The organism is Deltaproteobacteria bacterium, assembly GCA_016875225.1.
Taxonomy (GTDB): domain Bacteria; phylum Myxococcota_A; class UBA9160; order SZUA-336; family SZUA-336; genus VGRW01.
Map to the genome: position 1 here is coordinate 1 of VGRW01000012.1, position 57030 is coordinate 57030.

At 70.1% G+C, this 57030-nt stretch carries 48 protein-coding genes (1 of these 48 only partly in view); 26 read left to right on the plus strand and 22 right to left on the minus strand.

The genetic code is table 11. From position 1 onward, the window contains the following. Positions 1-128: 128 nt before the first annotated feature. Genes FJ108_04975 through FJ108_04985 form a run of 3 tightly spaced genes read left to right on the plus strand, consistent with a single transcriptional unit; the run spans position 129 to position 2974 of the window. On the plus strand, positions 129-1478 hold the full coding sequence (locus tag FJ108_04975; protein ID MBM4335254.1) for a DUF839 domain-containing protein: 1350 nt from the start codon (positions 129-131) through the stop codon (positions 1476-1478). 24 nt (positions 1479-1502) lie between these two features. Next, positions 1503-2531: a phosphotransferase family protein gene (locus FJ108_04980; protein ID MBM4335255.1), complete on the plus strand. Its 1029-nt coding sequence runs from the start codon at positions 1503-1505 to the stop codon at positions 2529-2531. Beyond that, complete coding sequence (locus FJ108_04985; GenBank protein MBM4335256.1) at positions 2528-2974, plus strand: hypothetical protein; 447 nt, start codon at positions 2528-2530, stop codon at positions 2972-2974. Before FJ108_04980 ends, FJ108_04985 begins: the two co-directional genes overlap by 4 nt. Before the next feature lie 9 nt (positions 2975-2983). Here FJ108_04985 and FJ108_04990 read toward each other — a convergent pair whose 3' ends face one another. Further along, the gene (locus FJ108_04990) at positions 2984-3448 is read right to left on the minus strand and encodes a hypothetical protein (GenBank protein MBM4335257.1); all 465 of its coding nucleotides are present in this window, start codon (positions 3446-3448) and stop codon (positions 2984-2986) included. 119 nt (positions 3449-3567) lie between these two features. Here FJ108_04990 and FJ108_04995 point away from each other — a divergent pair, with 119 nt between their 5' ends. Both FJ108_04995 and FJ108_05000 read left to right on the plus strand, forming a co-directional pair. Beyond that, on the plus strand, positions 3568-5031 hold the full coding sequence (locus tag FJ108_04995) for a hypothetical protein (GenBank protein MBM4335258.1): 1464 nt from the start codon (positions 3568-3570) through the stop codon (positions 5029-5031). 44 nt (positions 5032-5075) lie between these two features. Then, positions 5076-6023: a serine hydrolase gene (locus tag FJ108_05000; protein ID MBM4335259.1), complete on the plus strand. Its 948-nt coding sequence runs from the start codon at positions 5076-5078 to the stop codon at positions 6021-6023. 12 nt (positions 6024-6035) lie between these two features. Here FJ108_05000 and FJ108_05005 read toward each other — a convergent pair whose 3' ends face one another. Further along, positions 6036-7088, minus strand: a complete 1053-nt coding sequence (locus FJ108_05005) for a hypothetical protein (GenBank protein MBM4335260.1) — start codon at positions 7086-7088, stop codon at positions 6036-6038. Between FJ108_05005 and FJ108_05010 the strand changes: the two genes are divergently transcribed. Next, the gene (locus FJ108_05010) at positions 6955-8973 is read left to right on the plus strand and encodes an MFS transporter (GenBank protein ID MBM4335261.1); all 2019 of its coding nucleotides are present in this window, start codon (positions 6955-6957) and stop codon (positions 8971-8973) included. The genes FJ108_05005 and FJ108_05010 overlap by 134 nt on opposite strands. On the opposite strand, the gene FJ108_05015 is transcribed toward FJ108_05010, so the two are convergent. Continuing rightward, positions 8970-9953 (minus strand): alpha/beta hydrolase, encoded by a 984-nt coding sequence (locus FJ108_05015; protein ID MBM4335262.1) that lies wholly within the window; start codon positions 9951-9953, stop codon positions 8970-8972. The two genes, FJ108_05010 and FJ108_05015, sit on opposite strands and share 4 nt — an antisense overlap. A gap of 42 nt (positions 9954-9995) precedes the next feature. On the opposite strand from FJ108_05015, the gene FJ108_05020 reads away from it, so the two are divergent. After that, positions 9996-10415, plus strand: a complete 420-nt coding sequence (locus FJ108_05020) for an acyl-CoA thioesterase (GenBank protein MBM4335263.1) — start codon at positions 9996-9998, stop codon at positions 10413-10415. Here FJ108_05020 and FJ108_05025 read toward each other — a convergent pair. Next, complete coding sequence (locus FJ108_05025) at positions 10396-11793, minus strand: short-chain fatty acid transporter (GenBank protein ID MBM4335264.1); 1398 nt, start codon at positions 11791-11793, stop codon at positions 10396-10398. The genes FJ108_05020 and FJ108_05025 overlap by 20 nt on opposite strands. Between FJ108_05025 and FJ108_05030 the strand changes: the two genes are divergently transcribed. Genes FJ108_05030 through FJ108_05045 form a run of 4 tightly spaced genes read left to right on the plus strand, consistent with a single transcriptional unit; the run spans position 11792 to position 16971 of the window. Next, on the plus strand, positions 11792-13795 hold the full coding sequence (locus FJ108_05030; GenBank protein MBM4335265.1) for a phosphoenolpyruvate carboxykinase (GTP): 2004 nt from the start codon (positions 11792-11794) through the stop codon (positions 13793-13795). The genes FJ108_05025 and FJ108_05030 overlap by 2 nt on opposite strands. A 7-nt stretch (positions 13796-13802) precedes the next feature. Further along, positions 13803-14567, plus strand: a complete 765-nt coding sequence (locus FJ108_05035; protein ID MBM4335266.1) for a sugar phosphate isomerase/epimerase — start codon at positions 13803-13805, stop codon at positions 14565-14567. Positions 14568-14596: 29 nt separating this feature from the next. Continuing rightward, complete coding sequence (locus FJ108_05040; GenBank protein ID MBM4335267.1) at positions 14597-15700, plus strand: Gfo/Idh/MocA family oxidoreductase; 1104 nt, start codon at positions 14597-14599, stop codon at positions 15698-15700. Then, complete coding sequence (locus tag FJ108_05045; GenBank protein ID MBM4335268.1) at positions 15697-16971, plus strand: Gfo/Idh/MocA family oxidoreductase; 1275 nt, start codon at positions 15697-15699, stop codon at positions 16969-16971. Before FJ108_05040 ends, FJ108_05045 begins: the two co-directional genes overlap by 4 nt. Here FJ108_05045 and FJ108_05050 read toward each other — a convergent pair. Continuing rightward, positions 16940-17995, minus strand: coding sequence for a hypothetical protein (locus FJ108_05050; protein ID MBM4335269.1), 1056 nt, complete (start codon positions 17993-17995; stop codon positions 16940-16942). The genes FJ108_05045 and FJ108_05050 overlap by 32 nt on opposite strands. A gap of 2 nt (positions 17996-17997) precedes the next feature. On the opposite strand from FJ108_05050, the gene FJ108_05055 reads away from it, so the two are divergent. From FJ108_05055 to FJ108_05075, 5 genes are all read left to right on the plus strand, one after another. Further along, positions 17998-19239 (plus strand): beta-lactamase family protein, encoded by a 1242-nt coding sequence (locus FJ108_05055; GenBank protein ID MBM4335270.1) that lies wholly within the window; start codon positions 17998-18000, stop codon positions 19237-19239. Between the two features lie 134 nt (positions 19240-19373). Further along, a complete protein-coding gene (locus FJ108_05060; protein ID MBM4335271.1) occupies positions 19374-19730 on the plus strand; it encodes a hypothetical protein in 357 nt (118 codons plus the stop codon). A gap of 98 nt (positions 19731-19828) precedes the next feature. Continuing rightward, positions 19829-21187: a TolC family protein gene (locus FJ108_05065; protein MBM4335272.1), complete on the plus strand. Its 1359-nt coding sequence runs from the start codon at positions 19829-19831 to the stop codon at positions 21185-21187. After that, positions 21184-22659: an efflux RND transporter periplasmic adaptor subunit gene (locus FJ108_05070; protein MBM4335273.1), complete on the plus strand. Its 1476-nt coding sequence runs from the start codon at positions 21184-21186 to the stop codon at positions 22657-22659. Before FJ108_05065 ends, FJ108_05070 begins: the two co-directional genes overlap by 4 nt. Beyond that, on the plus strand, positions 22653-25796 hold the full coding sequence (locus FJ108_05075; protein ID MBM4335274.1) for an efflux RND transporter permease subunit: 3144 nt from the start codon (positions 22653-22655) through the stop codon (positions 25794-25796). Before FJ108_05070 ends, FJ108_05075 begins: the two co-directional genes overlap by 7 nt. On the opposite strand, the gene FJ108_05080 is transcribed toward FJ108_05075, so the two are convergent. Further along, positions 25765-27756, minus strand: a complete 1992-nt coding sequence (locus tag FJ108_05080) for a hypothetical protein (protein ID MBM4335275.1) — start codon at positions 27754-27756, stop codon at positions 25765-25767. The genes FJ108_05075 and FJ108_05080 overlap by 32 nt on opposite strands. Before the next feature lie 93 nt (positions 27757-27849). Between FJ108_05080 and FJ108_05085 the strand changes: the two genes are divergently transcribed. Continuing rightward, positions 27850-28218 carry a nucleotide pyrophosphohydrolase gene (locus FJ108_05085; GenBank protein MBM4335276.1) on the plus strand — a complete coding sequence of 123 codons (369 nt, stop codon included), beginning with the start codon at positions 27850-27852 and terminating at the stop codon, positions 28216-28218. 6 nt (positions 28219-28224) lie between these two features. On the opposite strand, the gene FJ108_05090 is transcribed toward FJ108_05085, so the two are convergent. Then, the gene (locus FJ108_05090) at positions 28225-29388 is read right to left on the minus strand and encodes a hypothetical protein (protein MBM4335277.1); all 1164 of its coding nucleotides are present in this window, start codon (positions 29386-29388) and stop codon (positions 28225-28227) included. Between the two features lie 341 nt (positions 29389-29729). Between FJ108_05090 and FJ108_05095 the strand changes: the two genes are divergently transcribed. Both FJ108_05095 and rmuC read left to right on the plus strand, forming a co-directional pair. After that, positions 29730-32387 (plus strand): glycosyltransferase, encoded by a 2658-nt coding sequence (locus FJ108_05095; protein ID MBM4335278.1) that lies wholly within the window; start codon positions 29730-29732, stop codon positions 32385-32387. A 31-nt stretch (positions 32388-32418) separates the two neighbouring features. Next, positions 32419-33636: a DNA recombination protein RmuC gene (rmuC, locus tag FJ108_05100; GenBank protein ID MBM4335279.1), complete on the plus strand. Its 1218-nt coding sequence runs from the start codon at positions 32419-32421 to the stop codon at positions 33634-33636. Between the two features lie 15 nt (positions 33637-33651). On the opposite strand, the gene FJ108_05105 is transcribed toward rmuC, so the two are convergent. Both FJ108_05105 and FJ108_05110 read right to left on the minus strand, forming a co-directional pair. Continuing rightward, entirely contained in the window at positions 33652-34656 is a 1005-nt protein-coding gene (locus FJ108_05105) for a phosphotransferase family protein (GenBank protein ID MBM4335280.1), read from the minus strand. Next, positions 34653-35027, minus strand: a complete 375-nt coding sequence (locus tag FJ108_05110) for a hypothetical protein (GenBank protein ID MBM4335281.1) — start codon at positions 35025-35027, stop codon at positions 34653-34655. Before FJ108_05110 ends, FJ108_05105 begins: the two co-directional genes overlap by 4 nt. Positions 35028-35085: 58 nt before the next feature. Here FJ108_05110 and FJ108_05115 point away from each other — a divergent pair, with 58 nt between their 5' ends. Then, positions 35086-35892 (plus strand): hypothetical protein, encoded by an 807-nt coding sequence (locus FJ108_05115; GenBank protein MBM4335282.1) that lies wholly within the window; start codon positions 35086-35088, stop codon positions 35890-35892. Positions 35893-35915: 23 nt separating this feature from the next. After that, a complete protein-coding gene (locus FJ108_05120) occupies positions 35916-37142 on the plus strand; it encodes a hypothetical protein (GenBank protein MBM4335283.1) in 1227 nt (408 codons plus the stop codon). Here the strand turns inward: FJ108_05120 and FJ108_05125 are convergent. Then, on the minus strand, positions 37139-38629 hold the full coding sequence (locus FJ108_05125; GenBank protein ID MBM4335284.1) for a hypothetical protein: 1491 nt from the start codon (positions 38627-38629) through the stop codon (positions 37139-37141). The genes FJ108_05120 and FJ108_05125 overlap by 4 nt on opposite strands. 145 nt (positions 38630-38774) lie before the next feature. Here FJ108_05125 and FJ108_05130 point away from each other — a divergent pair, with 145 nt between their 5' ends. Continuing rightward, positions 38775-39563 carry an outer membrane lipoprotein-sorting protein gene (locus FJ108_05130; GenBank protein ID MBM4335285.1) on the plus strand — a complete coding sequence of 263 codons (789 nt, stop codon included), beginning with the start codon at positions 38775-38777 and terminating at the stop codon, positions 39561-39563. A gap of 37 nt (positions 39564-39600) precedes the next feature. Then, positions 39601-42342 (plus strand): cyclic nucleotide-binding domain-containing protein, encoded by a 2742-nt coding sequence (locus FJ108_05135; GenBank protein MBM4335286.1) that lies wholly within the window; start codon positions 39601-39603, stop codon positions 42340-42342. Here the strand turns inward: FJ108_05135 and FJ108_05140 are convergent. The 12 genes from FJ108_05140 to FJ108_05195 form a co-directional block, all read right to left on the minus strand. Next, entirely contained in the window at positions 42339-43742 is a 1404-nt protein-coding gene (locus tag FJ108_05140; protein MBM4335287.1) for an NAD(P)(+) transhydrogenase (Re/Si-specific) subunit beta, read from the minus strand. The two genes, FJ108_05135 and FJ108_05140, sit on opposite strands and share 4 nt — an antisense overlap. Beyond that, the gene (locus FJ108_05145) at positions 43739-44035 is read right to left on the minus strand and encodes an NAD(P) transhydrogenase subunit alpha (GenBank protein ID MBM4335288.1); all 297 of its coding nucleotides are present in this window, start codon (positions 44033-44035) and stop codon (positions 43739-43741) included. Before FJ108_05145 ends, FJ108_05140 begins: the two co-directional genes overlap by 4 nt. A 45-nt stretch (positions 44036-44080) precedes the next feature. Then, positions 44081-45076, minus strand: coding sequence for an inorganic phosphate transporter (locus FJ108_05150; GenBank protein ID MBM4335289.1), 996 nt, complete (start codon positions 45074-45076; stop codon positions 44081-44083). Continuing rightward, the gene (locus FJ108_05155) at positions 45076-45702 is read right to left on the minus strand and encodes a DUF47 domain-containing protein (GenBank protein MBM4335290.1); all 627 of its coding nucleotides are present in this window, start codon (positions 45700-45702) and stop codon (positions 45076-45078) included. The genes FJ108_05150 and FJ108_05155 overlap by 1 nt, the downstream gene beginning before the upstream one ends. Positions 45703-45750: 48 nt before the next feature. Next, positions 45751-46098: a hypothetical protein gene (locus tag FJ108_05160; GenBank protein ID MBM4335291.1), complete on the minus strand. Its 348-nt coding sequence runs from the start codon at positions 46096-46098 to the stop codon at positions 45751-45753. A 10-nt stretch (positions 46099-46108) separates the two neighbouring features. Then, positions 46109-46735 (minus strand): hypothetical protein, encoded by a 627-nt coding sequence (locus FJ108_05165; GenBank protein MBM4335292.1) that lies wholly within the window; start codon positions 46733-46735, stop codon positions 46109-46111. A 29-nt stretch (positions 46736-46764) separates the two neighbouring features. Then, complete coding sequence (locus FJ108_05170; GenBank protein MBM4335293.1) at positions 46765-47604, minus strand: hypothetical protein; 840 nt, start codon at positions 47602-47604, stop codon at positions 46765-46767. Further along, positions 47601-48071: a hypothetical protein gene (locus tag FJ108_05175; GenBank protein MBM4335294.1), complete on the minus strand. Its 471-nt coding sequence runs from the start codon at positions 48069-48071 to the stop codon at positions 47601-47603. The genes FJ108_05170 and FJ108_05175 overlap by 4 nt, the downstream gene beginning before the upstream one ends. Further along, positions 48061-48966 (minus strand): ABC transporter ATP-binding protein, encoded by a 906-nt coding sequence (locus FJ108_05180; GenBank protein ID MBM4335295.1) that lies wholly within the window; start codon positions 48964-48966, stop codon positions 48061-48063. Before FJ108_05180 ends, FJ108_05175 begins: the two co-directional genes overlap by 11 nt. Beyond that, positions 48956-50227, minus strand: coding sequence for a nitrous oxide reductase family maturation protein NosD (nosD, locus tag FJ108_05185; GenBank protein MBM4335296.1), 1272 nt, complete (start codon positions 50225-50227; stop codon positions 48956-48958). Before nosD ends, FJ108_05180 begins: the two co-directional genes overlap by 11 nt. A 15-nt stretch (positions 50228-50242) precedes the next feature. Beyond that, on the minus strand, positions 50243-52081 hold the full coding sequence (gene nosZ, locus FJ108_05190; protein MBM4335297.1) for a Sec-dependent nitrous-oxide reductase: 1839 nt from the start codon (positions 52079-52081) through the stop codon (positions 50243-50245). Between the two features lie 176 nt (positions 52082-52257). Next, positions 52258-52713, minus strand: coding sequence for a cytochrome c (locus tag FJ108_05195; GenBank protein MBM4335298.1), 456 nt, complete (start codon positions 52711-52713; stop codon positions 52258-52260). 284 nt (positions 52714-52997) lie between these two features. Here FJ108_05195 and FJ108_05200 point away from each other — a divergent pair, with 284 nt between their 5' ends. The 3 genes in view from FJ108_05200 to FJ108_05210 are tightly spaced (at most 20 nt apart) and all read left to right on the plus strand, a layout consistent with a single transcriptional unit that may run on beyond the window. After that, on the plus strand, positions 52998-53663 hold the full coding sequence (locus FJ108_05200; GenBank protein MBM4335299.1) for a 2-hydroxychromene-2-carboxylate isomerase: 666 nt from the start codon (positions 52998-53000) through the stop codon (positions 53661-53663). Beyond that, the gene (locus tag FJ108_05205) at positions 53660-55123 is read left to right on the plus strand and encodes a hypothetical protein (protein ID MBM4335300.1); all 1464 of its coding nucleotides are present in this window, start codon (positions 53660-53662) and stop codon (positions 55121-55123) included. The genes FJ108_05200 and FJ108_05205 overlap by 4 nt, the downstream gene beginning before the upstream one ends. Before the next feature lie 20 nt (positions 55124-55143). After that, positions 55144-57030: the 5' portion of a PQQ-dependent dehydrogenase, methanol/ethanol family gene (locus FJ108_05210; protein MBM4335301.1), read on the plus strand. 264 nt of this gene lie beyond the right edge of the window; only the first 1887 of its 2151 coding nucleotides appear in the window; it begins with the start codon at positions 55144-55146; its stop codon lies beyond the right edge, outside the window.

Below are 57030 nucleotides of genomic sequence, written 5' to 3' on the forward strand. Positions count from 1 at the left end.
AGACGCCCGCGGACTTCGCCGTCGACTTCACGCCGCGATACGTCTCGTTCGACGTTCCGCCACACGCGCTTCGGAGCGTGGGCCTGCTCGCTTCAGCGCCGCGCGGCTCGGGCCGAAACCCGACGTAGGTGAAGACGAGCCGCCGCGATTTCCTGCGCACCGTCGGATGGGCGAGCCTCGCGCTGCTCGGGCTGCCCCGCGCCGGCCGCGCGGCCGAGCCGCTCGTGCCCGATCCCGCTCGCCTGCTCGAGCTCGCGCCGGGCTTCTCGTACCGCGTGATCTCGCGGACCGGCGACGAGATGAGCGACGGGCTGCTCACACCCGGAAGCCCCGACGGCACGGGCACGTTCGTCGGACCTCGCGGCCGGATCGTCCTGGTGCGCAACCACGAGCAGATCGCGGGCCCGAACGCGCCCGGGCCGTTCGGCGCGAAGCTCGAGCGTCTGGACCGCGTCGCGCGCGATCGCCTCTACGACGTCGGCGCCGACGGGGTTCCGCAGTCCGGCGGAACCACCACGCTGGTCTACGACCCGACGACCGGCCGCGTCGAATCGAGCTGGCTCTCGCTCGGCGGCACGACCCGGAACTGCGCGGGCGGAGTGACGCCGTGGGGCTCGTGGCTCTCCTGCGAGGAGTTCTCGGTGCGCGCGGGCGGCCCGTTCAGCCGCGATCACGGCTTCGTCTTCGAGGTGCCCGCGACGGCGGAGCCGGCGCTCACCCCCGCAATACCTCTTCTGGCGCTGGGCCGGATGAACCACGAGGCCGCAGTGGTCGATCCGGCAAGCGGAGTGGTCTACCTGACCGAGGATCGCGAAGAGTCGCTCTTCTACCGCCTGCTGCCCGAGGTTCCGGGCCAGCTCTCGCGCGGAGGCAAGCTGCAGGCGCTGCGCCTGCGCCGCGGCCCGAGCGACACGCGCAACTGGAACGGCGGTCCGGCGCTCGAGCCCGGCAAGAGCTTCGAGGTCGACTGGGTGACACTGGATGGCGTCGACTCGCTCGAAGACGATCTGCGCCTGCGCGGCCACGCGGAGAAGTCGGCCGCGCTCTTCGCGCGCGGCGAGGGCATCTGGGCCTCGCGCGCGGGGATCTTCTTCGCCTGCACCACCGGCGGACCGTCGCTTCGCGGGCAGATCTTCCGCTACGTGCCGAGCGAGCGAGAGGGCCAGAGCGGCGAGTCGGTGCGGCCGGGCGCGCTCGAGCTCTTCTTCGAGACCGATGCCGAAAGCGACCTCCACAACCCCGACAACCTGACGATCGCGCCCTGGGGCGATCTCTTCGTCTGCGAGGACGGCGGAGGGAACGACGGTCTGGTGCGGATCGACCCGCGCGGGAATCTCTCGACGATCGCGCGCAACACCTACACGCGATCCGAGCTCACCGGCGTCTGCTTCTCGCCCGATGGCGCGACGCTCTTCGTGAACCTGCAGCAGCCGGGTATCACGCTCGCGATCACGGGGCCGTTCCGACGACACGGCTAGCCCTGCTGTGACAGAATCGCGGGCGTGCACGAGCTCGCCCCACGCATCGCCGCCTACGCGAAGCGGCGCCTGCCGCAGGCCGCGGACGTGGAGGCCTTCGACGTCGAGCGGATCCACGGCGGCGCCTCGCGCGAGACCTATCGCCTGCGGCTGCGCTACCGCGACGGGGCGGAGACGATCGAGCGGCGCCTGATCCTGCGCCGCGATCCGCCGGGAAGCCTGATCGAGACCGACCGCGCGATCGAGTTCGCCGCGTATCGCGCCTTTCACGGCTCCGCCGTACCGGTTCCCGAGGCGCTCTGGCTCGAGGACGATCCAGCCCACCTCGACTACCCGTTCTTCGTGATGCAGGAGCTCGCCGGCTTCGACGCGTCGCCCCAGAACATCCTGATGCCGCCCTACGCCGCGCACCACGAGAAGCTCGCGCAGCAGAAGTGGTCGATCCTCGGCGCGATCGCCCAGGCGGATCCGCAGAAGCTCGGCCTGCTCGAGACCATGAAGCCGGTCGAGCGCGATCAGGCCTGGCGCCGCGAGCTCGACCACTGGACCCGGGTGATCGACGAGGACGAGCTCGCGCCGCAGCCGATCATCCGTGCCGCGATCCGCTTCCTGAGACGCAATCCGCCGCCGCCGCCCCGGCGCCTGCACGTCGTCCACGGCGACTACCGCACCGGGAACTTCCTGTACGACAAGGAAGGGAACGTGCGCGGGATCCTCGACTGGGAGCTCGCGCACCTCGGCGACCCGCTCGAAGACCTCGCCTGGAGCCTGAACCGCGTCTGGTGTTGGGCGCGGGACGGCCGCGTCGGCGGGCTGACCTCGAAGGAGAACGCGATCAAAATCTGGGAGGCCGCGAGCGGCCTGCGCGCCGATCCCGAGGCGCTGCGCTGGTGGGAGCTCTTCTCGAGCGTGAAGGGTCTGGCGATCTGGGTCTCGAGCGCGCGCGAGTACCAGACCGGCAAGAACAAGGATCCGGTTCTCGCGCTCTCGGGATGGTGGCTGACCAACGCACAGGACCGCGCCGCGCTCGAGACGCTGGGGAGGCTGCGATGAAGCCGGAGATCCCGAACGTGCTCGAGATCCTGGCCGGGACGCTGCTCTTCGACGTGATGCCGAACGTCTCGCCGTCCTACCGGCAGTCCTCGGTCGGCGTTTCCGCGATGCTGCTCGGGATGGTGCGCGAGGAGTGGGACCGCGCCGCAGCGCGAAGGAGCGAGGAGAACGCGGCGCTGCGCGCGCTCTTCCGCGAATCGCTCTCCGCGGTCTCCGACGCGAATCTGCGTAGCCGGCTGGACGAGGCCACGCGGGGCGGCGATGCGAGCCTGAAGATCTCGGACCTCGAGCGCGACAACGAGAGGCTTCGCGCGCTTCTGATCGAGCTCCACGCGCACGTCGAGCTCGAGCCCGGCGCCCCTGCGCGCGCGGTCGAGGAGGCGATCTGGCGCGAGCTCTCCGCTTCGACCGAGCGCCGCAAGCTCGCGCTCGCCCCGTTCTAGGGCGCGGGATCAGAACGCGCCGGCGATCCTCGTGTCGCGGAACGCGACGACGCGCCAGCTTCCGCCATCTTCGACCAGGTGCGCCTCGACCTCGTGCAGCTCGGGAACCCCGAACGCCGAGAGATGCCCGGCCGGGTCGATGTTGACCGTCGCTCGTCCGGAGAGACGGATCGCCTCGCGGCCCGAGAGCTCCTTCTCGGTGTCGCGCTCGAGCTCGAGCGCGAAGCCGCGCGCGGTGCCGAGCTCCGCGGCCACGCCGACCGTGCGCTTCTCGAGCAGCGCCAGATCGGCCTCGCTGCCGGGCACGACGAGCGCGCCCGCGGCGGCCAGGTCGTTCCTCTGCAGCTTCCAGTAGAAGGTCGCGAACGCGTCGACGGCCGGGTGCTTCGTCCGGCTCGCGTCGAGCCAGGCGTGGCCCCACGCGCCGCCCGCGAGCAAGAGCGCCAGCGAGAGCACGAGCAAGAGCGTCTTCATCGCCGATCCTCCGCGTGCAAGACGCGGCGGCCGACACCGCCGCTACCGAACGGATCGGCCGGGACGGCCCGGACCTGACCGATTTCTTCCGGATCGATTCGTGCGAAAGTGGCGCGCGGATGGATCGCATTCGCGAGATCGCGTGGAGAGCCTGCGCCGGACTGCACTGGCTGCTGCTCGCGGGGGCGTATGGGCGACTGGTCTGCAAGGCGTTCCTCGACTTTTCTCGCGAGTGGGACTTCCTCGCCTATCACCTGCCCGGGGCGCTCGCGACCTACGGACTCACCAGCTACACACCGGAGCCGCGGCTGGTCGCGGTGATCGCGGGGTTTCCGCCGCTTCCGCGCGTGGTCGCGGGCGCGCTCGTGCTGGCGACCGGACGCTTCTCGGCGGCGGGAGCGCTGAACGTCTGCGCGTTCTGCGGCCTCGTCGCGGGGCTGCTCTGGCTGTACGGTCGACGGTTGAAGCTGCGCTGGCTGCTGACGGCTCTGCTCGGCGTGCCGCTCTTCGTGCTCCACCTCGCATCGGGCTACGTCGATCTCTTCGCAGGCTGCTGGCTGGCGCTCGCGCTCGCCGCGCTCTCGGGGCTCGAGACGGGAGCGAAGCGTCCGCTCGCGAGCGCGCTGCTCTTCACCGCGGCCATGGCGCTTGCGATGCTCTCGAAGCTGCAGGCCTGGCCGGTGGCGGTGCCGATCGTGGCGGCGGGGCTCTGGCGGCTGTTTGCGCTGGTCCGCTCGGACCGGCTCACTCGCTCGCGCGCGCTCGCCGTAGCATCGCTTCTGCTGCTCGCGGCGGGCGCCTGGCCGGTGCGAAACTTGATCGTGTATGCCAATCCCGTCTACCCGGTCGAATTCCCGCTCGCGCCGCGGCTTTTTCCGAACGCGGTGGTCACGCCCGACTCGAGCCCGTCCAATCTCCCGATCTGGCTGGAAGCGAAGCCGCGGCCGGTGCGCTTCCTGGCGTCGGTCGCCGAGTGGAATCGCTTCCACTCCGGTGAGCGCTACGTCTGGAGCCTGGACCAGGGCGCCCGGGCGAATCCGGTGACGAGCCCCCACAACCGGCTCGGCGGCTGGTTTCCGTGGACGATCTTCTGGCTCGCGCTCGGAAGCATGGCCGCGCGGCGGGCGGGGCTCGTGCCCGGCGCGGCGCTCGCCGCGTTCCTCGTCGCGCTCGCGCTGGTCTCGTTGCTGCCGCAGGCGAACGAGCTGCGCTACTGGCTCTTCGCGCCGCTCGCGCTCGCGATCTGGACCGCGCTCGGCATCGAGCGCGCCGGCCCGCTCCTGCGCCGGGCGCTCTCGCTCTCGCTCGTCGCGGGCGCGCTCTTCGTCGTGGTCGCGACGCGACCGTTCGGGATCGATGCTCGGCTGCCCGGCGAGCTCGCGCCGCGCGCGGCTCGGGAGTTCTGGGCGCAACAGGAGGCGCAGCCGAGCGCAGCGCCGGTGCGGATCTGCGACAAGAATCCCGAGGGGATCTTCTGGTCGGGGCCGACCTTCCGCGAGCACCGCGTGATCGCGGCCTTCAGCTACGAGGAGCCCTGCGAGCCGACGCGCACCCGCAACGAGAGAAGAGGAGATCCCCCTTGAACCCGCCGCCGCTTCCCGCACAGCCGTCCGACACTCCCTGGCCGATGCGCGACTGGCCGCTCGGCGAGCTGCCGCGCGGCTTCGCCGAGCCGGTGTTCCCCGACGCGGGCGCGACGCACGCGCTCGTCGTGATCTGGCGGGGACGACTCGTGCTCGAGCGCTACGGATCCGAGCACGGTCCCGAGAGCGCGTTGATCTCCTGGTCGGTGGCGAAGAGCGTCCTGCACAGCCTGGTGGGGCTGCTCGTCCGCGACGGCAAGCTCTCGACCGGGATGCGCGCGGATCTTCCCGCCTGGCGCGCGCCGGGGGATCCGCGTGCCGCGCTCACGCTGGACGTGCTGCTGCGGATGTCGAGCGGCCTGGCCTGGCGCGAGGACTACGTGGACGCCGGGAGCTCCGATGTGATCGAGATGCTCTTCGGGCGCGGCAAGGACGACGTGGCCGCGTTCGCGGCGGAGTCCCGGCTCGAACACGCTCCCGACACCGTATGGTGCTACTCCAGCGGCAGCAGCAATCTGGTCTCGGCGATCGCGGGACGCGCGATCGGCGGCGGCCAGGCCGGTGTAGACGAGTACCTGCGCCGCGAGCTCTTCGACCGGATCGGCATGCGCAGCGCCACCGCGCGCTTCGACGCGGCCGGCACCTGGATCGGCTCCTCGTTCGTGTTCGCGAGCGCGCGCGACTTCGCGCGCTTCGGCCTGCTCCAGCTCCGCGACGGGATCTGGGCGGGCGAGCGCGTCCTGCCCGTGGGCTGGGTCGACTACGCGCGCACGCCGACGCCGGCCTCGAACGGGGAGTACGGCGCGCACTGGTGGCTCGCGCCCGAGGGCGACGGGATCTTCTCCGCGAACGGCTACCAGGGGCAGTACGTGTACGTCGCGCCGGAGCAGGACGTCGTCGCGGTGCGGCTCGGCGCGTCGACGAGCGAGCAGCAGCCGCTGGTCAAGGCGTGGCTCGCGGATCTGGTTCGCCGCTTTCCCCGCATCGGCTAGCGCGGGCCTCGCTCAGGATGCGGGCGGGGTCTGACCCTTCGCCTCGAGCTCGCGGTCGATCCACTTGGAGAAGTCGTCGAGCGGTCGCGCGCCCGAGATCAGGATCCCGTTGATGAAGAACGCCGGCGTTCCGGTGATCCCGACCGTGCGCGCTGCGTCGGCATCGGCCTGGACGCGCTGCGCGGCCTCGGGGCTCGAAAGGCAGGCGTCGAACGCGGTCGTGTCGAGGCCGGCCGCCGTCGCGTGCTTGCGAAGATCCGCGTCGCCGAGGGCCTCCTGGTTCTGGAACAACAGCGCGTGGTACTCCCAGAACTTGCCCTGGTTCTCGGCGCAGACCGCCGCGATCGCCGCGGGTCGCGCCTGCGGGTGGATCGCGTCGAGCGGCAGGTGGCGGTAGACCTGGCGGACCTGCGTCGGGTACTTCGCGAGCACGGCGTCGATCGTCGGCTCCGCGCGCTTGCAGAACGGACACTGGTAGTCGCTGAACGAGATGATCACGACCGGGGCGTTCTCGGGACCGCGGGCGGGACCGAGCGCGTCGACGCTGGCGCGAGGCGGCTCGAGCGATACGGTGAGCTTTGCCTTGGCGCGCAGGTTCTCGGCCACCTGCTGCGGCCGCTGCGACTCGAGATGCGCTCTTATGCGCGGCGCGAGCTCATCGATCTTCGCTCCCGCGGGAAGCCGTGACTGGTTCGCGCTGAAGAAGTCGCTCACCTCTGCGTCTGTCACGGGACCGAGCGCGAGCGTCTGCGCCTCGATGAAGGCATCGGGCGTCTGGCCGGCCTTCTCGGCCGCATCCGCCACGAGCAGCTCGTCCACCATGGCGTCGATCGCCTGCGCCTGGTCCTCGTAGATCTCGCCGGCCGGCTTGTTGGCCATTTCGCGCTTGTAGAGGTTGTCCTTCATCCAGCGTTCGAGCTCGGCGGCGTCGATGTCGCGGCCGTTCAGGTTCGCGACGACCGCAGACGCGCCGTTGCCGGAGGCCGTCTTGTTGCCGGCTTCCTGCGGCTGGCAGCCGAGCGCGGCGATCAGCAGGGCGAGCGGGACGAGCGGAGCGACGCGCATTTTCGGGACCTCCTACCTGAAGCGGTCGGCGAGTCTAGCCTTGTCTCCGGAGGCTCGCCCGGAGAGAATCCGGTTCGTGCAGCCCGCGGTCGCCGAGAAATCGAGCCCGGAAGCTCCGGCCGCGCGCGCGCCGACCGCGCCCGAGCGACTCGCGCTCGGAATCAAGCTCGCCTACGGCGCGCCGAACTTTGCGGGCGCCGCGATGGTAATCCCGATCGCGATCCATCTCTCGATCTTCTATTCCGACGTCATTCTGGTTCCGCTGGGTGTGATCGCGCTCGCAAAGGCGCTCGGTCGCGCCTGGGACGCGCTCACCGACCCGATCATGGGTTGGGTGAGCGATCGCACGCGCAGCCCGTGGGGGCGGCGCCGGCCGTGGATGGCGATCGGCGCGCCGGCGGCAGCGCTCTCGTTCGTCGCCATGTTCACGCCGCCGGAGAGCTTCGACCCGGGCGGCGCCGGGCTCTGGCTCTGCGCGACCTACATCCTCTACTACCTGGGCCAGACGGTGTATGCGATCCCGCACTACGGGCTCGGACCCGAGCTCACGACCGACTACCGCGAGCGCTCGAGCCTGTTCGGCTGGGAGCAGGGCTTCTCGGTCGCGGGCACGATGGTCGCGGCCGCGATTCCGGGTCTGCTCGCGGCGCGACTCGGCGCGCGCGCCGGCTACTTCTGGTTCGCCGTCGGCTTCGGCTCGCTGCTCGCGGTCCTGTACTGGAACCTGGTCTGGCGCGTGCGCGAGCGCCCCGATTTCGCCAACCGCGTCCCCAATCCGCTCGTGCCCGGCGTGCGCCGCGTGCTGCGCAATCGGGTCTTCCGCCTGCTCCTGTCCGTCTACCTGATCGGCTCCGTCACCGGCGCGATTCCCGGCACGCTGATGCCGTACTTCGTAACGTACGTGCTGAAGCCCGAGAACCCGACCTGGTGGATCTCGATCTTCCTCACGATCTACTTCGGGTTCGGTTTCCTGTTCCTGCCCGCCTGGGTCTGGCTCGCGCGCCGCGCGGGCAAGAAGCTCGCCTGGCTGCTCTCGTTCGTCTCGGCGTTCTCGGGCTCGCTTGCGCTCTTCTTCGTCGGCGAGGGAGACCTGCTCGAAGTCGGCGTGATCCTCGCCTGGGCGGGCTCGTCGTTCGCGGCCCGGCTCTTCCTCGGGCCGGCGATCCAGGCCGACGTGATCGACTACGACGAGCTCTACACCGGGAAGCGTCGCGAAGCGCAGTACGGGGCGCTCTGGTCGGTGATGACCAAGTTCATGGTCATCCCCTCGCTCACGATCCCGCTCGCGGTGCTCGCGTCGCTCGGCTACCAGCCCAACGTCGAGCAATCGCCGCAGGTCCAGTTCGCGATCCGCGCCATCTTCGCGCTCGCGCCCGCGGCGACGGCGCTGGTGGCGTTCGGCGTGGCCTGCTTCTTCCCGATCAGCGAAGCGATCCACCGCGAGATCTGGGCGGGCATCGAGGCGCACAAACGCGGCGACGCGGCGACCGACCCGCTGACCGGCGTCGTGCTCCCGCCGCCGAACGACCGCGGCGTGGACGAGGACACCGGCTGGTTCCTGGACCACTTCACCTCGGGCGAGCTGCGCCGCGTGCTCGGCGACGGCGCAGCGACCCTGCTGCGCGACGCGCTCGGCTGGTGCCTGGTGTCGCTCGCGCTCTGCGGCGCGGGCGCGTTCTACACCTTCGAGGCGGTGCGCGATCTCTCGGAGGAGCCGGGGCTGTTGCCGGTGGTCGCGATCGTGGTGGCGGGCGTGGCGTTCAGCATGGCGCTCTTCCACGCGATTCGCGTGCGCGCCGCGATCCTCTACCGGCGACGGCCGATCGACCCCGCGATCCTGCGCGCGCACATCCGCTCGACCTCGGGTCCCGCGACCGCCGTCTAGCCGCGCGACAGTCCGGCGAGGAACCCGAGCAGCGCTTGGTTCGTGGCCTCGGGCGCCTCCTGCTGATTCCAGTGCCCCGCGCCCTCGATCAGCACCTTTCCGCGCAGGTCGGTGCAGAAGGTCGGGAGCATCTGCACCATCGGGCCCTCGCCCTCGCCGCCGGGACCGGTGACGACGCCGTCGCGAAGTCCACCGATGAAGAGAGCCGGCACCGTGACCTTCGCGTCGGCCCAGGGCGCGAGCAGCTCCCAGTTGCGGTCGAAGTTGCGGTACCAGTTCAGGCCGCCGCGGAAGCCGCGCCGCGCGAACTCTCCGGCGTAGTAATCGAGGTCGGCCTGCGTGAGCCAGTCCGGCAGCTTCGCGGGCTCCTTCATTCCGGTCAGGAATCCCGACGACTTCGGCAGGTCGAGGTTCCACTTCTCCTCGCGCGGCACCGAGCCCGACGCGCTGTAGAGCATCAAAAGCATGGTCTTCTTCGGGTCGGCGTCGAGCTCGCGCTCCGCCTTGCCGGGCTCCTGGAAGTAAAGGATGTACATGAAGCGGTCGCCGGCCATCGCCTTGAACATCTGCGTTGGCGGCATCGGGCCGCGCGGAAAGAACGGCACGCTCATGCCGCAGACCGAGCTGAAGCGGTCGGGCCGCAGCAGCGCCGAGTTCCACGCGACGATCGAGCCCCAGTCGTGGCCGACGATCGTGCACTCGCGGGCGCCGAGCGCGTCGAGCAGGCCGACCATGTCGCCGACCAGGTGGAAGACGGTGTAGCGCTCGATCTCCGCGGGCGCGTCGCTCTGGCCGTAGCCGCGCATGTCCGGCGCGACGGCGTGGTAGCCGGCGGCGGCCAGCGCGGGAAGCTGGTGGCGCCACGAGTACCACGACTCCGGGAAGCCGTGGCAGAGCAGGACCAAGGGGCCTTGGCCCGCCTCGGCGATGTGCAGGTCGATGCCGTTCGTCTGGATCGTGCGGTGTCGGATCTCCGTCATCGGCTTGCACCCTACCACGCGCGCCGCGCAGACTTCCGGCCGATGCCGACCCTGCACACCGAGAAGCTGCGCGTGAACTGGATCGACACCGACGCGAGCGGCCGGATCCACTACACCGCGGCGCTGCGCTACTTCGAGGTCGCCGAACACGGTCTGATGCGCGCGATTCTCCCCGTCGGCGGCACGCCGGGCGAGCGCGTGTTCTCGCTTCCGCGCGTGCACGTCGAGGCCGACTACAAGCTGGCGCTGCGCTACCCGGACGAATTCACCTGTGCGGCGCGCGTGGAGAAGGTCGGGAACAGCTCCGTGACGTACGGCTTCGAGATCCGGAATCTCGCGGGCGAGCTCGCGATCGTCGGTCGGATCGTCGCGGTGGCCACCGATCCCGCGGGCGGGAAGATGGCGCTCCCCGAGGCCTTCCGCGCCGCGCTCGAGACCGCTTCTAGAGATCGAGCGGGATGAGCAGCATCGCGAGCGCCGAGACGACGAAGCAGACCGCGGCGACCAGGAACGTGTAGCCGACGACCTCGCCGAAGCGCATTCGCGCGATCGACAGGATCGGGATCGCGAAGAAGGGCTGGATCAGATTCGTGGTCGAGTCACCGTAGGCGTACGCGAGCAGGGTGGTGACCGGCGAGACGCCGAGCGCCGACGCGGCGGGGAGCAGGAACGGCGCCTCGATCAGCCACTTCGATCCGCCCGACGGCACGAACAGATTCATCACCGCGGAGTAGACGTAGACGGCGAGCGGAAACGTGCCCGGCGTCGAGAAGCTCGCGAAGAGCTCGGCCAGCCAGCGGCCGAGGTGCGCGTCCTGCATCAGGCCGAAGATCCCCGCGTAGAACGGGAACTGCAGGATGATGCCCCAGGCCGCGTCGACGCCGTCGCGACACGCGCGCAGGAACGGCAGCGGCCGACCGTGCAGCAGCAGAGCCGCGAGCAGGAACACGGTGTTATAGGCGTTGATCGTCCAGGTCGAGCCGAAGCCGCGCGTCACCAGCGAGTGTAGGAGCGGGTAGCCGAGAAGCAGCGCCGCGAGCCAGACCCAGACGCGGAGCCCGTCGAGCGCCCCCGCGGGCGAATCGGCGTCGGGCTCGTCCGCGGGCGGCTTGGGCAGGATCGCCTCGACCTGCTCCGGCGACAGCGACACGGCGCCCTTCCTGGGGTGCAGCGCCATGATGCAGGCCAGCGCGACGGCGGAGACGATCGCGATGTAGCCCAGGTTGAACGCGCTGAAGAGCGTCTCCGTCACCGGGTACAGGCGGCTGACGAGCGGCGCGCCGCTCGCGGGCGAGAGCAGGGGATTTCCGGGCGTCGCCAGGATCAGCGGCGCGGAGGCGGAGAGCCCGCCGTGCCAGAGCGTCCCGATCCCCAGGTAGGACGAGGCGATCAGCACGCGCACGTCCGCGCGCGGGTTGCGGCGCACGATGAAGGGCAGGAAGAGCGCGCATGCCACCAGGCAGATCGCCCAGTTCAGATAGGCGGCGGCGAGCGAGAACAGGCCCGCGAGCAGCACCGCCTGCAGCGGGCGCCCGGGGTCGGGCAGTGCGGCGAGCCGGTCGAGCGCCCGGTACACGGGCCGCGAGACCACGCAGGCGTGGGCGGCGACCATCGCGATGGTGAACTGCATGGCCAGCGCCAGCAGGCTCCACACGCCGTTTCCCCAGGCGAGCAACGCCTCCTCGACCCCGGCGCCGGCGCCCGCGATCGAGAGCAGGAGCGCCGTGGCGGTGAGCGCCATGCAGATCACCCACGCGTCGGGCACCCAGCGCTCCGAGATCCTCGAGACCCCCGCGCCGAGCTCCCTGAGCCTGTCGAGCCCGCGCCCGCGATCTGGCATGCTCCCCCCCGCCGACGGCCATTATAGGCAGCCCGCCGGCAGCGACCCCGCGGGCGCGTGGGGCAGGGGGATCCACTTCACGCCAGGAAGGGGTGGGAATTACACTCTCGCCTCCCGAACCGGGGCCGGGACCTTTGATCCGGGCCCGGCGCGGCGGTACGGGGATTGCGAGCAGACCGGCTCCGGGCAGGAGCCAGGAAGGAGTTGCGCGTTGACGAAGAACCGGCGGCTTTCGGCGTGGGTCGACCAGATGGCAGCGCTCTGCAAGCCGGAGCGGATCCACTGGTGCGACGGCTCGCAGGAAGAGATGGACGAGATGTTCCGCCTGATGCTCGCGAGCGGTACCGCCGAGCGGCTCAGTCCCGAGAAACGCCCGAACAGCTACCTGGTTCGCTCCGATCCGGCCGACGTCGCGCGCGTCGAAGACCGCACCTTCATCTGCTCCGTGAAGCGCGAGGACGCGGGCCCGAACAACAACTGGCGCGAGCCCGGCGAGATGCGCGCGACGCTCGAGGGCCTGTTCTCCGGCTGCATGCGCGGCCGCACGATGTACGTGGTGCCGTTCTCGATGGGACCGCTCGGATCGCACATCTCGTACATCGGCGTCGAGATCACCGATTCACCGTACGTGGTCGCGGCGATGCGCACGATGACGCGAATGGGAAAGGCCGCGCTCGAGGTGCTCGGCGACGGACCGTTCGTGCCCTGCATGCACTCGGTCGGCGCGCCGCTCGAGCCGGGCCAGCGGGACGTGCCGTGGCCGTGCAACGCCGACAACAAGTACATCGTGCACTTCCCGGAGACGCGCGAGATCTGGTCCTTCGGCTCCGGCTACGGCGGGAACGCGCTGCTGGGCAAGAAGTGCTTCGCGCTGCGGATCGCCTCGGTGATGGCGCGCGACGAGGGCTGGCTGGCCGAACACATGCTGATCCTGAAGCTGACTTCGCCCACCGGGCGGGTGCGCTACATCGCGGCGGCGTTCCCGAGCGCCTGTGGCAAGACGAACCTCGCGATGCTGCGCCCGAGCGTTCCCGGCTGGAAGGTCGAGTGCATCGGAGACGACATCGCCTGGATGAAGTTCCACGCGGACGGCCGGCTCTACGCGATCAACCCCGAGGCGGGCTTCTTCGGCGTGGCCCCGTTCACGAACATGAAGTCCAATCCGAACGCCATGCTCACCCTGACACACGACTGTGTCTTCACGAACTGCGCGAAGACCGGCGACGGCGACGTCTGGTGGGAGGACATGACGGAAGTTCCGCCGGCGAACGTCACCGACTGGCGCGGGCAGGCGTGGAGCCCGGCGAGCAAGACCCCGGCCGCGCACCCGAACGCGCGCTTCACGGTTCCCGCTTCGCAGTGCCCGGTGATCGCGCAGGAGTGGCAGGACCCGGCGGGCGTCCCGATCAGCGCGATCCTGTTCGGCGGCCGCCGCGCGACGGTGGTTCCGCTGGTGAACGAGGCGCGCGACTGGCAGCAGGGCACGTTCTTCGGCTCGATCATCGGCAGCGAGAAGACCGCCGCGGCCGCGGGCACGATCGGAGAGCTGCGCCGCGACCCGATGGCGATGCTGCCCTTCTGCGGCTACGACATGGCCGACTACTGGTCCCACTGGCTCGCGATCGGAAGGCGCGCGGGCGCGGTGCTGCCGAAGATCTTCTGGGTGAACTGGTTCCGGAAGGGCCCCAACGGCGAGTTCCTCTGGCCGGGCTACAGCGAGAACAGCCGCGTGCTGAAGTGGATCTTCGAGCGGCTGGAGGGCGAGGCGAAGGGCATCGAGACGCCGATCGGCATCCTGCCGAGCGAGGCGGAGCTCGACACGAACGGCCTCGAGATCGACCCCGAGGATCTGGCGCTGGTGCTCGGCGCGGATCTCGAGAGCTGGCTCGCGGAGGTCCCGATGATCCGCGAGTACTACGCGCAGTACGGCGCCAAGCTTCCCGCCGAGCTCGCCAAGGAGCTCGACGCGCTCGAGCAGAGGCTGCTCGCGGCGAAGCGCTAGAGAGCCGATGTCCGCCGCGCCGATCGCCGTCCAGCTCTACAGCCTGCGCGAGGCGGCCGGCCGCGACTTCGCGGCGGTGATCGAGCGGCTGGGCCGGATCGGCTACGCGGGCGTCGAGCTCGCGGGTTTGCACGGCATGCCGCCTGCCGAGCTGCGCAGGCGCCTGGCCGACGCGGGCCTGGAGATCGCGGCCGCGCACGTGCAGGCGCCGATCGGGGATGCGCGCGAGCGCGTGCTCGACGAGCAGGAGGCGCTGGGGACGAAGACGCTCGTCGTCCCGTTCGTGCCGCCGGATCTCTTCAAGACGCTGGACTCGATCCGCGCGGTCGCAGCGGAGCTCGACGAGGCGAGCCGCAACGCGCGCGCCCGCGGCATGGCGCTCGGCTACCACAACCACTGGTGGGAGTTCCAGATCGAGCACGGCGGGAAGCACGCGCACGCCCTGCTGATGGAGCTCGTCGATCCCGAGATCTTCGTCGAGCTCGACACGTACTGGGCGACGGTGGGCGGTCGCGATCCCGCGCGGATCGCGGCCGGGCTCGGGTCGCGCTTGCGGATCCTGCACCTGAAGGACGGGCCCGCCGACGGGTTCAAGTCGCCGATGACGGCCGTCGGCGACGGCGTGCTGGACTTCCCCGCGATCACCGCGTCGGGCGCGAGCGCCCGCTGGCACGTCGTCGAGCTCGACGCGTGCGCGACGGACATGTTCGAGGCGATCGAGAAGAGCCACCGCTTCCTGGTCGGCCACGGCCTCTCGCGGGGGCGCAGGTGACGGCGAAGGCGCGCCGCGCGCGCACGGGGATCGGCATCATCGGCTGCGGCGTGATCAGCCACGCGTACGCCGCGAAGCTCGCGGCGATTCCCGACGTCGAGCTCGTGGCCTGCGCCGACCTGGTCCCCGAGCGCACGCGCGAGCTCGCCGACAAGCACGCCATCCCGCAGGCGCTCGATCCCGAGCGGCTGCTGCGCAGCCCCGACGTCGAGGTCGTGCTGAACCTGACGATTCCGGCCGCGCACGCGCAGGTGAGTGCGGACGCGCTCGCGGCCGGCAAGTCCGTCTACGGCGAGAAGCCGCTCGCGCTCGATCTCGACGGCGGGCGCCGCCTGCTCGCGCAGGCCGAGCGCGCGGGGCTTCGGGTCGGCTGCGCGCCCGACACGTTTCTCGGCGCGGGCATCCAGACCTGCCGCAAGCTGATCGACGAAGGCGCGATCGGCGAGCCGCTCGCCGCCAACGCGTTCTTCCTCTCGCCGGGCCCGGAGAGCTGGCACCCGCGACCGCAGAGCTTCTACCAGCGCGGCGCGGGCCCGCTCTTCGACCTCGGCCCCTACTACCTGACCGCGCTGGTCGCACTGCTCGGACCCGCGCGCAGGGTCACCGGCTCCGCGCGCATCTCTCTGGCGCGCCGCGAGATCAGGAGCCAGCCGCTCGCGGGAACGATGATGGACGTGGAAGTGCCGACGCACGTCGCGAGCGTGATCGACTTCCACTCGGGTCCGGTCGCCACGCTCGTGACGAGCTTCGACGTGCAGGCCGCGCGCCCGCGCAACATCGAGATCTACGGCACCGAGGGGACGCTCGCCGTTCCCGATCCGAACACGTTCGGCGGGCCGGTGCAGATCCGGCGCCGCGGCGACAAGGACTGGAGCGACGTTCCGCTCACGCACTCGAACGCGGCGCAGAGCCGGGGGATCGGGCTGGTCGAGATGGTGCGCGCGATTCGCGGCGGCACCGCGCAGCGCGCCTCGGGCGAGCTCGCCTGCCACGTGCTCGAGCTGATGGAGAAGAGCGTTCTCGCGTCCGAGAGCGGACGGCACGTGTCGCTCGAGACGCGCTGCGAGCGCCCCGCGCCGATCCCCGCGGGGCTCCCCGACGAGGTGTTCGAGCGCGACGGAGGACCTGCGTGAGCCTGCGCTACGGCATCGTCGGCGGCGGATTCCTGCCCGGCTTCATGCTCCGCGCGCTCACGCAGGTGCGCGGCGTCGAGGTCGCGGGATTGGTCTCGCGCACGCCTCCGGAGGCGCTCGCCCGTTTCGCGCGCGAGCACGGGCTCGGTCCCGCGCGCGTCTTCGGCTCGATCGCCGAGATGGCTCCGCACGTCGACGTCGTCGCCTTCTTCGGCCCGAACTTCACCCGCGTCGAGGCCTTCGAGCAGGTCGCCGCGGCGGTGCGCGCGGGAGCGCGCCTCTCCGGCCTGATCTGCGAGAAGCCGCTCGCGCGCAATCTCGGCGAGGCGCGGCGCGTGCTCGAGCTCGCGCGCGAGATCGGCGCGCCGACCGCCTACTTCGAGAACCAGATCCACATGAAGAGCGTGTCCGCCGCGCTCGCGCAGCTCGCGAAGGTGATCCGGAGCAACGGCCCGCTCGTTCTCGCGCGCGCGGCCGAGGAGCACGGCGGTCCGCACGGCGCCTGGTTCTGGGATCCGAGACTCCAAGGCGGAGGCGTGCTCTCCGACATGGGCTGCCACTCGATCGCGCTCGCGTGGCATGCGCTCACGCCGCCGGGAAAGCCGCCGCGCTTCCTCGAGCCGGTCTCCGTGCTCGCCGACGTCGCGCTGCTGAAGTGGGGCCAGCCCCGGCACCGCGCCGAGCTGCTCGCACGCCACGGCGTGGACTACGCGAAGGTCCCCGCGGAGGATTTCGCCACCGGGCTCGTCACGTTCCGAAATCCGGAGACCGGCCAGCTCGTGAAAGGGCAGTTCACCGTCTCGTGGATGTACGACAAGCAGGGATTGCGACTCCTGCTCGACGGGATCGGACCCGGCTACGCGCTCGAGTCGAACTCGCTTCGCTCGCCGCTCGAGATCTTCGTCTCCGACGCCGCCGCCGCGGGCGAAGCCGGAACGAGCGACGCCGAGCTCGCGCTCGAGAAGGCGCAGGCCACCCGCGGCCTGCTCGCGGTTCAGCCGAACGAGCCCGACCTGTACGGCTACACCGACGAGAACGCCGACGCGATCCGCAGCTTCGCAGCCGGGCGCAGCGGATTTCTCGATTTCGAGTACGGCGTCGAGATCGTGCGGCTGGTGATGGCGGCGTACCTGTCCGCCGAGCGGGGCTCGGTCGTGGATCTGCGCGACGCAGAGACGCGCGACGAGCTCGAGCGCTACGTACCCTTGATCCAGCAGGGGCGCGGTGCGGAGCTTCTGCTCAGGCCGCGGATCGGCGACACCGGATCGTGACGGCGATCGCCTCGTGATCCGAGAGTGCCGCGCCGGTCTCCGGTTCGACGGCGTCGATCACCGCGGGCTCGGAGACCTCCAGGCCGCGCGTGAAGAACCAGTCTAGCGCGAGCGTGCCGCGCGCCGATCCGCCGCCTCGGCTGCGCCGCTCCGTCGCGGTTCCGAGCGCGTTGCAGCCGCGGAAGTCCCAGCCGCGCCGCTCGGCCAGCGCGAAGAGCGGCTCGTGCGGGATCGGCTCCGCGAGGCGGAGTGGATCGACCTCGAGCGCGCGTGCCAGAAGCGCGCGGTCCGCGAGCTCGGCGCGCCCGAGCGAGTGCGTGTTCACGTCCCCGCCGACGAGCGCGGGCGAGCCCGGCGCGTACGCGTCGATCGCCGCGAACACGGCCTCGAGCTGTGCCGCGCGCTCGTCCGGATCGGAGTGGCTCTCCAGGTGGATCGCGGCGAAGGCGACTTCACATCCCCCGATCGGCAGGTGACACAGCACGGCGACGCGGCCACCCACGCGGCGCTCGCCGAGCTCTCCGTCGAACCAGCGCCCGCTTCGCTCCAGCCGCACGAGCGACGGCTCGCCGAGCTCGCGCCTCGAGAGGATCGCCGCGCCGTGGTAGCCCACGGTGTTCTCCTGGCCGGCGTGCGCCTCGCGCTCGCGCGCGTCGCCGAGCCCGAGCTCGAGGAACTCCACGCCGAACGCGTAGCCGCAGCCGAGCCGCCGGGCGAGCTCGGCCGCGCAGTGGCGCTGCTCCGTGCGCGCCATGCCGTGATCGAGCTCCGAGAGCAGGAAGAGCTGCCCTCCGGTTCGCCGCAGCAGCGCGGCCGACGCTTCGGGATCGCGACAGCGCTGCGCGTTCCAGGCCACCACGCGCAGCGCTTCGCCGCGATCCGCTTCCGGATCGATCGGGCGCGCGAACTCGAGCGCCGCGTCGAAGCCGAGCTCGGCCAGCAGCGCGGCGTGGTCGCCCGTACCGCCGCGAAGCGACAGGATCTCGCGCCGTCGCTCCCGCGGGACTTCCGGTATGCTCGACATCGATGGAGAAAATCGAGCGGAACGTTCCGAACGGCAAGGTCGAGGGCAGCTGCGAGGCCGCCTTCATGGGAGTGGCGGACGAGTTCGAGCGGAACTTCCGCGAGCGCGACGAGGTCGGCGCTTCGGTCTGCATCCGCCACGAGGGCAGGACCGTGGTCGACCTCTGGGGCGGAATCGCGCGCCCGGCCGACGGCACGCCCTGGCAGCGCGACACGGTCTCGATCGTGTTCTCGTGCACGAAGGGCGCGGTCGCGCTCTGCGCGCACGTGCTCGCCTCGCGCGGCAAGCTCGACATCGATGCGCCGGTCGCCAGCTACTGGCCCGAGTTCGCGCGCAAGGGCAAGGAGTACGCGACGGTCCGGATGATGCTCGACCACTCCGTCGGCGTTCCCGCGTTCAAGACGCCGCTGCGTCCCGGCGGCTGCACCGATTGGGACTACATGGTCGAGATGCTGGCCGACGAGGAGCCGTTCTGGTTCCCGGGCACACGCAACGGCTACCACATGATCAACTTCGGCTGGACCGTCGGCGAGCTCGTGCGCCGCGTCTCCGGCCGATCGCTCGGCGCCTTCTTCCGCGACGAGATCGCAGGGCCGCTCGGCATCGAGTTCTGGATCGGCACGCCCGAAGAGGTCGAGCCGCGCGTCGCGCCGGTGATGATGCACGCGCCCAAGCCGGGCGATCCGATCGGCGAGTTCATGATGAAGATCATGACGGACCCGCGCTCGACGCAGGCCCTGTCGCTGCTCAACACCGGCGGCTTCGATCCCAACAGCCGCGCCTGTCACGCGGCCGAGATCGGCGGCGGCGGCGGGATCTCGAACGCGCGCGGGCTCGCCGGCATGTACGCGCCGCTCGCGTGCGGCGGCGAGCTCGACGGCGTGCGCCTGGTCGATCGTGCGCAGCTCGCGCGCATGGGCGAGGTCTCCGTCGCGACGAACGAGGACGCGACGCTTCTGATCCCGACGCGCTTCTCGCTCGGCTTCATGAAGTCGATGGACAACCGCCGCAGGCCGCGCGGCGACCGCGACTCCGCGATCCTCTCGTCGGCGGCCTTCGGGCACGTCGGCGCGGGCGGGAGCATCGGCTTCGCCGACCTAGAGCTCGGGATGTCGTTCGGCTACTCGATGAACCGCATGGGGCCGGGGATCATGCTGAACGAACGCGGTCAGTCGTTGGTCGACGCGGCGTACCGGGCCGTCGGGTTCAGCTCGAACCAGAGCGGGGTCTGGACGCGAAGCTAGGCGGCAACTCGCCTCGAAGGCGCTCGACTAAAGCCGCGCTTCCGAAAGCTCGAAGAGACCGGGACGAGGTGCCCGTGGCGAATGCTCGCTCCGCGGTGTTGACGCCGTTCCGCTCCGGGTGCAACCTCGCCCGCATGGCGATGTGGAGGCCTTGCGCGCGATTCGTCGTCGCGCTCTCGTTGCTGGCGCTGATGGGGGCGCCGGTCGCGAGCGAGGCCTTTGCGCAGCGCGACCCGCACGCCTGCTGTCCCGAGTCCGCGCCGGTCCAAACCACGCCATGTCAGTACGTCGCGCCGCTCGCCTGCTGCGCGCAGATCGGGATTCCCGCCCCGACGCCCGCGGACGGGCTCGAGCTCTTCGGGCTCGCGCTCGCGTCGCCCGGCCTCGCGAGCGAGTCGCGGGCTCTGCCCGCGCAGTTCTTCGCCCGAGCTCGAAACGGCCACGGGCCGCCGCGCGCCGCGCAGAACCGCACGACCGTTCTCCAACTCTGAGCCGACTCCTCTCGCGGTTCCCCGGGACTTCGTCCCGATTTCCGTGAACACGCGAGCGTGCCGTCACCCGACCGCACGCGCCCTGCGAGGAGATCGAAATGTTGGAACGGACCGCGCGCGTCTGCGCGGCGGCTGTCGCGCTTACCGCGGGCCTGGCCTGCGCCAGCGCAGACCAGATGGAGCGCTACCGGGCGCAGCGGCTCGAGATCGCGCGCCCGAGCGTCGAATCCGCGAGCGCCGTACGGGGTGATCCGCTCGACGGCGCCGGGCTTCTCTCGCGAAGCGCTCTGGTGTCGCAGGTTCTCTTGCGAAACCCGGGGCTCGAGGCTTCGCGCTCGGCGTGGCAGGCGGCGCTCGCGCGCTACCCGCAAGTGGTGTCGCTTCCGGACCCGACGCTCGGGTACTCGGTGCGGCCGCGCTCGATCTCGGACCGCGACGTCGATCCCGCGCACGACGTGGAGCTTTCGCAGCCGCTTCCGTTTCCCGGGAAGCTGGCATTGCGCGGCGAGATCGCGCTCGCCTCCGCCGACGCGGCTTCCGAGGGCGTGGCGGGGGAGCGGGTGAGGCTGGCCGCGCTCGCCTCGATCGCGTTCGACGAGTACTGGCTCGCGGACATCGCGCTCGAGACGAACGCGCAGCACCTCGCGTTCCTCGAGGAGCTGCACGCCACGGCGCTGGCGCGCTACGCGGCGGGAACCGCCTCGCAGCTCGAGGTGCTCGAGGCCGAGAGCGAGGTCGCGATGCTCCTGCACGGCGATATCGAGCTCCGAGCCCAGCGGAGGATCGCCGCCGAACGGATCAATCTGCTCCTGCACCGAGCGCCGGTCCTGCCGCTTCCGCCGCCTGCGCGCGAGCTAGAGGTTCCGACCGAGCACGATCTCGACGCGGACGCGCTCGTCGAGCGGGCGCTCGCGCGTCGGCCCGAGCTTCGCGCGCGCGTGGCCGAGACGCGCGCGAACCGGGCCGCGGTGGCGCTCGCCGAGCGCGAGTTCCTGCCCGACCTGGAGCTCCAGGCCGGCTACATGGGCTCGATGCAGGAGTCGCCGCTGCGGCCGTTCCTGGGCATCGAGCTCGAGCTTCCGATCCAGCTCGGCCGCAGGCGCGCGGCGCTGGACGAGGCCAACGCGCTTCTCGCGCGCGGAAGAAGCCGCAGCCGGGGGCTCGAGGATCGGGTCCGATTCGAGGTGGTCGTCGCGATCGAGCGCCTGCGCGAGGCGCAGCACCTGCTCGAGCTCTCGCGCGAGCGGCTGCTTCCGGCCGCGCGCAGCCGCTCCGCGTCCGCAGTCTCTGCGTTCCAGACCGGCCAGGCGGGCTTTCCCGAGCTCGTGAGTGCGGAGCGGGCGCTCCGCGCCGCGGAGTTCGGCGAGCACGAAGCGCTGGCCAACCTCTCGCGCAGACGCGCCGAGCTGGCGCGCACCCTGGGCGAGACGGCCCCGCTCGAGAAGGAGCAGCGATGATCGGAGAACGATTCGGACGCCGGACCTGGATCGTCGCGCTCGCGCTCGCGACGCTCGCCGCCTGTCGCGAAGCCGAGCGCGCCCCGGCCGCGTCCGCCGCGACCTTCTCGGGGACGGGTCTACACGTGGACGTGTCGCTCGGAGGGGGCATGGCTCGCGAGGGCGAGAACGAGCTTCGGATCCGAGTTCGCGATGCGAGCGGCGCGCCGGTCGACGATGCGAGCGCTTTTCTCGCCTACAGCATGCCGATGGCGGGCATGGCCACGATGGGCGGGAGGGTCGACTTCCAGCCGGTCGGGCGCGGCGAGTACGTCGCGATCGCGGCGCTCTCGATGGGTGGCACCTGGAAGCTCGAGCTCGAAGCATCGCGACCCTCGGGCGAGGTCGCGACCGCCGTGGGCTCGCTTCGCACGGGCGCGCCGGGGCTCGAGCTCGACGCTCCCTCCGGCCGCGCGGAGAAGCGGGCCAGCGCGCCGGCCTCGGCAGAGGTTCGCGTCGATCCGGCGCGCCTTCAGAAGCTCGGAGTCCGTTTCGCGAGCGCCGAACGAGGGCCGCTCGAGCGGATCGTCCGCGCGACCGGAACCGTCGTCTGGGACGAGACGGCGCTGGTCGACGTCTCGCTGAAGGTGCGCGGCTGGGTGCGCGAGCTCCACGCGGACTCGCTCGGCGCACGCGTCGAGGCGGGCGATCCGCTGTTCAGCGTCTACAGCCCGGAGATCTACGCGGCCGAGGCCGAGTACCTAGAGGCGCTACGCGCGCAGGCGGCTGCTCGCAACAGCGCCTCGACGGACCGAGCCGATGCGATGGTCCGCGCCGCACGAGCGCGCCTGCGGCTCTGGGACGTCGCAGAGTCCGACGTCGCCGCCCTGGTCGAGCGAGGAGAGCCGCGCGAGTCGGTGCCGATTCGCGCTCGCTCGAGCGGATTCGTGCTCGAGAAGAACGTTGTTCTCGGCGCAGCGATCGAGCCGGGAATGCGGCTGTTCCGGATCGCGCCGCTCGACCGCGTCTGGGTCGACGCGCAGGCGTTCGAGTCCGACGTCGCGCTGCTGCGGGTCGGACAGACGGCGCGAGTGCGCGGTCCGACGCTGCCCGAGCGCGGGATCGAGGCGCGCGTCGCCTGGGTCTACCCATCGCTCGACGCCGTCGCTCGTACCTCGCGGGCACGGCTTACGCTATCGAACCCGGACTTCGCGCTCCGCCCGGGGCTCTGGGTCGAGGTGGAGCTGCGGATCGATCTCGGCGAGCGTCTATTCGTGCCGGCGTCGGCGGTGATCCATTCCGGCGCGCGTCGCGTGGTCTTCGTCGATCGCGGGGAAGGCCGGCTCGAGCCGCGCGACGTCCAGACCGGCGCGGCCGCCGGTCCATCGATCGAGATCGTATCCGGGCTCGCCGCCGGCGAGCGCGTGGTCTCGGCGGGGAACTTCCTGATCGCCGCGGAGAGCCGGCTGCAGTCGGCGCTGGAGCAGTGGTGATCGCGCGCGTCATCGCCGGTTGTGCGCGCGCGCCGGGTCTGACTCTTCTCGGTGTCGCTGCGGCCTGCCTCTGGGGGATCTTCGATATCCGGCACTCGCCACTCGACGCGATCCCCGACCTGTCGGACGTCCAGGTCATCGTTTCGGCGGAGTGGCCCGGTCGCGGGCCGGATCTGATCGAGGATCAGGTCACCTATCCGGTCTCGTCGACGCTGCTCTCGCTGCCGCGGGTGCGATCCGTGCGCGGACAGTCGTTCTTCGGGCTCTCGCTCGTATACGCGATCTTCGAGGACGGCACGGATCCGTACTGGGCGCGCAGCCGGGTGCTCGAGTACATGGACGCGGCGCGCGCGCGGCTTCCCGACGGGGTCACGCCCGTGCTCGGGCCGGACGCGACCGGCGTCGGCTGGGTCTTCGAGTACGCGCTCGTCGACCGCAGCGGGCGGCACGATCTCGCGCAGCTTCGCAGCATGCAGGACTGGAACCTGCGCTACGCGCTCGCGAGCGTTCCGGGCGTCGCCGAGGTCGCGTCGATCGGCGGCTTCGTGCGTCAGTACCAGGTGCAGGTGGACCCGGGACGGCTGCGCGCCTACGGAATCCCGCTGCGCGACGTGATCTCCGCCGTGCGAGAGGCCAACCACGAGACCGGCGGCGGCGTGATCGAGCTGGCCGAGCACGAGCAGGTCGTGCGCGGGCGCGGCTACGTCCGTTCGCTCGAGGATCTCGAACAGGTCCCGCTGCGCGTCGGAGACGCGGGGGTGCCGGTGCTTCTGCGCGACGTTTCGCGCGTCGTGTTCGGACCCGATCTGCGCCGCGGGCTGGTCGAGCTCGATGGCGAGGGCGAGGTCGTGGGCGGGATCGTGGTGATGCGCTTCGGCGAGAACGCGCTCGCGGTGATCGACGCGGTGAAGGCCCGCCTCGCCGAAGTCCGCCTCGGGCTTCCCGAGGGCGTCGAGCTCGTCACCACCTACGACCGCTCCGAGCTGATCCGCGCGGCCATCGGCACGCTCTCGCGCACGCTGCTCGAAGAGCTCGCCGTCGTCTCGGTCGTGATCGTGGTCTTCCTGCTGCACGTCCGCAGCGCGCTGGTCCCGATCCTGCTGATCCCGATCGGCATCTCGCTCGCGTTCGTTCCCATGCTCTACCAAGGATTGACCGCGAACATCATGTCGCTGGGCGGTATCGCGGTGGCGATCGGGGCGATGGTCGACGCGGCGATCGTCGTGGTCGAGAACGCGCACAAGCGGCTCGAGAGATGGCAGGCCGGGGGAGGGCCCGGCGAACGGAGCGACGCGATCGTCGCGGCGATGCAAGAGGTCGGTCCGAGCATCTTCTTCGCGCTGCTCGTGATCACCGTCTCGTTCCTGCCGGTGTTCGCGCTGCAGGGCACGGAGGGGCGGCTCTTCAAGCCGCTCGCCTTCACCAAGACCTACGCGATGGCCGCCGCCGCGCTGCTCTCGGTGACGCTGACGCCGGCTCTCGCGGTGCTGCTGATCCGCGGCAAGGTGCGAGCCGAGCACGAGAATCCGCTGAACGCCTGGCTCGTGCGCGCCTACACACCCGCGGTTCGCTTCGTCGTGCGGCGGCGCGGGTGGGTGATCGTCGCCGCGCTGCTGCTCCTGGCCAGCGCGGTGCCTCCCTTTCTCTCGCTCGGCTCGGAGTTCATGCCGCCGCTGAACGAGGGCACGCTTCTGTACATGCCGACCGCTCCGCCCGGGATCGCGGTCGGAGAGGCCGCACGCGTGCTCCAGCTCATGGATCGCGAGCTGCGCGCGGTTCCCGAGGTCGAGCGCGTCTTCGGCAAGATCGGCCGCGCCGAGACGCCCACCGACGCCGCTCCGCTCTCCATGGTCGAGACGATCATCCAGCTCGCCCCGCGGGAGCGCTGGCGTCCGGGCCTCGACTGGGACGCGCTCGTGCAGGAGCTCGACGCGAAGCTCCGCTATCCCGGCATGCCGAACCTCTGGTGGATGCCGATCCAGACACGCACGGAGATGCTCGCCACCGGGGTCCGCAGTCCGCTCGGCGTGAAGATCTTCGGCGACGATCTCGAATCGGTCGAGCGCGCCGCGATCGAGATCGCAGCCGCGCTGCGCGGAGTTCCCGGAACGCGCAATGCGTTCGCTGAGCGGACCACCGGCGCCTTCTACCTCGACGCGCGGATCGACCGGGCGCGCGCTTCGCGACACGGCGTCTCGGCGCAGGATCTGAACGAGGCGCTCGAGGCGGCGATCGGCGGCACGAACGTCTCGCAGACCGTCGTGGGACGCGAGCGCTACGCGATCAACGTTCGCTACGCGCGGGAATTCCGGGACGACGCCGAGCAGGTGGGTCGCGCGCTGGTGCCGACCGCCAGCGGAGCGCTGGTCCCGCTCGGCGAGCTCGCGGATCTGCGCTTCGAGACCGGGCCCGAGATGGTGCGAAGCGAAGCCGGGAAGGTGGTCGGCCTGGTGGCCGTCGACGTCTCGGGCCGGCCGATCGTGGACTACGTCGAAGAGGCGCGCAGCCGGATCGAGTCCAGCGTCGCACTTCCCGCGGGCACACGAATCGCCTGGGTCGGGCAATTCGAGTACTTCGAGCGCGCGAAGGCGCGGCTCGCCTACGTGCTGCCGCTCACGCTCGCCCTGGTCGCGCTTCTGCTCTACCTGAACACGCGCTCCGGCGTCGAGACGGCGCTCGTGATGCTGGCGGTTCCGTTCTCGCTGATCGGTGCGGTCTGGCTGCTCTTCGCTCTCGACTACAACCTGTCGGTCGCCGTCTGGGTGGGCATCATCGCGCTCGCGGGACTCGACGCGCAGACGGGCGTGGTGATGCTGCTGTACCTGTCGGTCGCGCACCGCGAGCGCGAAGCCGCGGACGGCCTGCGAAGCGCCTCCGATCTCGAGGACGCGATCGTCGAGGGCGCGGCGCGCCGCATCCGCCCCAAGCTGATGACCGTGCTGACGACGATGCTCGGCCTCTTGCCTCTGCTCTGGAGCAGCGGCACCGGTGCGGACGTGATGAAGCGGATCGCGGCGCCGATGGTCGGCGGCCTGGCGAGCTCGTTTGCGCTGGAGCTCTTGGTCTACCCGGCGCTGTTCGCGCTCTGGAAGGGGCGTGCGCTCGTCAGTCGATCCGGACGCGGAACCGCAGCGTGAAGCTCGGTCCGGTGGGTCCGGCCTTGGCGGCGAAGCTTCCGCCCGGACTCACGCGAAGATGCGTCACGGCCGGGTCGGCTCCGTTCACGTCCGGGGTGGGGACGTAGCTCCAGGTCGCGCCGCCGTCGCTCGAGAACTCCAGGTCGTCCGCGAGGTTCGCGAGCGAGGCGTACGAGTAGGAGAGCGAGCTGGTCGGCACGCCCTGCGTGAACGCCACCGGCCCGCTGCCGGGTCCCGCGATGTCGTCGACGATCAGCTGCGACGGAACGGGGATCGGGTCGGAGAAGCGGATCGAGTCCGCGTCCGAGCTGCCGGCGCCCTGGTTGGAGACGATCACGGTGTACTCGATCACGGCGCCCGGGATCGCCCTCGGATTCGACGCGCCGTTCACCGGGTCCGAGAGCGTGAGCAGGGATTTCACGATCACCAGGTTCACCTTCACGAGCGAGAGGACCTGGTCGTCGATGTTCCAGTAGCCGGCCTGACTCTCGGGAGTGTTGGGTTGCCCGGAGCGATGCACGTGCCCGTTGGTCGCGCCGATCGTGCTGGTCGACCCGTCGCGCGCGTAGACGCGCACGGTCCAGCTGGCGCTCTCCGGATCGACCGAGCTGAAGGTGTAGGTCGGGTTGGCCCCGACCGAGCCGTCATTCGTGAAGACGCGGTCGCCTGCGGTGGCGTCCCCGTGGCTTCCGTCGTCGTAGAGCACGATCCCGCTCGCAACGGCGCTGCCGCCGGAATCGAGCAGGTCGGCGCGGACCGACGTGGTGGTGGCCTGGACGACCGCGCGGATCAGGAGCGGCTGTCCGACCTGGTAGATCGACGCGCTGGTGACTCCGGTGTCGTTCGGAGCGGTGATGTTGGCGCCGAAGGCCTCGACCAGCGCGTTGCTGATGGTCGCGTTCTGTCGGCTCCACTCCACGTCGTCGAGCTTCACCCAGGACTTGTACAGGTCGTCGTTGCCGTAGAAGCGCATGGTGAAGCGAAGCGTGACGGTCGTGCCCGCGTACGCGGCGAGATTCAGCGACGCTTGCCGCCAGCCGGCGTCGAGAAGCACCGGGCCGTAGGCGGGATTGCGGCCGACCCCGTAGGTCTGGATGTTCAGGTCCGCGAGCGGGTTCGCGATTCCCAGCGCCGTGTGGTTCACGAGCGTCCCGTTCACGTCGAGCGTCATGTAGTCGTACTGGGTCGAGCTCGTCATCGAGTCGAAGGCCTGATAGCGGAACTGGTACACGAAGCTTCCGGCGGCCGCGCCCGAGGGAACCGCCACCGAGCGCGAGACGCGGATGTACTCGGTCGTGTTTGCCGGGCTGTCCTCGCAGCGCGAGCGGTAGCCGAGCAGAAACCACGAGAGCCCGGTATTGGCGGCGTTGTCCACCCCCGCCGTCGCGTTGTCGTTGCATCCCGCGGGCAGGTTCACCGTCGCCGCTTCGGGCGGCACGGTGTGGACCTCGGCGTTGTGACCGCCAGCCGAGCCAGTGGTCGCGACGGTCCAGTTCGTGGGCGTGGCTCCGCTGGAGTGCTCGAAGTTCCCGTTGATCCGCGATGCCAGCGCCGTGGCCGCCTTGGCTCCGTTCTGGGTGATGTCGAAGTAGAGCCAGTACGTCTGAGCGCCGGCATCCTGGGCGATGAATCGGATCTCACCGCGGGCGTTCGCGGCGGCATCCGTGACGCCGCCGTACTTCACGTCCGTGAACTCCTGTGTCGCCACGAGCGTGGTGCCGTCGGCGCGCGTGACGCGCGGCGAGCTCGCGTCGAAGCTGCCGCTGATCCCGAGCTGCGCGAGCAGCGCCGCGAAGTTCGCGTCGACGACGACCGTGCTGTTCAAAGCTGACGACGCCGGAACCGAGATCGGCACCCGGTAGTGCCAGCTCGGGTCGTACCAGGCGGGCGCCGAGCGCAAGTCGGCCCTGGCGGTCCCGCCGAGCGCGAACACCAAGATGGCGAGCCATGCGCGTCGCATTTCGCTTCTGAAACGGGGTATTGCGTCGCGGACTTGAGCGTCGCCCCTGCTAGCATGGGAAATGGATCAGTGATGCAGCTGCGGAGACCGGCAATGAGCGACGACAACGTGACGATATCGATGCTGAAACAGCGCGCGCTGCGCTTCCGCGACGCGCGGCGCTGGCGGCAGTTCCACAACCCGAAGGATCTGGTACTCGCGCTCGCGGCGGAAGCCGGAGAGCTCTGCGAGCTGGTGCTCTGGAAGGACCAGTCGGAGCTCGCGTCGGAGCTCCGCGAGGCGCCCGCGCGAAGCCGCTTCGCAGACGAGATCGCGGACGTTCAGAACCTGCTGCTCCTGCTCGTGGACGCGATCGGCCTCGATCTCTCCGACGAGTTCGCGCGAAAGCTCGAGTCGAACGAGCTGAAATACCCGGTCGAGAAGGCGAGCGGCCGCGCGCTCAAGTACACCGAGCTCGACTGACCCCGGCTACGAAGGCTTGTGGAAGGCGAACGCGTGCTCGCGGCGGTTCGCACGGCCCGCGTGCTCGGGGCGCTCGACCGAGGCGCCGGCGACGAGCGCGAGCCCGGCGCGTGACGCAGCGTCGAGCGTCGGCTGCGACGCGTCGACGACTCCGGCGGGCAGAAGCCCGTCGCCGATCACGACGACGAGATGGCCGCCGGGCGCGAGCGCGCGCGCGACGTTTCGAGTCCACAGATCGGTGTCGGTTCGCCAGATGTCCCGCGCGCGCTCGCGCCCGCCGCGCCAGAGCCTGCGCGCGCCGATCTCGAGCGACGCCTTCGGTCGTTCGCCGAGCCAGACGTGCCGCAGGTGCTGCATCGGCAGGTAATCGTACGTGGATGGGTACGGCGGCGACGTGAGCACGAGCGAGACCGGCTGCGGGGGCTCGATCTCGCGCGCGTCGGCGAGGACGATCTCGGCCTCGGGTGTCAGCGGCGGCACGGCTTCTCGCAGGCTCGCGAGCTGCCGCGCGAGCTCTCGCGATTTCTTGTGGAACAGCACCGCAGTCGTTCCCGCGGGCCGGTCGTGCTTCTCCCGCGACGCCTTCGTGTCCGACACGCGGTACGACACCTTCACGATCAGCGACGAGAACACGGCTTCGAGCAGACCTCGGACCGCCGCGTCGGAGGCGGCGATCCCTGCCCGCAGCGCCTCGAGCTCGCGCAGAACGTGTGGCGCGAACCAGGTCTCGACCGCGCGCACGATCTCGTCGCGTGGCGGCGCGCCGGTCGACGAGGCGGCCCGCGCGAGCTCCGTGAGCTTGCGCGCGCGCGAGCGGAACAGCGTGAGCGTGGCATCGTCCGGCGTCGCGCAGCGCGCCTTCGCCACGCGAATCGCCACGGGCGAGACGTCGCTGCCGTACGCGACCCGACCGGCCGCGCGCGCCTCGACCAGGGCCGTTCCGCCGCCGCAGAACGGGTCGAAGACAGATTCGCCGGGAAAGAGCGCGATCAGATCGCGCGCGGCGTCGGCGTGCATCCCCGCCGGGTAGGTGTGAAACGAATGTGTGTAACGCTCGACCGGACCGTGGCGCGAGAGCGCTCCGCACAGGCCCTCGGCGATCGCGTCGTCGCCGCGAAGCGCGCTCGAGAGAGCGGGTCGGTCGTGTGCAACTCGGCGGCGATCGGCCATTGGAGCCGACACGCTACCGCCGCGTGATCCGCGCGTCAGCTCCGTAGACAGCGCCGGGGCGGCGTATATAATGCCGCCCCGTGCGAAGCCTTTGTTGGCGTTGGTGAACCGGCCGCGCGGTGCAGCCGGGTCACCCATCGTAGACGCCGATTCCCTTCGCAAGCCAGTTTCCGGACTGGTCAAGAGACCGCCAAAGAACCCTCGACTTCCCTGGTTCGAGTCCCCTCCAGGTCTTGAGCGCGCCCGACGCGGGTTGAGACGCGAGTCTCCCAAATGCGGACGCAGCGCTTGACGTGTACCCGGGAAACGTCCGCGGGAGCCGAGTACGGCGTCCAAAGCCTATGCGTCGATCCAGCCTCGCGATCATTTTCCTGATTGTCGTCGCCAACTTCACCGTCTTTGCCCTGCTGAACCGCCCCGTCGATCCGCCTGCCTGGGAAGGGAAGATCGCGGGCGTCTCGTTCGCCCCCTACCGGGCCGGGCAGGGACCGATCGACAAGATCTACCCGACCGAAGCCGAGATCCGGGAGGATCTGCGCCACGTTTCGACGCACACCGGCTCGGTGCGCACCTACAGCTCGCTCGACGGGATGGAGCAGATCCCGCGGCTGGCGAGCGAGTTCGGGCTGGCCGTGACGGCGGGGGCCTGGCTGGATGGCGACCGCGCCAAGAACGAACGCGAGATCAAGGGCCTGCTGGCGAGCGCCCGGGCCAATCCGAACGTCACCCGGGTCGTCGTCGGAAACGAGGTCATGCTGCGCGGCGACCTGACCCGCCGGCAGCTCGCGGGCTATCTGCGCCGCGTGAGGGCGCAGCTGGCCGTACCGGTCGGTACAGCGGAGCCCTGGCACGTCTGGATCAAGCACCCGGAGCTGGCGCGAGACGTGGATTTCATCGCGGTCCACCTGCTCCCCTACTGGGAGGGAATCGCGGCCGACGACGCGATCGGCTTCGTCACGGATCGGCTCGCGGAGGTCAAGAAGAAGTTCCCCGGCAAGCCCGTGATCATCGGGGAGGTCGGCTGGCCCTCGAACGGCCGCATCCGCCGCGGCTCCGTGCCATCGCTGGCGACAGAGGCGACCTTCCTGCGCGAGTTCCTGAATCTCGCCAAGCGCAATGAGATCGACTACTTCGTGATGGAGGCGTTCGACCAGCCCTGGAAGATCCCGGTCGAGGGGGGCGTCGGCGCCTACTGGGGGATCTGGGACGAGGCGCGAAACGCGAAGTTCGCCTGGACCGGTCCGGTCGTGGGCGTGCCGGGCTGGCCGATCCTGTTCGCCATCGCGAGCCTCGTGCCGCTGCTGCCGCTGCTCTGGTTCCTGAACCGCTTCGAGCGCTTCCGCGTACGCGGCAAGATCTTCTTCGCGGGCGTCGCGCAAGCCGCCGCCTCGCTCTTCGTCTGGGTCGGCTATCTGACGGTGAGCCAGTACCACAGCGCGTACTCCGCCACCGCGTGGGTCGTGCTGCTCGGCGCGCTGGCCGGGCTGCTCGCGATCGGGATCACGGAGGCCTTCGAGCTGGTCGAGCTGCTCTGGCACCGGAAGCTCGCGCGCCGGTTCCGCCCCGTCGCGCCTCGAGAGCCCGAGCGCATGCCGTTGGTCTCGCTGCACCTGCCGATCTGCAACGAGCCGCCGGAGATGGTGCGCGAGACGCTGGAGGCGCTCGCGGCTCTGGATTACCCGAACCTGGAAGTCCTGGTGATCGACAACAACACCAGCGACCCCGGTCTCTGGAAGCCCGTCTCCGATCTGTGTCAGGTCCTCGGTCCGCGCTTCAAGTTCCATCACCTCGACAAGGTCGAGGGATTCAAGGCCGGCGCGCTGAATCACGTGCTCCGGCTGACCGACCCCGCGGCGGAGATCGTCGCGGTGATCGACAGCGATTACGTGGTTCGCCCCGACTGGCTCGCGAACCTGGTCCCGTACTTCGCGGACCCGAAGATCGGCATCGTCCAGGCACCGCAGGACTACCGCGACGGGAACGAGAGCGCCTTCAAGGCGATGTGCCGCTGGGAGTACGCGGGCTTCTTCGAGATCGGCATGGTCCATCGCAACGAGCGCAATGCGATCATCCAGCACGGGACCATGACGCTGGTGCGCCGCGCGGCGCTCGACGCGCTCGGGGGCTGGGCCGAGTGGTGCATCTGCGAGGACGCGGAGCTCGGCCTGCGCATGATGGAGGCGGGCTACGAGACCGCCTACGTGAATCGATCCTACGGTCAGGGCCTGATGCCCGACACGTACACCGCCTACCAGAAGCAGCGCTTCCGCTGGGCGTACGGAGCGGTGCAGATCCTGAAGCGGCACTGGCGAGAGCTCGTGGGGCTCGCGCCCTCGAAGCTCACCGGCGCGCAGCGATACCACTTCATCGCCGGCTGGGCGCCCTGGTTCGCCGACGCGCTGAACACGGCGGTCACGGCGCTGGCGCTGGTCTGGACGGTGGGGCTGGTGACGCTGCCGAAGGTGTTCGAGTTCCCGCTGCGCTTCTTCCTGTGCGCGTCGCTCGGCTTCTTCTCGCTGAAGGTCGGCAAGACGCTCTGGCTCTACGCAGCCCGGGTGAAGGCGACGCCGGGCCAGAATCTCGCCGCGGCGCTCGCGGGTCTCTCGCTCACGCACACGATCGGCAAGGCGATCTTCTCGGGACTGTTCACGAAGAGCCGGCCGTTCATGCGTACACCGAAGTGTGAGGATCAGCCCGCATTCGTGCGCGGACTGCTCGCGTCCCGCGAGGAGAGCACCATCCTCGGGCTGCTCGCGCTGGGCGCCTTCGCGATCTTCGTCCGCTACGGAAGCGACGACGTCGAGGCGCTGCTCTGGATCGCGCTGCTCGCGGTGCAGTCGCTCCCCTACGTGGCGTCGCTGTCGACGGCGATGGTCAATGCGCTCCCCGCGCGCGCGGTCGTGCAGGCGGCGCCCAAGCCGATCGGGCCGCTGGTCCCCTCCGAGTACGACTCGATCATGTCGGGAGTGGTCGGCGGACACGACCTGAACCGCACCTAGCGGCTACACTCCTCCGAGCGACGGAGGATGCATGGCGGCCGAGGTCCTTCTCACGATCCTCGCTTCGATCGCGGCGCTCGTCGCCGTCGCGCTCGCGTATCGGCTCGCGCAGGCGTCGCGCCACTCCCTCGAAGTCGCGGAGCGCGCCGTGCGCGAGGAGCTCCGGATCGGCCGCGACGAGGCCGCGAAGGCCTCGAGCGAGCTGCGCGGCGAGGTGACGTCGCAGCTGAAGGGTCTCTCGGACTCCAACGAGCAGCGTCTCGACCGACTCCGATCGACGCTCGACACGCAGCTCGCGCAGCTTCAAGCGGGCAACGAGAAGAAGCTCGAGGAGATGCGCAAGACCGTCGACGAGAAGCTGCAGAGCACGCTCGAGAAGCGGCTCGGCGAGTCGTTCAAGCTCGTGAGCGACCGGCTCGAAGCCGTGCAGCGCGGGCTCGGCGAGATGCAGAACCTGGCGACCGGGGTCGGCGACCTGAAGCGCGTGCTCACGAACGTGAAGACGCGCGGCGTGTTCGGCGAGGTCCAGCTCGGCGCGATCCTCGAGCAGATCCTCACCCCCGACCAGTACGCGCGAAACGTCCAGCCCAAGCCGGGATCGCGAGAGATCGTCGAGTTCGCGCTGCGTCTGCCCGGACCCGACTCCGACCCGAACGCGTGTGTCTGGCTGCCGATCGACGCGAAGTTCCCGCAGGAGGACTACGCGCGTCTGGTCGAGGCCGCCGAGACCGGTGAGAGCGACGCCGAGCGCAGCGCGTCGGCCGCGCTCGCGCGCGCCGTGCGCGGCTTCGCCGCGAGCATCCGCGACAAGTACGTCGATCCCCCGCACACGACCGACTTCGCGATCCTGTTCCTGCCGACCGAGGGTCTGTACGCGGAGATCCTGCGCCAGCCGAACCTGGTGCAGTCGCTGCAGCAGGAGTGCCGCGTGATGGTGGCCGGACCGACCACGCTCGCGGCGATCCTCACCAGCCTGCGCATGGGGTTCCGCACGCTCGCGATCGAGAAGCGAGCGAGCGAGGTCTGGCAGGTCCTGGCGGCCGTGAAGACCGAGTTCGGCAAGTTCGGCGAGGCGCTCGGCCGCGTGCGCAAGAACCTGGATACCGCAGCAAGGTCGATCGACGACACCGCCGTGCGCACCCGCGCGATGACGCGCCGCCTGCGCGAGGTCGAATCCCTTCCCGCGGGGGAGTCCGAGCAGGTTCTCTCGCTCTCCGCAGAGTCGCTGCAAGCGGAGGACGAGGTCTGAGCGGGCCGCGCGCGGCTACTCGATTCCGAGCCGGCCGAGCAGCGCGAGCAGATCGAACTCGAGTTCGGCCACGCGTCTTCCCGAGGCCGCCATGACGATCGAGGGAACCGAGCCGTCCAGGTGTCCGATCGCCTGGCGCGCCAGGCCGAGGCCCCAGCGCAGCGTGCCGAGCACCTTCCACCAGTGGAAGCTCTCGGCATCGACGCGGCCGCCCGCCTCGACGTAGGCGTCGAGCAGCGCCGAGCGGTGCGCGAAGCCGCCGACCTCGAGCGCGTCGGCGCCGAAGCGCCAGGTGCGCAAGGCAATCCAGGCCAGATCCTCGTTCGGGTCGCCCAGGTGCGCGCCCTCCCAATCGAGCACCGCTCGCAGTCCCGTGGCGTCCACGATGATGTTTCCGTTGCGCAGATCGCCGTGCACGATCGAGAGCCGGGCGGCCACGCTCTTCGCCCGGCGCTCGAGCCAGCGCAGGCCGAGCGCGAGCGCGGGGGCCGGCTGCCAGAGCGAGTCGAGCTGCTCGCGCATCGCCTCGAGCGCCCGCTCGACCGCGGTTCGCGCGTCGCGCGGACCGAGGCCCGCCGGCGCGCGCTCGAGTGGAATCGCGTGAAGCCTGGCGAAGGCGCGTCCGAGCTGACCCGCGAGCCTGGCTCCGATCCGCTCGCGCTCGACCAGGCGCAGCACGCGGCGCGGAACCGTCTCGCCCGCGACGCGCGTGGAGACGAAGAACGGGCCGCCGACGAATCGCTCGTCGCTGCAGACCCAGTGCACGTGCGGAACCGGGACTCCAAACTCCTCGGCAACGCGCAGCGCGCTCGCCTCGGTCTCGGTCGGCATCAACAGGATCGCGGCGGACGGGGTGATCGAGGCGACGAGCTCGAGGCGAGTCGAGCCGTCGATCGCATCGAAGAGCACGTTGCGACGGCGCGCGCCCGCGGATGCCTCGCCGAGAATCGAGATCTCGATTCCGCGTCCGAGCTCCTCGCCGAGATACTCCGCGAGGCCAGCCGCGACGGGCCGACTCATGCGTCGACCGCTGAATCGTAGCTCTCGTACCCGGGGCGCGCGATCGAGATCTTTCCCCGTGCGACTTCGGCGAGCAGCAATTGCGCGCGGCGCTCGAACCCGACATCCGTCGTCCCGGAGCGAAGTCGCGCGGCGAGGCGCGTGTTCAGCTCGAGCACGCTCTCGCCCGGCCCGACGAGCGACTCCAGCAGAGACCGCTCGCGCTCCAGCAGCTCGGGAGCGAGCCGCAGCTCGCGCTCGACGATTCGGGCGAGATTCGCCGCGACCCGTACGCGGTACTCGAGCGCACCGTCGAGCGCGGGCATCACCTCTCGCTCGAGTGTCTGCGCGATCACTGCGAGCAGCTCTTCCGCATCCGGTCGATCTTGCACGCGGCGAGTTTCGCACGCCGGGCGTGACAAGCGCGAGGCCTTCTGGTCGAATCGCCTCGTGTCGAACGAGTATCCGCCGAAGCACCACATGACGCGCGACCTGCGCATGACGATGTCGCGCGAGGCGGGCGGCGGCTTCGCCAGACTGCAGATCGTCCCCGAAATCCTCGAGGAACGCGGAGCGGTCCGTGCGGGAGTCCTGGCGACGCTCGTCGACGTGTACTGCGGCGGACTCGCGCTCGAGATCGCAGAGCCGAACTGGCTCGCCACGCTCGATCTCTCTCTGCACCTGGGCCGACCGCTGTCGCGCGGCCACGTCGTCGCGCGCGGATCGGTGCTTCGCGCGGGTCGGCAGACGATCGTGCTCGAGGTCGCGCTCGCGGACGATGCGGGGACCGAAGCCGGAATGGCCACGATGACCTACGCGATCCTGCCGCGCCGCGCCGACACACCCGTCCACGCGCGCGATTTCTCCGCGTCGCGCACGGAGCTCGGTGTTCCCGGCTCGGGTCTCGCGTCGCCGTTCGCGGACAGTCTCGGGATTCGCGTCGTCGACGCGGCCGCGGGCCGCGCCGAGATCGAGATCACGGACTACGTGCGCAACAGCCTCTCCGCGCTGCAGGGCGGCGCGGCGGCGACGCTGGTCGACGTCGCCAGCGCCGCGTTCGGCCGCGAGCTGCTCGGCGCGCCGGTCGTGACGACCGATCTCGAGATCCACTATCTGGCGCTCGGAAAGCTCGCTCCGATCCACGCCAGCACGCGCCTGCTGCGGCGCGACGACCGGAGTGCCGCGCTTCGCGTCGAGGTCCGGGAGTCCGGGCCCGACGCCCGGCTCTGCTACGTGGCGACGACGCGTGTAGAATGACCCGCCGAGTGTAGGGGGATCGGATGAATCCGGTCGGCTTCGCCTTGGCCCTGCTCCTCGTCGCCGTGCCCGCTCGCGCGTTCGGCGACTCCTTGCGCGCGAGCCCCAGCGACGGGCTGCGCTGGAATTCTGCGGACGGACAGCTCGCGCTCCACGCCGGTGGCGTCTTCGCCGGCGAGTTGGTGATCCACGATTCCGACAACCACAGTGGGAGCGGCCTCCGAACGGACCTGGCCAAGCCGATCGTCGAAGCGAGCTACGGCGACGCCTGGCGGCTGCGCATCGCGGGAGACCTCGAGGGCACCAAGACCGCCTCGAACCTCTACGAGGCCTTCGTCTCCTGGTCGGGCGTGCCCGGGCTTCGCGTCTCTGCGGGGCTGCTGCAGCTTCCGCTCGGTTTCGAGGCCGGAACGCGCGCCGAGGACCTGTCGCTGATCGAGCACTCGTTCTCGTACTACCTGAACTACCGCACCGACTGGGCGCTTCGCGTCGAGGGCGAGCTGGCCGACGGCGGCTTCGAGTGGGATCTGGCCGCGGCGCTCGGCGACGGCTTCGACGCGAACGGCGAGACGCAGCGCGGCCCGCGCGTCTCGGCGCGCGCGTTCGCGCGGCCGCTGCGCTCGCTCGCGGGTGCGGACGCCTCGTTCCTCGAGTCCCTGGCGGCGGGTCTCTTCCTCGGTGGCGGCTACGCGTACGGCTGGGACTGGGACGGGAGCCTGCGCATTCGCGGCCCGGCCGGAGTGCGCCTTTTCGACACGATGCGCTTCGAAGCCGATCGACATCACTCGTACGCGCTGAGCTTCGGCGTCGAGGTCGGCGCCGTCCGGCTCTACTGGGAGGGCACGCGGGGCGGGTACTTCGACGTGCAAACGTCAGTCGGCGAGCGCGACCTCGACGACCAGACCGATTCCTGGCACACGACGCTCTCGTGGCGGATCGTCGGCCCGGATTACGACGGGCGGATCTACCGGGAGCGCGAGCTCGCGCCGCTCGGCCCGAACGTCTGGGAGCTCGCGCTGCGCTACGCGAACGGCGACATCGATCGCGACTTCTACGAGCTCGCTCTGGCCGACTACCCGACCTCGTCCCAGGAGTTCCGCACGACCGCCGTGACGCTGAGCTGGTACGCGACGCGGAACCTCCGCCTCAGCGCCGAGGTCGCGCGCACACAGGCCGACGACGACATCGCGAGCCTGGGCTTCGAGGGAAGCGACGAGGTGGCGATCCTGCGCGCGCAGTACCGCTTCTAGTTCGGCGTCGCGGCCGAGCTCGCGGGCGACTCGAGCTCGGCGGTGAGCCACTGGTCCGCGCGGTCGGGGCGACAGACGGAGGCGCGGCAGAAGATCGCGTTCAGGACCTGCGCTCCGACCTGCGAGCCGGTGGTGTGCCAGCGCTTGGGCTGCACGACCAGCACCGCGATCGCGACCTTCGGCCGGTCGGCGGGCGCAAGGCCGATGAACCACTCGTAGCGGCCCGGCGGCGTCGTTCCGGAGAGGCTTCCGGTCTTCGCGGCGACGTTCATCGCCTTCAGGATCGGCCGGCCGTACGAGGCGTGAAACGCCCGTCGCGCCGTCCCGCTCTCGGTCGTCGCGACCATCAGATCGCGAAGCCGCGTGGCGAGCGCGGGCGTGAGCACCTGCACGGGGGGCCGGGCTTTCGGGAGCGCGAGCAGCTCGCCGTTCGCGTCGGTCACGCGCTCGATCCAGCGCGCCTCGCGGCGCTTGCCGTCGACGAGCGTCGCGGCGATCTCGGCCGCGTGCAGGGCGGTGATCTGCAGGCCGGCGAGTCCGCAGCCGAGCTTTCCGAGCGCGTACCGATCGCCGTGCGGGTCGGCGGCCTGGCCTGCCTCGTGCCCGCGACCGGGGCGTTCGAGCAGGCCGAAGCGTCGGATCGCATCGAGCATCCGCTTCGCCCCGAGATCGTTCACGGCCAGCTGCGCGAAGCACTGGTTGTTCGACATCGCCAGCGCCCGCTCGAGACTGACCTCGATCCCTCCCTTGGGCGGGACGACGCGCGCCGCCGTCAGGCGATACGGATTGCCGACGTAGCGGCAGGTCCGGCCCGCCACGCCGGGCACGTTCTCGAGCGCGGCCGCGGCGGTCACCACCTTCACCAGCGATGCGGCCGGATAGACCTCGCCGGGCGGCAGACGCTTGGGATTCGTGCCTGCATAGGCGATCACGTTCCCGGTCGCCGGGTCGAGCACGACCGCAAGGCCCAGAGACACCCGGCCGCGCTCGAAGATGTCGTAGATCGCGCGAGTCAGCTCGAGGTCCAGCGTGTAGTCGATGCGAAGCTTCGAGCGGGAGCCGGCGGGGCTCACGAGCTCGCTGACCCGCTCGCCGCGAGAGCTTCTCGCGCCGGACTCCCGACCGGCGACGAGCCGCGGCAGGCCGGCCGCGCCAACCGTGGGCAGCGGGACCGGAACCCTCGAGAGCACGTCCGGCGGCACCACCCCCTTCGCGCTGCGAAACGGCTTTGCAGCGGGGCTCTCCGCCGGCACCGCGCTCGGCGCCGTCGACGGCACCGGCGGCTGGGGAAGCGCGGGCTCGAACGGGTCGACCTCGGCGGCGGGCTCGTCCGCGGATTCGGGGCCGAACGCGCCCACCTCCGGCAACGAGGCGCTCGGCTGCGGCTCGGCCGACGCGTCGCTTCCCACGCCGGCCAGCGCCGTCCAGACCGCGAGCCCCAGACAGCCGAGTCCGAGTGCGATCGTGAGCCGGCCGCGCGCCAGCATCTCCCTGCGAGCGCGGCGTTCGCCCGCTGCCAGACGTCGAGCGGCACGCAGGTCGCGCGGATCTCCTCGCAACGACGATCCCCCCGTCTGCGTTTTAGCTTCGAGGGCGCGCACGCGCCACGTGGTCGGCTAAGATGGGGCGAGAATGCGCAGACGACGCCTGCTTCTTCTCGGATTGGCACTCTGCCTGCCGACCTCCGCCGCCGCAGACGACCCGGTTCAAGAGGTCCGCGACTGCCTGAAGCGGAACATCCCCGCGAAGTCGAGCGTCCAGACGGTGCACTTCACGTCGGTGGACCGCATCGGCGGCCAGCGCGAGTTCCGCGCCAAGATGCTCGGCATGAAGCTCGCCGACGGCCTGCGCCGGGCCAAGCTCTGCATCACGCAGCCGCCGGACATGCGCGGCTCGGAGATGCTCTCGGTCGAGACGCCCGACGGTGCGCCCGACAGCTTCCTGTTCACGCCCGAGCTCCGAAAGGTCAAGCGGATCACGGGCGAGGGCATGGGTGGCAGCGTCTTCGGCACGGACTTCACCTACGAGGACCTGCAGCGCTGGCAGCAGCTGAACCGACCCGAGAGCCACGAGCGCCTGCCCGATGCGGAGCTCGACGGCCGGCAGGTGTACGTGATGGCGACCCGTCCCAAGGAGGGCGCTTCGTCGTCGTACACGAAGGTCGTGAGCTACGTCGACAAGCAGACCTGCGTGGTGATCAAGTCCGAGTCGTTCGAGAACGGCGACCGGCTGCGCAAGCTGTTCCTGGCGAAGACCGAGGACATGCTCGAGGACCACGGGATCCACGCGCCTGCGGAGGTCGTGATGAAGGACGTTCGTGACGAGACGCAGACCACGGTCGTAGTCGAGGAGCTCGAGGTCGACGGAGGGGTCGACGAGCGCAGCTTCCAGGTGAGTTCGCTCGGCCGGCACTGCCGCTAGTGGGCGGAATGGGTTCGACGCCCGTGCGAGCGCCCGCGTGAAGCGGATCTTCCGGATCGTCGCGCAGTGGCCGTGGCTCACGCTCCTCGCGCTGCTCGCGCTCACCGCCGTAGCCGTCCGTCCGCTCGTCGATCTCGAAGAGCTCCGCCTGCGCCCGCTCGACGTCGACATGTCGATGGACGGACTGCTTCCCGAGGACGCCGAGGTGCGGAAGTTCTACGACTACGCGCGCCGGGCGTTCGGCAGCAACGAGACGATGGTGGTCGCCGTCCGGACCGACGACGTCTTCACGCACGACTCGCTCGAGCGCATCGCGCGAATCACTGCCGAGATCGAAAAGCTCGACGGCCCCCACCACGCGATCGCGATCACCAATGCCGCCAACGTGCGCGGGAGCGAAGACGGGATCGACATCCGCAAGTTCGTGACGGAGATCCCGACCGATCCCGGGCAGCTCGCGGAGCTGCGCGGGCAGGCGCTGTCGAACCCGATCTACGCGGGGAGTCTGATCTCGCCCGACGCCCGGACCGCTGCGATCGTGGTGCAGTTCCTGAACCTGTCCGATCGCGAGTTCATCGCGAAGGGGCTCGACGCTGCCGTGCACCGGATCGCGCACGAGGCCGCGGGCGACGCGCAGGTGTGGATCACGGGCGGGCCCCACATCCGCATCGCGCAGGCGAAGTATCTCGAGGCGAATCTGCTGCGCATGGCGCCGCTGATCCTGCTCGCGCTCGCGATCGTGCTCGCGATCTCGTTCCGCACGCTTCGCGGCGTGATCCTGCCGCTGCTCAGCGTCTCGACCGCGGTGCTCTGGACGCTGGGGGCGTTGGCCTGGCTGGGGCGGCCGCTCACGCTGGTCACGTTCTTCGTCCCGGTCATGCTGCTGATCCTCGGCGTGGCGTACTCGGTACACGTCGTCTCCGAGTACTACGACACGCTTCGCGGCGATGCGAAGATCAGCTCGAGAGACGCCGTCGAGCACACGCTCTCGCTGGTCTGGCTGGCGGTGGTCCTGGCGGGGCTCACGACGGTCGCCGGCTTCCTCTCCAATGCGGTCTCGCCGCTGTCCGCGCTGGTCGAGTTCGGCTGGACGATGGTGATCGGGGTGCTCGCGCCGCTGATCTGCGCGCTGACGCTCACGCCGGCGCTGCTCTCGGCGCTGGGCCGGCCGCGCCGGATCGCCGTCTCGGCCGAGGTGAGCGAGCACGGAAGGTTCTCGCGCCTGCTCGGCCGGCTCGCGGCCTTCGACCTGCGCAACCGGCGCGCGATCTTCGTGGTCTGGGGCTCGGTCGCGCTCGCGTCCTGCGTGCTGGCGACGCGGCTGGTCGTCGGCAGCGAGGGCATCCGCTCGCTTCCCGCCGATTCCGAGGAGCGCCTCGACTTCGAGGCCGTGAACACGCATCTGGACGGCGCCAACGGCTTCCAGATCGTGGTCAAGGCGAAGGACGACACCAGCTTCAAGCACCCCGCGAACCTGCGCGCGCTGGAGCAGCTTCAGGCCTGGCTCGACGAGCAGCCCGAGATCGGCGGCACGCGCGGTCTGGTCGACTTCGTGAAGCTGTTGAACCGCGCCTTCCACGCCGACGCGCCCGAGCAGCTCGCCGTGCCCGAGAACGAGCGCCTCGCCGGCCAGCTGCTCTTCCTGGGCGCGAGCGACGAGCTCGAGGGCTACATCGACGCCCGCTACCAGCTGACGAACATCCAGGTGCGGACCACCGTGATCGGCAGCGATCAGATCTCCGACCTGGTCGAGCGGATCGAGGCCAGGATGGCCGGCCTGCCGCCGAACCTCGAGGGCCGCGTCACGGGAAACCAGATCCTGATGGCCGGCGTGGTGGACGACCTGATCGTCGGCCAGCTCAAGAGCATCCTGACTTCGCTGCTGTTGATCTACGGGCTGCTCTGCGTGCTGTTCCTGTCCTGGACGCGGGGCATCTACGCGCTGGTCCCGAACGTGATTCCTGTCGCGGTCTACTTCGGGGCGCTCGGCGTGACCGGAATTCCGCTGAATCTCACCACCAGCATCATCGCGCCGATGGCGCTCGGCGTCGCGATCGACGACACGATCCACTACTTCCTGCGCTTCAGCGCCGAGGCCAAGCGCCTGGCCAACGAGGAGATGGGCACGGTCGCCGTGCTGCACTCGGTCGGCAAGCCGGCGACCTTCTCCACGCTCTCGCTCGTGGCGGGGTTCCTGATGCTCTGCGCCAGCGACCTGACCGCGTACCAGCACGTCGGGGGTCTGGGCGGATTCACGCTCGGCTTCGGCCTGCTCGTCGAGCTCACGCTCACGCCCGCGCTCTGCAGCGGCCTGCGCATCGTGACGCTCTGGGACACCCTCGGGCTCGACCTGGGCGAGGACCCTCAGAAGGCGATTCCGCTCTTCAAAGGCCTGTCGAAGGCGCAGTGCCGGATCGTGGCGCAGATGGCGAGCCTGAGGGACCTGCCCGAGGGAACGCCGCTCGGGCACATCGGCGACAACGAACGCGAGATGTACGTGATCGTCGACGGGGAGGTCCGCGTCTGGAAGCCGGGCGACGACGGCCCGATCGAGCTCAACCGCTGCGCGCGCGGCGAGGTCGTGGGCGAGGTCGGTCTGTTCTTCGGCGAGCGCAGCGCGAACATGGACATCGCCGCGAAGGCGCGCCTGCTGCGCTTCACGCCGAATACGTTCCAGCGGCTCTCGCGCCAGCGGCCGCGAATCGCGGCCACGCTGCTGCGCAACCTGAACGAGATCCTCGCCCAGCGCCTCTCGAGGTCCACTGACCGCTTGCGCTAGTGAATTCCGCTACCTCCGGAGAGCGCCTTCACGACGTCGCCGATCACGGCCTTCGCGTCGCCGAAGACCATCATGGTGTTGTCGGCGGTGTAGAGCTCGTTGTCGATGCCGGCGAAGCCCGGGCTCATCGAGCGCTTGATCGCGATCACCGACTTCGCCTTGTCCACGTCCAGGATCGGCATGCCGTAGATCGGGCTGGTCTTGTCGTGGCGGGCGGCGGGATTCACGACGTCGTTCGCGCCGATCACGAGCACCACGTCGGTCTGCGCGAAGTCGGGGTTGATGTCGTCCATCTCGGCGAGCTCGTCGTAGGGGATCTCGGCCTCGGCGAGCAGGACGTTCATGTGGCCGGGCATCCGGCCCGCGACCGGGTGGATCGCGAACTTGACCGAGATGCCGCGCTTGCTGAGCTGGTCGCGGAGCTCGCGGACCCGGTGCTGCGCCTGGGCGACCGCCATTCCGTAGCCGGGCACGACCACGACCTGGTTCGACGCCTCGAGCAGATCGGCCGCGTCCTGCGCGCTGCCGCTCTTCACGGCCTTCTGCTCGCCCGCGACGGCGGCCGCCTGGACCTGGCCGAAGGCGCCGAAGAGCACGTTCGTGAACGAGCGGTTCATGGCCCTGCACATGATCACCGAGAGGATGAATCCGGACGATCCGTCGAGCGCGCCCGCGATGATCAGCACGTTGTTCTCGAGCACGAAGCCCATCGCGACCGCGGCGAGGCCCGCGTACGAGTTCAGAAGCGAGATCACGGTGGGCATGTCCGCGCCGCCGATCGGAATGATCAGCAGCACGCCGAAGAGCAGCGAGAGCCCGATGATCAGTGGGAAGAGCTGCCACTGCGTGGGATCGACCACCAGCCAGATGCCCGACCCGACGGCGATCGCGAGCAGGAACAGGTTGATCACGTTCTGGTTTCGGTACGTGATCGGGCGGGTCGGGATCACCTCCTGGAGCTTGCCCGCGGCCATCAGGCTGCCGGTGAGCGTCACGAAGCCGAGGATCACCTCGACCGCGATCGCGAACATGCGGAACGTGGTGAGCTCGTCCGACTCGAGCCAGAGCACGTACTTGGCCGTGCCGACCAGCCCGGCCGCGAGCCCGCCGAAGGCGTGCGAGAGGGCGGTCCGCTGCGGAACTGCCGTGAGCGCGACGCGCGAGAGCGGTACGCCGATGATCGTGCCCACGACCACCGCGATCGCGATCCACTCGAAGTGCTTCACGTGAGGATTCAGGAACGTGCCGAGCACCGCGAGCGTCATGCCGAGCACGCCCGCGAGCACCCCGCGCCGCGCCGTCTCCGGGCGCGAGAGCCAGCGCAGCGAGAAGATGAACAGGGCCGACGCGACCAGGTAGCTGCCCTGCGTCAGGTGCCAGATGGATTCCTCGGCGATCATTTCGAGGGCTCCCGCTTCTTGAACATGCGCAGCATGCGGTCGGTGATCATGAAGCCCGAGACGATGTTGGTCACCGAGGCCGCGACCGCGATCGTGCCGAGCACGGTCGAGAAGGTGGTCTTCTGCTCACCGGCGATCAGCACCGCTCCGACCACCGCAATCGCCGAGATCGCGTTGGTGAGCGACATCAGCGGCGTGTGGAGCAGCCGCGAGACGCTTCGGATCACGTCGAATCCGATGAACGTCGCCAGCATGAAGACGAACGCCATCGTCCAGAAGTCGAGCTGCTGCACCTGCGGGCCTCCTCCTCCGGTTCTCCGGGCGGGAATCCAGTAGCGCTATCCGTCCCCGAAAACGAGCTTCGAGGCGATCGCGCAGAGCCCGCCGATCAGCCCCGCGGCGGGCAGGGTCAGGATCCAGGCCAGGAAGATGTCCCGGGTCAGCCCCCACTTCACCGCCGAGAGCCGCTGGGTCGCGCCGACCCCCATGATCGAGGTCGAGATCACGTGGGTGGTCGAGACCGGGAATCCGAAGTGGGCCGTGGCCATGAGCACGGCCGAGGCCGAGGTCTCGGCCGCGAATCCGTGCATGGGCGTGAGCTTCACCAGCCGCATGCCGAGGGTGCGGATGATCCGCTTGCCGCCCGAATAGGTGCCCAGCCCGATCACCACGGCGCTGGAGAGCTTGACCCAGAGCGGCACGTCCGCGGTCGGGATCGCCCCGCCGGCAAAGAGCGCGAGCGTGATCACGCCCATGGTCTTCTGGGCGTCGTTCGAGCCGTGGCTGAAGGCCATGAACGAGGCGGAGATCAGCTGCGCGATGCGAAAGCGGCGCGAGATCAGCCCCGGATGCGCGCGGCCGAAGGCCCAGAGCAGGAGCACCATGAGCGCGATGCCGACCGTGAATCCGACGACCGGCGCGATCACGGTCGGGACCAGCACCTTCTCGATGATCCCGTCCCATTTCACGGCGTCGCTTCCGGTGGTCGCGATCACCGCGCCGGCGACGCCGCCCACCAGGCAGTGGGACGAGCTCGACGGCAGGGCCCACCACCAGGTGAGGAGATTCCAGGTGATCGCGCCGACCAGCCCGCCGAACATCACCGGACCGGTCACGGCGCTCGACTCGACGATGCCCTTGGCCAGCGTGGCGGCGACGTTGGTCGAGACCAACGCCCCGGCCACGTTCAGGACCGCCGCGCCGAAGAGCGCGACGTTGGGCGGGATGGCGCGCGTCGAGATCGAGGTCGCGACGGCGTTCGCCGCGTCGTGGAAGCCGTTGGTGAAATCGAAGACGAGCGCGATCACGACGACCGCGACGAGCAGCCACTCCATCAGCTGTTCTCTAGAACCACGCCCTCGACGACGTTGGCGACGTCCTCGCAGCGATCGATCGCACCCTCGACGTCCTCGTAGATCTCCTTCCACTTGATCAGGGCGCGCGCGTCGAGCTCCTCCTTGAAGAGCCGCGCCGTCGCGCGGCGCAGCACCCGGTCGTTCTCCTTCTCGACCGTCTTCACGTTCAGGCAGAGCGCCCGCATCTTCTCGGCCGGAAGGCTGCCGGCGAGCCCGTCCACCGCCGCCTTCATCGCGTGCGTCGCGCTCACCACGTTCTCGGACATCTCGAGCATCTCCGGCGTGGGACGCTGGATCTCGTACAGCCAGATCCGCTGCGCCGTCGCTTCGATGTGGTCCATGATGTCGTCGATCCGGCTCGAGATCGCGTGGATGTCCGAGCGGTCGATCGGGGTGATGAACGAGGAGTGCAGCATCTCCATCGTCTCCTGGCAGATCCGGTCGGCCTGGTGCTCGACCGCGTGGATCCGCTGGTAGCCCTCCTCGGCGCGGCTCGGATCGCGGAGCAGGTCCCGGAGCAGCCCCGCACCCTCTACGCAGAGCGCGGCGTGCTTCGAGAACAGACCGAAGAACTCCGTCTTTTTCGGCAGGATCCTGGAGAGCATGCGTCCCCCAAACGTGTCCGGCGCAAGCGGTGTATCACAACTCCCCGCTCAGCGCGGGTTCTCGTAGAAGACGTAGCTCGTCGAGTAGTCGCTGATCTCGAAGTAGAGCTTCTTTTCGCCCGGGTCGGCGATCCAGTTCTGGTTCTCGTCGTAGATCCCGTAGCCGAAGCGGTACGCGCGGGCCTCCCCGCGTGCGCCCGTGCCCAGGCTGGTGGTCAGCTTGTCGATCGCGATGAAGCGCATCGCCAGCCTCTCGCCTGCGTAGACGTCGAGCACGCCGTTGGTGCCGGTCCAGTTCTGGATCGCGCGCCCGAGCCGGTTCTGGCTCTCCTGGGTGCAGGCGAGCGCGAGCAGGGTCGTGAGCAGCGCTCCGAGCGGAATGCGTCTGGTGTTCATCCGGGTGTCCTCAGCTCTTGCTCTCGCGCCAGCCCCGGATCAGGCCGCGAAGATTCATCCCCAGCAGAGCGACGAGGCCGAGCGCGAAGAGCCCGATCCAGAACGAGCCGCCGCCGGGGAAGCTCGTCGCCGTGAAGTTCGCGATCTGCTTGGTGCCCAGGATCGGCGGCGTGAAGGCCTCCATCTTGAACGGCGCCGTCGGATTCAGGTTGTGTCCGAACAAGTAGAGCTTGTAGTAGAAGCGGGCCATCGAGAACGCTGAGAAGTACCCGAACAGGACCAGCAGATCGATCAGCGAACGGAGGTCTCCGACCGCGGCCACGCGAAGCGCGAGCAGGGCCAGTGCGCCGAGCGCGAACGGAATCCAGTCCAGGTCGGAGAGCGCCGCGCGGTCGATCTTCGCCATGCCGATGTAGTGGTTCAGCGTGTTCACCTCGGCGACGTCGCCCGCGACCGTGTAGGCGTAGATCTCCAGGTCCAGACCCTGCGGGTACTGGGGCGCCTTCATGTGCAGGTGCCAGAGCGGCGCCGAGAAGCCCAGCGCCAGTGGAACCACCAGGACCAGCAGGGCGCGCCGGGTTCCCGGGACGAGTCCGCCGGTGAGACTGCGATCGAACCGTTCGCGCAAGGTGGGCATGCTCGACTCCTCTTCTGGGTTTCTCGCGACTAGACCAGGTCGAAACGGCGAAATGCGCGCAGCGCCAGGGCGAAGGCCGCGGCGCCGAGAATCGTCGGCCAGACGACGCCGAGCGCCAGCAGGCCGTTCGGCCCGAGCGTCTGGACCAGGTAGAAGCCGACCGGACCCAGCGTCTCGAGGTCGACTCCGCCGGCCGAGAGCAGCCCGAGGCGGGCATCCTGGACCGGGTTCAGCGCGGCGAGCAGCAGCACCGCGCGCGGCTGGAGCTGCCAGCGCAGCATCGCGCCGATCAGCGCGAAGTCGACCAGGGCCACCCCCGCGAGCCAACACAGGATCACGTAGGCGTTGGCCCGAGCCGGGCTTCGCACGCGCACCGAGATCAGGAGCCCGATCGACGTGAACGCGAAGAGCAGCGCGGCGCAGAGGGCGGACGCGCGCGTGGCGATTCCGGCCGCGGCTCCCGCACCGCTCCACGCGGCGCCGACGACGCCGAGCAGGACGAAGATCGCGAGCAAGGGAAGCGCGAGCGCGGCGAAGCGCACGGCGAGAATCGCGAAGAGATAGCGACCGCGTCGGATCGGCTGGCTCATCAGGAGCTCGAGCGTGCCTTCGTCGCGCGCCCGGTTCACCACCTGTCCGGTCGCCACCAACGCGACCAGCGGGAGCAGCAACACCAGCGTGTGGCAGAGCGAGAAGAGCGCGCGCCCGAGCCCGGTGAAGCCGATCACGCCCGACTCGCGCAGACCCGCCGCGACGAAGACCCCGGCGAGTCCGGCATAGAGCGAGAGACAGATCGCGAGCCAGCGCGAGCGAACCACCTCGGCCAGATCGAGCCTGGCGACCGCCGCGAAGTCCACCCCGGGCTTCATTTCGCCGTTCCCCGCCGCGAGGCTTCGAGCCGCTGCACCTCGGCGAGCGCCTCGACGCGCGAGCGGGCGCCGGGCTCGTCCGCGTCGACGGCGCCGAGCCCGTAGCTCATCGGCGTGCCTTCGGCGGCCACGAAGCCTGCGCTCGCTTCGGGAATCCAGCGCGGGTCGCGCAGGTGGTGGAACCACGCGGAGCCTGCTTCGTCCGGGCGCTCGGCCGCGTACAGGAGCAGGCAGCCCGCGTCGTCGAAGAAGCGCACCTCCCCCGCGGGGGTGTGCAGCTGCGCGGCGTGCGCCGGATCGCCGACCAGCATGCCGCAGTGAGCGCACGGGGTCTGGCTCCAGCTCGGCTCGACGGGCCCTTCGGGCGGGCTCTGGGCCCAGCGCAGCGCGAGCACGAGCGCAGCGAGAAGCGCTCCGACGACGAGGAGCGGGCCGACCCGGCTGCGCGCTCCGCGCTCAGCGCCCATCCGGATTCTCCGCGCGCGCAGCGCTGCGCGCAGCGAGCTCGAGCGAGTCGAGCTCGCGCACCGAGAAGTCGCGAATCGCGCCGTCGAGCGCTCGAGCCAGCTCGGGCAGCAGCGCGAGCTTCTCCTGCGTCGACGCCGCCCGCACCCACCAGTCTCCGGAGCCGCGCCGGAAGCCGTGCTCGCCGAGCCAGCTCGACGCGGACTCGCCCTGCGCGCGGACCTCGATCACGCTCGAGAGCGACGCATCGAGGAGCGGCGCGGCCTCGCCGTCGTAGATCAATCGCCCCTCGTCGAGCAGCAGCACGTGGTCGACGAGGTGGCGCACCTCTTCGAGCCGGTGGGAGCAGAGGATCACCGTCGCGTCCCTCGCGAGCTCGTCGAAGAGCGGGAAGAACGCCTCGCGTGTGCGCGCGTCGAGCGAGCCGGTCGGCTCGTCCAGGATCAGCAGCGACGCATCGGCGGCGAGCGCCAGCGCGATCAGAAGCTTCTGCTTCATTCCCCCTGACAGGCTGCGGAACGGCTTCGACGCGATCTCGTCCAGCTGAAGACCCAGACGCGAGCAGATCTCCGCCACGCGCGCCGGGTCGCCTCCGCGCACGGAGACCAGCGCTCGCACCAGCTCGCCCGCCGGCACCGCGAGCGCGGGCGCGATCTGCGGCACGTACGCCATGCGCCGCGCGATCTCGAGCCGCTCGTCGCGCGCGGAGAAGCCGTCGATGCGGACCTCGCCTTCGAACGCGAGCAGACCCATGACGACCCGATTCAGCGTCGATTTCCCCGAGCCGTTCGGCCCCACCAGCGCGGTGCGCCGGCCGGAGGGCAGGCTGAAGCCGACGTCGCGAAGCGCGAGCAGGCCTCCGAACGCCTTCGACAGGCCCGAGACCTCAACCCGCATGGGTCGCTCCCGCGGGCCGCAGGCGCAGCCGTGGCTCCGGGTCGATCAGGATCGTCGTCGGCCGGAACAGCGGCACCACGCGACCGACGATCTCGACCAGCCACATCGCCGGGGTGCCGCGGAACAGCCGCAGCTGTGCGTTTCGCGTCGATAGGTCGCCCGCGAGCGAGCGCAGCTCGTAGGGCAGGTCCCCGACGCCGTCCCCGTCGAGGTCGTAGCCGGCGTAGTCGCCCCAGTCGTTGCCGCGAAACTCGGCCGCCCGCGCGTCGCCGCCACCCTCGATCCGAACCTGCACGTCGTTGTCGCCGAATCGGTTGGCCTCGAAGCGGTTGCGCTCGGCGATGCCCTGGAACGAGAGACCCACGTCGCAGCCGCGAACGTCGTTTTCGGAGAACGTGTTCCACTCCTCCGGCTGCAGCGGGCTGTTGTCTACGTGGATGCAGACGCTGTTCTGGACGATCGCGTTCGCGCGGATCTGGAGGTTTCCGGACTCCTTCGCGCCCAGCCCCATTCCGGCGGCGCCGGTCGCACACGCCATCAGGTTCCGCTCGATCCGCAGGTTGCGGCTGTACATGGCGAAGATCCCCACCACGTTCGCGATCATGCGATTGTCGGTGGCGACGTTCTCGTGGCTGTACATGAAGTGGATTCCGTAGCGGCCGCGCTCGACGACGTTCCGGATCAGCCGATTTCCGGGCGAGTACCAGACGACCAGATCGCGCGCGTCACGCGTGTGGTTGCCCTCGACGAGCGAGTCGCGCACCTCCCAGAGGCGGATCGCGTCGCCGCGCATGCCGAGCGCCTTGGCGGGGTTTCCGTCGACCTCGTTGCCGCGGATCACCAGCCGGCTCGCGCGATTCGCGAGGATGCCGAAGAGCGCGCTTCGCACCGCGACGCCCTCGACGCGCACCTCGTCGGCTGCGATGCGCACCGCGGCGTCGAGCAGGTCGAAGCGGCCGCCGCTTCCGTCGACGCTGATCCCTTCGAGCACGGTGCCGTCCGCCTCGAGCGAGATCGTCGAGCCCACCCCGCTGGCGCGAACCACCGCCTCGCGCGGACCCGAGATCGAGACGCGCCGTGTGACTCTCAGCGGGCCGGAGTGACTGCCCGCGCCGAGGCAGAACGCATCGCCGTCGGCCGCCGCGTCGAGCAGCGGCTGCAGCTCCACGCCGGCCGCCACGTCGCGACACGGGGACGGATCCGCCCGGACCAGGGACGCGAGAGCTAGAAGGCACGCCCCGACGCCGTGTGCGACCTTCACGCTCTCGCGCCTGTGTCAGTTCGTCGGTTCGACGAGCAGGTAGGCCGCCATCTCGAGGTGGAGCGCCGAGCAGAACTCGGTGCAGTAGATCGGGAACACGCCGGGCAGCGATGCCACGAACTCGATATCCGAGTGCTCGCCGGGCTCGATGCTCACATTCACGTTGTAGTCCGCGATCGCGAACCCGTGGGTCGCGTCGAGCGCCTGCTCCGTGTTCGTGAGGTGGATGTGCACGGTCTCTCCCTGCTTGACGCGGATCACGTCGGGCACGAAGTGGCTGCGTACGGCGGTCATGTAGACGTGCACGCCGTCGCCGCGCCGCTCGATGCGCTCTTTGCCCGCCCCGACCGCGTTGGGCGAGACGGCGCGGAGCAGCGGATCGGTCCCGACCGGCGAGTACACGTCGATCGCCTTGATCTTGTCCGCCTTGATCGTCTGCGCGTAGTGCGGCTCGCCGTTCGGGATCGGCAGGTCGTAGAGCAGCTGCATCGGCTCCGACGCCGTGTCGATCAGCTGGAAGTTCTGCGGCAGGAGCGGCCCGACGTCCTGGAAGCGGTCGATCGCCCACTTGTTCATCGCCACCAGGTAGCCGCCGTCCGGACTCACCGTGTCGCCTTCGGGTGTCGTGATGTGGCCCACGTTGTAGTGCACCGGGATCTTCGAGATCAGCTTCAGATCCGCGAGGTTCCATTTCGCGATGACGGACTCGAGGAAGAGCGACGTGTAGGCGTTCCCTTTGTCGTCGTACTGCGTGTGCAGCGGGCCGAGACCGAGCTCGACCTGGCCGCGGATCACGTCCTCGAAGGGCAGGATCGGCACGCCGTAGGCGTCCACGCCCGCGTACTTCTTGGCCTCGATCGCCGCCTTGAGCTTCTCGATCGTGTAGATGGTCGCGTGCGTGTCGAGCTTGCCGGCGATCACGATCTCCTTGCCGTCCGGGGTCACGTCCACGCCGTGCGGGCTCTTCGGCTCGGGAACCAGGTGCAGGATTCCCTCGGAGGCTGCGGTCTCGAGCGAGATCACCCGCATTCCGGCGATCAGCTTCGTCTTGCCGTCGGCGACCGCCTTCTCGGCCTTCCGGATGTCGAAGACGTGCAGGAAGTCCATGTCGTTCTGAGAAGCGCCGGATTCCAGCGGCGGATTGCCCTCGAGCGAGCCGCCCCAGGAGCGCTCGGTGTTGAAGGAGTTCACGAAGAAGTAGCCCTCGCTGGCGAGCTTGCCCGCGTCGGCGAGGTCCTGGCCGTAGGGAGGCAGCTCGATCGCGAACGACTCCTCCTTCACGATCCGGCGCTTCTCGCGGTCGAACTTCCAGAGGATCGTCGCGCCGCGGTACGCGTCGTTGAACTGCTCGATCGGCGCGTAGCCGCCGCCGAGCGGCGCAGGGTACTGACTGGTCTCGATCACGTATTCGGTGTTCGGGGTGACGAACGTCGCGCCGTGGTTGGACTGGATCAGTCCGCTGCGCACGATCTGGGTGGTGGTGAAGTCCTCGAGGTCGATCACGGCGACGCGCGCGTTCGCCTTGTCGTTCACGAACAGGAACTGGCCGTCGTAATCGCCCTTCGTCTCGGAGAGCGCGGGGTGGTGCACGTCGGCCCAGCGAAGTGCGATGCCCTTCGTGTCCCCCTGGCCGATCACGCTCTCGCTCTGGTCGCCATAGCCGTAGCCCTGCCAGGGCTCGGGCGTGAAAACGCCGATCACCTTCAGGATCCGCATGCTCGGCAGGCCGATCACGATCACCTGACCCGAGTGGCCGCCCGACGCGAAGATGTAGTACGGGTCGTGAACACCGGTCGGTGTGTAGGTCTTGAGCGCGGCGGTCACGTCGTTCTCGGTCAGCGATCGCTGCTTCATCAGCGCGCTGGTCGAGGCTCCGTTCTGACCACCCGCCGGCTGGAGCTCCTGGCTGCCCTGCGGACCGCACGCGAGCGCGCCGGCTCCGAGCAGGCACGACAGCGCGAGCGCGACTGCGCGCGACCGATGAGACGACCTCGAAATCCGCATCTCCGTTCTCCTTCCGATCATTGCGTCTAGTCCTCCGCGCCCAGTTCGCGAATGTGCGCGACCAGACCCTTCACGACCTCGGGTTTCGCGATCAGGTCGGGATTGCCGGGCATCATCGGGCTGCGCCCGACCGCGGCGCCACCGTAGAGGATGATCTTGTTGATGTGATCGTCGCTGACCGAAGCCTGCCAATCCTTGTCGTGGAAGTTCCTCGGCTTGGGGGTCAGTGCCGCGGAGCCGGGGCCGTCGCCCATCCCCGTCATTCCGTGGCAGGTGTAGCAACGCGTCTCGAAGATCTTCTTGGCCTCGTCGCCGGCTGCCTCACTCGAGGCCGCGGCGGGAGCGGGTGCTGGCGCCGCGGCCGCAGCCGGAGCCGGCGCGGCGCCCGGAGCAGCGGGCTTTCCAGAGTCCTCGCCCGATCCGCACGCGAGCAGAGCGCCCGCGATCGCCAGCGCACCCATCCATCTCAGACGACCCCTCATCCGATTCTCCTTCCGCCATCGCTGGTTCGGTGGACACATCTCGTCGTTCAGGCAGACCGAACACTCGAGTAGAGCGCACGAGTCACACGCTCGAGCTCTGGCTCCAAGACGACGTGAACCACATCGACGCTGCCGCGAGCCACGGGAATTCGGAGCTCCGGCCGGCAGAGTGGGGGCGAACGTATCGCGCCGGGTTGCTGATGGCAACGAACGAAATGCTGCAGGGTGGTCCGCCCGACCACCCTGGGGACGTGCCTGCTTCGATCTGCGAGCATCGCAACGAGATGGCCCTCGAGATCGATCTGTTCTGGTCCTTCCGCAGCCCGTACTCGTACCTCGCGACCAAGCGCATCGTGAGCCTGGAACAGCGCTACGACCTCGACGTGCGGGTCCGCCCCGTGCTGCCGATCGCGGTGCGCATTCCCGGCTTCTTCGAGCGCGTGAATCCGCTCTGGCCCCCGTATCTGCTTCGCGACACGCTGCGGATCGCGCAGTCGCTGGGCCTTCCCTACGCATGGCCGCGGCCCGACCCGATCGTCCAGGAGTTCCCGTCGCGAGTCGTCGCGGCCGAGCAGCCGTACATCCATCGCCTCACGCGGCTCGGGGCGCTCGCGGCGGAGCGCGGAAGGGGACTTTCGTTCATCGACGAGGTCTCGACCCTGATCTGGGGCGGAACCGCGGGCTGGAACGAGGGCTCGCATCTCGCGCGGGCCGCCGCTCGCGCCGGCTGCGATCTCGCGGAAATGGACGCGGCGATCTCGCGCGACGCCGATCGACTGGATCGGTTGATCGCCGGCCATCAGAGCGACCTCGAGAAGGCGGGCCACTGGGGCGTTCCGACGCTGGTCTTCCGCGGCGAGCCGTTCTTCGGGCAGGACAGGATCGACCTGCTCGTCTGGCGGCTGCGTCAGCACGGTCTCGCCGAGCGCATCGGGCCGGACGCCGGATGAGATCCCGAGCCGCATGGCGACTCGCGCTGGCGTCGCTTCTTCTCGCCCTGGGCGAAGGGTGCGCGCCTCCTTCGTCCTCGCCGACGGCGCCGGCTCGAACCGTGGTGCTCTCGACGCCCGAGGCGGATGCGAGCGCGGGCGAGGAGGCCAGTCGCGAGGTCGCGGCCCAGATCGGAGTCGTGAAGGACGAGAAGCTCGCGGCCTGGGTGGAGTCGATCGGCCAGAGGCTGCTGCGCTTCACGCCGCGCCAGCCGTTCGCCTACCGGTTCCAGGTCGTCGATCAGTGGAGCCCGAACGCCTTCGCGCTTCCCGGTGGACACATCTTCGTGTCGCGCGGGCTGCTCGTGCTGGCGAACTCCGAGAACGAGCTCGCCTGCGTGCTCGCGCACGAGATCACGCACGCGGCGGCCCGGCACCATGCCGGGCGCCAGGCCTACTCCGAGCGCTTGAGCCCCTTCTCGCTCGGCGTTCCGCGCATGGCGCGAATCGCGGCGTACGCGCGCGATCAGGAGCGGGCGGCCGACACGGGCGGGCAGCGAATCTGCGCCGCCGCTGGATACGATCCCCGAGCGCTGGGCACGTTCCTGCTCTCGCTCGACAAGATCGAGCGGCTGCAGATGGGGATCTCGCGGATTCCGACGTTCCTCGACACGCACCCGAGCAGTCCCGAACGCGTCGCGGGCGCGTCGATCTCGGCGGCCGCGCTCGGCGCGCCCGCGCAGGCCGACGCTCGGGCGGCGCGCGAGGCGTACTTCGCGCACATCGACGGGCTGATGCTCGGTGCGGATCCGGCCGAGGGCGTCGTGCGCGGCTCGCGCTTCCTGCACCCCGATCTCGGCGTCACGCTGGAGTTCCCGCGCGGCTGGCAGATCGCGAACACGCCGGCGGCCGTGGTCGCGATCGCGCCGGACGGGCGCGCGCGCTTCGCGCTCGAATACGCGGGAAAGGGCGCCGACCCGCAGCCGTTCGCGCGAGCCGAGGTCGGCGCGAGGCTCGCGCAGATGCGCGCGCTGATCGACTCGGCCGCGCCGCAGCAGACGCCTTGCTGCAAGAGCTTCGCGGTGCGCGGTCGTCTCGTCACCCCGCAGGGGGAGCTCGCCGGCCAGCTCACCTGGATCGCGCTCGGCGGCCACGTGTACCGGCTCTCCGCGGTCGCGCGCGCGATCGAGCTCGAGAAGTACTCCGGGCGGGCGTCGCGGCTGGTGCGCAGCCTGCGAGCGCCGACGCCCGAGGAGCTCGCGTCGGTGACGGTCGATCGGCTCCGCCTCGCGCGCGCGATCGGGGGCGAGACGATCGCGGAGTTCTCCCAACGCAATCGCAACGTCTACGAAGTCCATCAGACCGCGATCGCGAACGATCTCGAGGTCAGCGCGCGCCTTGCCGAGGGCCAGCTGCTCAAGATCGGCGTGCGCGAGCCCTACCGCCCGGTGCTTGACTCGGGCAGCGGGGGCGGACTCTGATTCCTGCACGGAGGGTGACGATGACGACGAGCTCGCGTTTCTGGACCCTGTCCGCGCTGCTCCTCTCGGCGCTCGCCTGTGGCGAGCGCGCGGAGCAGAAGCCGCCCGCGGCGGAAGCGCCCGCGGCCGAGCCGGCGCCCGCAGCCGAGCCGAAGGCGGGGCGCGTCGATGCCGCGCGCGTCGCGCGGGCGGATCAGGACGCGGGCCAGTGGCTGGTTCACGGCCGTACGCACGGCGAGCAGAGATTCAGCCCGCTCGCGGCGATCGATCGCGGGAACGTGAGCTCGCTCGGGCTCGCGTGGTCGTTCGACCTGGGCTCGACGCGCGGCGTGGAGGCGACCCCGATCGTCGTCGACGGCGTGATGTACGTGACCGCGTCGTGGAGCGTGGTGTTCGCGCTCGATGCCGCCACCGGAAAGGAGATCTGGAAGTACGACCCGAAGGTCCCCGGCGAGTGGGCGCGACACGCCTGCTGCGACGTGGTGAATCGCGGCGTCGCGGTCTGGGAGGGCTCGGTCTTCGTCGGGACGCTCGACGGCCGGCTCGTCTCGCTCGACGCGGCGACCGGCGCGGTGAACTGGGAGGTGCTGACGATCGATCCGAAGCGACCCTACACGGTCACCGGCGCGCCGCGCGTGCTGAAGGGAAAGGTCGTGATCGGCAACGGCGGCGCGGAGCTCGGCGTGCGCGGCTACGTGACCGCGTACGACGCGAAGACCGGCGCGCAGGTCTGGCGCTTCTACACAGTCCCAGGCGATCCCTCGCAGCCCTTCGAGCACCCCGAGATGGAGGTCGCGGCGAAGACGTGGAGCGGGGAGTGGTGGAAGGTCGGCGGCGGCGGGACCGCGTGGGATTCGATGGCCTTCGATCCAGAGCTCGACCTGCTCTACGTCGGCACGGGAAACGGCTCGCCGTGGAGCCGGATCGCGCGCAGCCCGGGCGGCGGAGACAACCTGTACCTCTGCTCGATCCTCGCGCTTCGCGCGGACACGGGCGAGCTCGTCTGGCACTACCAGACCACGCCGGGCGACAACTGGGACTACACGTCGGTGCAGCCGATCATCCTCGCCGAGCTCGAGATCGGCGGCGCGACCCGCAAGGTGCTGATGCAGGCGCCGAAGAACGGCTTCTTCTACGTGCTCGACCGAGCGACCGGCGAGCTGATCTCGGCGGAGCCGTACGTCGCGGTCACCTGGGCGACGGGCGTCGACCCGGCGACGGGCCGGCCGATCGAGACCGAGCAGAGCTCGTACCTGGAGAAGGCGAAGCTGATGCTTCCCGGGCCGCAGGGCGGTCACAACTGGCAGCCGATGGCGTTCAGCCCGAAGACGGGGCTGGTGTATCTGCCCGCGCACGACACGCCGTTCTGGTACGCGAACGAGGGCGTGTTCAAGGTCCGCCCGGGCACCTGGAATCTCGGGCTCGACATGGACGTGGTCGTCGAGCGGACCGAGACCGACACGCCGGTCGCGAAGGGTCAGCTGATCGGCTGGGACCCGGTCGCGAGGCAGGCGCGCTGGCGCGTCGAGCACGAGGGGCACTGGAACGGAGGCACGCTCGCGACGGCGGGTGGCCTGGTCTTCCACGGCCTCGGCAACGGGGTGTTCCGCGCCTACCACGACGAGACCGGCGAGGTGCTCTGGGAGGTCCGCTCGCAGACGGGGATCATCGCAGCGCCGATCTCGTACGCGCTCGGCGACGAGCAGTACGTCGCGGTCGCGACCGGCTGGGGCGGCGGCTCGATCGCGGGCGGACTGAACGAGACCACCGCGATCGCGAATCACCACAACGTGGGCCGCGTGCTGGTGTGGAAGCTCGGCGCGGCGAACCCCATGCCGACCAACCCGCCGCGCGACCGCACGATTCCGCCGCCGCCGGTGCTCGAGGCGTCGGCCGAGCAGGTCGCG

Coding starts and splice junctions, on each gene's coding strand:
- FJ108_05150 (MBM4335289.1), bottom strand. CDS start 45,076: ATGGAGTGGCTGCTCGTCGCGGTCGTCGTGATCGCGCTCGTCTTCGAT.
- FJ108_05130 (MBM4335285.1), top strand. CDS start 38,775: ATGCGCAGACGACGCCTGCTTCTTCTCGGATTGGCACTCTGCCTGCCG.
- FJ108_04995 (MBM4335258.1), top strand. CDS start 3,568: ATGGATCGCATTCGCGAGATCGCGTGGAGAGCCTGCGCCGGACTGCAC.
- FJ108_04985 (MBM4335256.1), top strand. CDS start 2,528: ATGAAGCCGGAGATCCCGAACGTGCTCGAGATCCTGGCCGGGACGCTG.
- rmuC (MBM4335279.1), top strand. CDS start 32,419: ATGGCGGCCGAGGTCCTTCTCACGATCCTCGCTTCGATCGCGGCGCTC.
- FJ108_05175 (MBM4335294.1), bottom strand. CDS start 48,071: ATGGGCGCTGAGCGCGGAGCGCGCAGCCGGGTCGGCCCGCTCCTCGTC.
- FJ108_05095 (MBM4335278.1), top strand. CDS start 29,730: ATGCGTCGATCCAGCCTCGCGATCATTTTCCTGATTGTCGTCGCCAAC.
- FJ108_05200 (MBM4335299.1), top strand. CDS start 52,998: ATGGCCCTCGAGATCGATCTGTTCTGGTCCTTCCGCAGCCCGTACTCG.
- FJ108_05090 (MBM4335277.1), bottom strand. CDS start 29,388: ATGGCCGATCGCCGCCGAGTTGCACACGACCGACCCGCTCTCTCGAGC.
- FJ108_05055 (MBM4335270.1), top strand. CDS start 17,998: ATGGAGAAAATCGAGCGGAACGTTCCGAACGGCAAGGTCGAGGGCAGC.
- FJ108_05015 (MBM4335262.1), bottom strand. CDS start 9,953: ATGACGGAGATCCGACACCGCACGATCCAGACGAACGGCATCGACCTG.
- FJ108_05035 (MBM4335266.1), top strand. CDS start 13,803: ATGTCCGCCGCGCCGATCGCCGTCCAGCTCTACAGCCTGCGCGAGGCG.
- FJ108_05025 (MBM4335264.1), bottom strand. CDS start 11,793: ATGCCAGATCGCGGGCGCGGGCTCGACAGGCTCAGGGAGCTCGGCGCG.
- FJ108_05005 (MBM4335260.1), bottom strand. CDS start 7,088: ATGCGCGTCGCTCCGCTCGTCCCGCTCGCCCTGCTGATCGCCGCGCTC.
- FJ108_05125 (MBM4335284.1), bottom strand. CDS start 38,629: ATGCTGGCGCGCGGCCGGCTCACGATCGCACTCGGACTCGGCTGTCTG.
- FJ108_05195 (MBM4335298.1), bottom strand. CDS start 52,713: ATGAGGGGTCGTCTGAGATGGATGGGTGCGCTGGCGATCGCGGGCGCT.
- FJ108_05000 (MBM4335259.1), top strand. CDS start 5,076: ATGCGCGACTGGCCGCTCGGCGAGCTGCCGCGCGGCTTCGCCGAGCCG.
- FJ108_05105 (MBM4335280.1), bottom strand. CDS start 34,656: ATGAGTCGGCCCGTCGCGGCTGGCCTCGCGGAGTATCTCGGCGAGGAG.
- FJ108_05070 (MBM4335273.1), top strand. CDS start 21,184: ATGATCGGAGAACGATTCGGACGCCGGACCTGGATCGTCGCGCTCGCG.
- FJ108_05030 (MBM4335265.1), top strand. CDS start 11,792: ATGCTCCCCCCCGCCGACGGCCATTATAGGCAGCCCGCCGGCAGCGAC.
- FJ108_05205 (MBM4335300.1), top strand. CDS start 53,660: ATGAGATCCCGAGCCGCATGGCGACTCGCGCTGGCGTCGCTTCTTCTC.
- FJ108_05140 (MBM4335287.1), bottom strand. CDS start 43,742: ATGATCGCCGAGGAATCCATCTGGCACCTGACGCAGGGCAGCTACCTG.
- FJ108_05080 (MBM4335275.1), bottom strand. CDS start 27,756: ATGCGACGCGCATGGCTCGCCATCTTGGTGTTCGCGCTCGGCGGGACC.
- FJ108_04990 (MBM4335257.1), bottom strand. CDS start 3,448: ATGAAGACGCTCTTGCTCGTGCTCTCGCTGGCGCTCTTGCTCGCGGGC.
- FJ108_05065 (MBM4335272.1), top strand. CDS start 19,829: ATGTTGGAACGGACCGCGCGCGTCTGCGCGGCGGCTGTCGCGCTTACC.
- FJ108_05165 (MBM4335292.1), bottom strand. CDS start 46,735: ATGCCCACCTTGCGCGAACGGTTCGATCGCAGTCTCACCGGCGGACTC.
- FJ108_05085 (MBM4335276.1), top strand. CDS start 27,850: ATGAGCGACGACAACGTGACGATATCGATGCTGAAACAGCGCGCGCTG.
- FJ108_05050 (MBM4335269.1), bottom strand. CDS start 17,995: ATGTCGAGCATACCGGAAGTCCCGCGGGAGCGACGGCGCGAGATCCTG.
- FJ108_05180 (MBM4335295.1), bottom strand. CDS start 48,966: ATGCGGGTTGAGGTCTCGGGCCTGTCGAAGGCGTTCGGAGGCCTGCTC.
- FJ108_05170 (MBM4335293.1), bottom strand. CDS start 47,604: ATGAAGCCCGGGGTGGACTTCGCGGCGGTCGCCAGGCTCGATCTGGCC.
- nosZ (MBM4335297.1), bottom strand. CDS start 52,081: ATGAAGCAGCGATCGCTGACCGAGAACGACGTGACCGCCGCGCTCAAG.
- FJ108_05020 (MBM4335263.1), top strand. CDS start 9,996: ATGCCGACCCTGCACACCGAGAAGCTGCGCGTGAACTGGATCGACACC.
- FJ108_05160 (MBM4335291.1), bottom strand. CDS start 46,098: ATGAACACCAGACGCATTCCGCTCGGAGCGCTGCTCACGACCCTGCTC.
- FJ108_05120 (MBM4335283.1), top strand. CDS start 35,916: ATGAATCCGGTCGGCTTCGCCTTGGCCCTGCTCCTCGTCGCCGTGCCC.
- FJ108_05155 (MBM4335290.1), bottom strand. CDS start 45,702: ATGCTCTCCAGGATCCTGCCGAAAAAGACGGAGTTCTTCGGTCTGTTC.
- FJ108_05060 (MBM4335271.1), top strand. CDS start 19,374: ATGGCGATGTGGAGGCCTTGCGCGCGATTCGTCGTCGCGCTCTCGTTG.
- FJ108_05010 (MBM4335261.1), top strand. CDS start 6,955: ATGTCGCGGCCGTTCAGGTTCGCGACGACCGCAGACGCGCCGTTGCCG.